We start from the raw sequence: 50,819 nt of genomic DNA on the forward strand, positions 1-50,819 counted from the left end.
ACCCGACGATAGGTGGTATAGCGAGTTTTCGTTTTACCCGATTGCGGATGGTGTCTATAGTGGAATGTGATTGATTCTTTTACAGTTCCACCCGAACATTTTTCAAGCGAGCCGCCCCGGAGCTTCTGTGAATAGACCCGCTGTCCTTTTTGATGAATCCCACTGCGACGAATGCGCCTGTGGCAATGGCCTGGACTTTTCCTTCAGTTTTGCCTTCCAGCCCATTGTGGATGCTGAAAACAAAACGGTATTCGCTTACGAGGCGCTGGTGCGGGGAACCGAAGGGCAAGGAGCCATGACCGTGCTGGATAAGGTGAATAGCCAGAACCAGTACGCGTTTGACCAGATCTGCCGGGTCAAGGCGGTGAAACTGGCATCGCGGCTTGATATGCAGGCCATGTTGAGCATCAACTTCATGCCCAACGCGGTCTACCAGGCGGAGTATTGCATTCGTACCACGCTGGCAGCGGCCAAGACCTATAATTTCGACACCCGAAAGATCATCTTCGAGGTGGTAGAGGGTGAGGAGATGACCTCGGTTGATCACCTCACCTCCATCATCGAGGCCTACAAGAGCATGGGGTTCAGCACCGCCATTGATGATTTCGGTGCCGGTTACTCCCGCTACAACCTGATGATCTCGAGCCCGCCGGATTTGCTGAAACTGGATATGGGGCTGGTTCGCAACATCCATGCGGAACCCAACAAGCAGGCGGTGGTCTCAGGTATCATCACCATGATGCGCCAGCTTGGCGGCCGAATCGTGGCGGAGGGCGTGGAAACGCCGGAAGAATACTTCTGGCTCCGTTCTCAAGGGATCGCCCTGTACCAGGGTTACCTGTTCGCCAAACCAGGATTCGAGTGCCTGCCCGAGCCGGTGTTTCCCGACTGACTGACCCTTAACAGGATGTTTCTGTGCTCTATCGCCTGATTACCCTGATCGGCGGCCTGGTCTTTGTGGCTGCCCTGTTTGCCCTGGTCTGGTTCTTCTGCAAGAAGTTTCTGGAACACCACGGCGTGACCGACCAGACCTCGGACCGCGCGACTGTGCTGGCTACCTGGACCTTCGCCGGAATCGCCATTGGCCTGGTGTTTGCCGTGGTCGGCGCGTTCGTGCTTGGCCCCTGGGCGTTCTATCGCACCCTTCGTGGTCACGGTGTCGACATCTCCGATGGCGCGGCCATCTGGTGGGGCTTCGGTATCGTGGCGGTTTCTCTGGCGATTACCGCAGCTGGCTTCTTCGGCTTTCTGATGCTGGTCGGCGCCTATTGAGCTTGCTGCAGATTACGCAGCAAGTCCCGGAACCATACCAGCGCGGGTTCCTGTTCATAGGCCTTGTGCCAATACAGGTGAACATCAATCGACGGCATCTCCACCGGCGGCGCCAGCACCTCAATATCGGCATTCTGGGCAATGATCCGGGCGTAGGTTTCCGGCATCGTCAGCAACAGATCCGAACTCTCCACCACACGGCAGGCGGCGTAGTAATGCTGGCAGCGCAAGCGGATAGTGCGCTGGGCGCCGTGGCGGGAGAGCTCGAAATCCTCAATTCCCGGCCCCTCCGCCCGTGACGATACCAGAATGTGCCTCGCCTCCAGATAGCTGGCCATATCCAGCCCTTGCGCGATGACCGGGTGACCCTTTCGCGCCAGCACCACCAGCCGGTCCTGCCTGAGCAGTTCATGGCTGGTCTGGTTGCTCACCGGCAGTAACACATCAATGGCAAAGTCCAGTTTGCCCGCCGCCAGTTGTGTTTCCATATCACGCCGTGCGACACGCTGACTCTGCACCTCCATGTCCGGATAGGGCGCCAGTTTTGAAATCAGCTGGGGCAAGAAGGTGGATTCCAGAACATCCCGAAGGCCGAGTGCGTAGGTTTTGCGCTGGCTGGCGGGGTCGAAGGCGTGAAACTGATTCACCGCACTCTGGATCTGGTTCAGCCCCGGGCGCATGGATTCCAGAAACCGTCGGGCCAGGGGGGTGGGCACCATCTGGTTACCCTGGCGGGTAAACAGCGGATCATTGAAATGATCCCGAAGCCGGGCCAGGGAATGGCTGATCGCAGGCTGGGTCAGATGCAGAGCCTTTGCGGCCCGCGTCAGGCTTCCTTCCCGATAGATAGTGTCGAAAACATGCAGCAGGTTCAGGTCCGGTCGATTCAGCGCCATGATGAGGTTCCGTTTTCTGAATAAGCATGGTTAATGATAAACGATAAGAACAATTCAGTCGCGTAATAACGCGTTGGCTCCTAGACTGATTCCCATCTGATCGACATTGCCCCCGACAGGGCGGCCAGCGCGAGGAGCTGCACCATGGATTTCAATATTTCCGAGAAAGGCCAGGATTACCTGAAGCGCGTGAAACAGTTCATGCGCGACGAGATTTTTCCCATTGAGGAGCAGTATCACAAGGAGCTTGCTTCTCAGGAAAACCGCTGGGTGGTGCTGCCGATCATCAAAGAACTGAAAGAAAAAGCCAAGGCCCAGGGCCTGTGGAACATGTTCTTTCCTGACGACAAGTACGGCTGTGGCCTGCTCAACTCCGACTACGCCCTGATTGCCGAAGAAACCGGTCGCAGCTTCATCGCCCCGGAAATCTTCAACTGCAACGCGCCGGATACCGGCAACATGGAAGTACTGATCCACTACGGCTCCGAAGAACAGAAAGCCGAATGGCTGCCGAAACTGCTGAGCGGCGAAATCCGCTCCGCCTTCTGCATGACCGAACCGGCCGTTGCCTCTTCCGATGCCACCAACATGGAAGCCACCGCCACCGTAGAAGGTGACGAAGTGGTGCTCAACGGCCGCAAATGGTGGAGCACCGGCATTGGCCACCCAGACTGCAAAGTGGGCATCTTCATGGGTGTAACCGACCCGGATGCCCAAAAGCACCGCCGACACTCCATGGTGCTGGTGCCGCTGGATGCCCCGGGCATCACCATCGAGCGCATGCTGCCGGTCTTTGGCGCCTACGACGAGCCATACGGCCACGGCCAGGTGTTGTTCGACAACGTACGTTTGCCCAAAAGCGCCATCATCGCCGGCCCGGGCCGCGGCTTCGAAATCGCTCAGGGCCGTTTGGGGCCAGGCCGCGTGCACCACTGCATGCGTGCCATCGGGGCTGCCGAGCGCGCTCTTGAGATCATGATCAAGCGCGCCATGACCCGCGAAGCTTTCGGTCGGCCAATCGCCAAGTTGGGCGGCAATCCGGACATCATCGCCAACGCCCGTATGAACATCGAACAGGCGAGGTTGCTGACCCTGAAATGTGCCTGGGCCCTGGATACCAAGGGCATTATGGGCGCGTTGCAGGAAGTGTCCATGATCAAGGCGGTGGTGCCGAAGATGCTTCAGCAGATTGTGGATGACGCGATTCAGATTCACGGCGGGGCCGGTGTCAGCGACGATGATTTCCCGCTGACGGCATTGTTCGGTTACGCTCGGGTTCTGCGGTTGGCCGACGGTCCCGACGAAGTGCATCGGGCCATGGTGGCTCGCCTGGAGCTTCGGAAGTATAAGTCCTGATTTTGGGCTTGGGTGCTTTGGCTCTTCTGGCCTCTTGGCTCGGAGTGGGTGGCCGTTGGGGTGGCGCTTCTGAAAAGCGCTCCTTCGGCACGTCCATGTGGCGCTTGTGTTCCGCCATCCATGGCTCTACAAATTTTCAGAAGCGCCACCCCAACGGCCACATCCAACTTTTGGGAGGGACTTCCCTGAACAAATGCTGGTGGTTTTGCCAAGGTGGATCTCGAATGGGTTACCGAGCGGTGCGCCAAAGAATTTTCTTCTTTTGAACAGCATACTGGAGAGTATGGGAGTTGGTGCCAGAGGGCCCTTTCCAAAAATTTCGGAGGCCATGGATGGCCGGAGAGAAGCGCACATGGATGTGCTTGTAGCGGTTTTTGGAAAGGGCCCTCTGGCACCAACTCTTTCTCATAAGCATAAAGAACGCGAAGTCCAAAATACAAAACGAACTCAAACGTAGAAACGGTGAGCACGAACATGACACAGAGAGTATTCATAACCGGCGGGGCCAGTGGCCTGGGCCGGGCGATTGCATTGCGGTATGCCAAAGAAGGGGCCAAAGTCTGCATCGGTGACATTAACCCGGAGCAGGGCGTCGCCGTTGAGGCGGAACTGAACCAGGCCGGCGGCGAAGGTTATTTCGTGGAATGCGATGTACGCCGCCTGAGCGACTTCGAGAAAGTCCGTGATGACCTGGTCCAGAAATGGGGGGGAGTGGACGTAGTCGTGAACAACGCCGGCGTTGCCTCCGCAGGTTCCATTGAAGACACCACCATCGGTGACTGGGAATGGATTCTCGACATCAACGTACTGGGCGTCGTGCGTGGCTGCAAAGCCTTTACCCCGCTGTTCAAGGAACAAGGCTCCGGCGCGTTTGTGAATGTGGCTTCCATGGCCGGGCTCATGCTGGCGCCATTGATGGACAGCTACAATGTTTCCAAAGCCGGGGTGATAGCCCTGTCGGAAACCCTCAGCCAGGAATTGCGTGATTCCGGCATTCACGTCAGTTGCGTGTGCCCGGCGTTCTTCCAGACCAACCTGGCCAGCACCATGCGTTCGGATATTCCCGGTATTCAACAGAACGTGAACAAGCTGATGAAGCGCTCCAGCATCACCGCCGAAGACGTGGCCGAGGATATCTTCCGCAGTGTGAAAGACAAAGACTTCTGGGTACTGCCCCACGCCAAAGAGCGCCGCATGTGGATGCTCAAGCGCCACGCCCCCTGGGCGTTTGACTGGCTGATGCACCAGGAAACCAAGCGCTGGATGAGCAAGATGGGTAGCAAGGCGAACGCCTGAACACATCACAGGAGAGATTGAATGACACAGATCGACCAGGCCGTAGACATCCGTGAAGGCGAAGAGCTGGATATCAGCGCCGTCGACCAGTTCATGAAGAAGGCCATTCCGGGCCTGGAAGGCCAGCCGAGCATCAAGCAGTACCCCGGTGGTGCGTCCAACCTGACCTATCAGGTGGATTATGGCGACCAGTCCTACGTGCTGCGCCGGCCACCGTTCGGCAAGATCGCCAAGTCCGCCCACGACATGCTGCGGGAAGCGCGGGTGATGGAGGCGTTGAAGCCAGTCTATCCCTACGTGCCCAACATTGTTGCCATTTGCGACGATCACAGTGTACTGGGGTGTGATTTCTATGTAATGGAGCGCCTGAAGGGCATCATTCTGCGCCAGGATTTCCCGAAGGATTTGGAATTGAGCGCCGAAGACACTCGCAAACTGTGCCTGAACGTGATCGACAAGCTGGTGGATCTGCATACGGTGGACGCCAAGGCCGCAGGCCTGGACAAGCTGGGCAAGGGCGCGGGTTACGTGCAGCGGCAGATTGGCGGCTGGAGCGACCGCTTCCGCAAGGCCCGTACCGACGATGTCGGTGACTTCGAAGAGGTCATGGCCTGGCTGAACGATAAGATGCCGGATGATATCGCTCAGGTGGTTATTCACAACGACTACCGTTTCGACAATGTGGTGCTGAACCCGGACAACCCGTTTGAAGTGATTGGCGTGCTGGACTGGGAAATGGCCACTATTGGTGATCCGCTGATGGACCTGGGCAACAGTCTGGCCTATTGGATCGAAGCCGACGATGAAGGCCCGTTCCAGATGCTGCGGCGCCAGCCCACGCACCGGCCGGGCATGCTGACTCGTAAAGAAGTGGTGGACTACTACATGGAGAAATCCGGCTTCCGGGCGGAAAAGTTCGACTTTTATGAAATTTACGGGCTGTTCCGCCTGGCGGTGATCATCCAGCAAATCTACTACCGCTTTTATCACGGCCAGACCAAAGACAAACGCTTCGCCGCCTTTGGCCACGCCGCCAACTATCTGGAGAAACGGTGCCAGCGCCTGATTAGCGAGAGCACCCTGTAATGGCCACGATTTATCTGGTGCGCCACGGTCAGGCCAGTTTCGGCAAGGAAAACTACGACCAGCTCTCGCCGCGAGGCTGGGAGCAGGGCAGGATTCTGGGCCGCTGGCTGGCGGGCAAGGTGGAGCCGGGTGCTGTTTTTGGCGGTAACCTGCAGCGCCATCGGGAAACTGTGGAGGCGATCACTACCGGTTACGGTGTCAGCCTGCCGGATATGCAGGTGCTGGAAGGCCTGAACGAGTTTGATCATCTGGAAGTGGTGGAGCGCCTGCGCCCGGAATGGGCGGATAAACAGGTAATGGCGCGGGACCTGGCCAGCTTTCCCAAGCCAGCCAAAGCCTTCCAGCAAGCGTTCGAGAAAGCCGTGGCCCGCTGGGTCAGTGGCGATTACGACCACGAATACACCGAAACCTGGATCGATTTCCGGCAGCGGGTCGGCGCAGCGCTGGATGAGTTGATCGAGCTGGCCGGTGGCGCTGATGTGATCGTCTCCACCTCCGGCGGCCCCATTGCAGTGATTGCCCAGCACCTGCTGGAGCTCTCGGACCGCAAGGCGCTGGAGATGAACAATGTAATCGCCAACACCAGCGTGTCCCGCATTCTGTATTCCGGCCCCCGGCGCAGCCTGGCCGTATTCAACAACTATAGCCACCTGGAAGCGGAAGACCCCGCCCTGGTGACATTCCGATAAGCTGAGGGAATTCCATGAGCAACAAAAACCTGTTCGACCTGACTGGCAAAGTCGCCCTGGTAACTGGCGCCAGCCGCGGTATCGGCGAGAGCATCGCCCGCACGCTGGCTCATTACGGTGCTCACGTGATTGTCAGTAGCCGCAAGATTGACGGTTGTGAGGCCGTGGCCAGCAGCATCCGGGAAGACGGCGGCAGCGCCGAAGCCTTCGCTTGCCACATTGGTGAGATGGACCAGATTGAAGCGGTGTGGGAACACATTGCCAAAGAGCACGGCAAGCTGGATATCCTGGTCAACAACGCTGCCGCTAACCCGTACTTTGGGCCGGTGGAAGATACCGATTTAGGTGCCTTCAACAAAACCGTAGACGTGAACATCCGCGGCTACTTCTTCATGTGTGCCCGTGGCGCTCAGATGATGAAGAAGAACGGAGGCGGTTCTATTGTGAACGTGGCGTCGGTTAACGGCGTAAACCCTGGCCACTTCCAGGGCATCTACTCGGTGACCAAGGCGGCGGTGATTTCCATGACCAAGTCCTTCGCCATGGAGCTGGGCCAGCAGAATGTGCGGGTGAATGCCTTGTTGCCGGGCCTGACCGATACCAAGTTCGCCAGCGCCCTGACCACCAATGAGGCCATCAAGAAGCAGGCCATGGCCCATATCCCGATGAAGCGTGTGGCGGATCCCGATGAAATGGCGGGTACCGTGCTCTATCTGGTATCCAATGCCTCAAGCTACACTACCGGAGCATGCATTAATGCGGATGGTGGTTACCTGACGGTCTAACAACAGGCTGATACACAAAAGGGCCGGGTGATGCGGAGTCAGCCGGCCCTTTTTCGTTGGTATCGCGATCAGTTTCTAGCTGCAGGTGAGCGCTGCGAAATCTCCGTTCAGCTCACTGGCCCTGGCCAGCAGGTGATCCTGATGCCGGGTGTCTCCAGCCTGCAGAAGGTCGTGCATCAAGCCGGCCATGGCCACCCGGCTTTCGGCCAGCATAGCCTGGTATTCGGCGCCTCTGGCGCGCTCTGAGTGAACCAGCAGCTCGTTCACCTGTTCAGCAAAGCCGGGCTGGCGTCGCTGTTCCAGTGTGACGAGCAATGCCAATTGCCAGTTTTTCCGCCCCGCTAACCAGATTTCCGTTTGCTGGCCACGATCCGCTGACCAGTTTTCGACGATGGACCGCTGTTCCTGGTTCAGGTCGCCAAGCCATCGCTCAATACGCTCGATAGTCCGTTCAGCACGCGCCCGGGCGGTTTCAGCGGACGTTCCCTCCAGCATTTCCTGTTCCAGCTCCCGCTGCTTCTCCGCCATGTTTTCGCCAAGTTCCGCTACCTGCTCATCCGACAGCGAGGACAGCAGATTGATGGCTACCGGAGCGGCCCGTTCCAACAAATCGGGCAGGAAGTCCATCAGTTGTTCCTGGTGGAACAGAACCGTGGCCTCGCTCGGCGTTCCTTCCGCCAGATCTGATTTCAGGACTGTCAGCCATTGCCTGTAACGGGGCAGCTCGGCTGAGCAGTGCCACTGCCTGAGTAATTCCAGATCCTGATTCAGCTGCACTTCCTGCTCACTGGTCAGGCTAATGTAATCCTCTACCCACCAGACAACGCCCCAGTCGGCGTAGCGGTAGGCGAGGCGCGTCTGACTGCAGCCCTCCAGAAATATCAGCAACGCCAGGCCGACCAGCCAGCAGGCGCGAATTATTCGGGGCGTTGAGTCATCCATTACCTGTGCTCCTTGGTAAAAAGCCGTATGGAAAAACGTTGCATGCTCACTAAGATGTTGCAACTTATGATCGGCAGCATTGTCTTTTTCCTACGCTGCGGGCGCCTGATTGGATTCGGTACTGCTCCATACATCAAAACCGGGAAGATAAGCATGTCCAGTTACAAGCAAACGCGTGTGCGCCAGTTCGTTTTTGCCTTTTATATGTCCGGCATCATGTCGCTGTTGATGTCCGGGATTATCACCCTGATCAACACCGGCCTGACTGACGGATTTTCCCATCGCTGGAGCGCAGCATTTGCGGTCGCCTGGACAGTGGCCTTCCCGCTGGTCAGCTTTATCGCACCAATGGCAGGCAAAATGGCGGACTGGACCATGGCCCGATTGTTTTCCAAAGAACGCCGGCCAGACTGATAAAGGCACTGTATCGCTGTAGTTCACCTTACAATTGTTCGCTGTAATGTAAAAACTGTAAATCCGTTTCTCTCGCCTTACCGTAATTTGCTTTCGACACTGGTCAGGGACTGAATCAGTGCAGGTTCGAACCACTTTAACCTGGTAATCAACCCTCCAGACGAGGCACGAAAAATGAAAGCAAAATACGCTTTACCCATGGTTTTAGCGGGCAGTGTCATGCTATCCGGTTGTTGGCTTGATGACGATGATAACGACGATAACGGCACTACCGAGGCTGCCACGCAAAGCATCCTGGAAATCGCTGTTGAGAATGCAAACACGACGATTCTGGAAGCTGCCGTTCTTGAGGCCGATCCATCCATCGCGGAACTGCTCGGTGGCGATGACCAGTTAACGGTGTTCGCACCGACAGATGCGGCCTTTGAAGCCCTGTTGGACGACTTGGGACTCACGGCGGAAGAGTTGTTAGCCAACACAGAGTTATTAAACACAGTTCTTACCTACCATGTCCTTGCAACGTCTGTGGGTGAAGTGAAGGCTGCCGCTGCGATCAGCGTCGCGCAAAGCCCGGTCCCACAAAACCTCGTTCCAACCGTGAATGGTGAAAACGTCGCGCTGTCCATTTCACAGGAAAACGGAGAAGACGTGCTGTACGTCAACACGTCTCGAGTGACGGGGCCTGATGTCGACGCGACGAATGGTGTTATTCACCTTATTGACAAAGTGCTGCTTCCGCCTCCGAGCGATCTCAGTGATACAGATGCAACAATCGGGGCTATCGTGACGGCGCTTGCAGAGGCTGGAGAAGGTGCCGAGTTTACAACGCTTTTGGCGGCACTTAAGACTGGTGGCGCTTCCGAGTTGCTAGCGGCAGCTTTGAATGAGAATGCGACTCTAACTGTGTTCGCGCCGACAGATGATGCTTTTGGGGATTTACTATCGGAATTGAATCTCACACCAGAGCAGTTGCTGGCAGATGAAAATCTGCCGACAGTTCTAGAGCAACATATTATTGTCGGCAGTTCGGTCGGTTCTCTCACTGCATACGCTTCGAACGGCGGTACAGTACCTAACTTGGCTGGCACCACTTTGAACGTTGACATCCAAAACAACGCTTTGATTATCGAGGGGAGTACCGTCATCGAAGCCGATGTTGAAGCGTCGAACGGCGTGATTCATGTGATTGATAAGGTGATTTATACCGTCGACTAGTAGATGAACTACTGTGTCATTGTTCAAAACATGAGTATTGGGCCGGCTGTTGTAGCCGGCCTTTTTATACTGGCTTATTGAATAGAAGATGCCGGATTTTCATCGGCAGATTGGGATAGGGTCATCCCCACCGGTGGCCGGAAATGCAGAGAATAAAGCACACGATCCAGAACCGCCTGGCCGTTCCAGGCCGGGTCGTTGTTCACCATGCCGACAATGGCCCAGGTGGTGTTGTTATCGTCCCGGGTGAACCCGGCGATTGAACGAACATTCTCCAGATAACCGGTCTTGATTCGGCCTTCGCCATCCATGCCGGTGTTGCGAAGCCGGCGCGCCATGGTTCCGTCCATGGCGATGATGGGCATGGAGGCCATCAGGTCGGAAGCGTAGGGGCTGTCCCAGGCCTGTTGTAGTATCTGGGCGCCTTGCCTGGCCGTGATGCGACCGTGGCGGGTTAGCCCGGCGCCATTGTCAATCACCATACCAGCGGTATTGATACCCGTATTTTCCAGCCATTCGTACACTGTGCGGATACCGGCTACCCGGTCGTCTTTGTCATCTTCCTTGCGGAACTCGGCGCCAATGGTCAGCAGCATCTGGCGGGCCATGACGTTGCTGCTCCATTTGTTGATGTCTCGCACCATGGAAACCAGATCTGGTGAGGTGGCGCGCATGACCAGCCGTGCGTCTTCCGGTGTATTCTCAAAGCGGTCGCCGCCACTGACAATAATGCCCATGTCCGACAGCACAGAGCGAATCACGGAAGCGGAGTACCGTTCGTGCGGTAGCAGAGACAGGTAGGTGGTGCTGCGGCAGCCTTGCGGTAACTGCCCGGTTACCCGAACCGTTACCTGATGGTTTTCATGAAATACCGGCTCCCAGTCAAAGCGGCTACGAGCAGGGCAGGGACCTTCCGGTAATGCGGTTACCCGGTTATCAATGGAGACTTCGCCCAGATCCGGGGTTGTCCAGGCCTGTGTTCCACGCTCATCGGCGCGTACCTGAAAATGCAGCAGATTCAGGTTGGTCAGATAGCCGGAGGGTTCCACCAGAAAGGGCGCGTGGGGGTTGTCGCCGTTATCCTCGAACGTCGGGAAGCCGCCGTCGACGCGGAAATAGCTGCCATCCAGTACCAGGTCGCCTTCAATGCGGTTAATGCCCATGCTCTTGAGTTCACGCAGGGTGCTCCAGAGCCGTTCCAGAGTCAGTTTGGGATCGCCGCCGAAGCGCACGTAGAGGTTTCCTTCAAGGCTGTCGCCCACCATCATGCCGTCTGTAAGGAAATCGGTCTTCCAGTGGTGGGTAGGGCCCAGGAGTTCCAGGGCAGCATAGGTGGTTACCAGCTTCATGATGGAGCCCGGGCTCATCAGTGTGTCAGCGTTTACATACTGCTCAATGCCGGGGCCGTTGAGGGGAATAACGGCAACACTCAGAGCTTCATCGCTGTTCAGGGATTTGCTGGCGTAACTTCGGATCTGGCTGGCCCAGTGACGGGAGCTGGCAAAGGCCTCTTCCGCAGAAGTCTGTTCTTGAGCGAAAGCCTGGCCGAGCGGGGCGCTGGCCAACGCGATGGCCAGCGCCACTGCTCCTGACGCAAATCTGCCTGTGGCAAGACCTTTGCCTGCCTGCAACCCCTGAGTATTCATGACCGGAACCCGTTGTTGTGTTCTCTTTGTACAATAGCCCATTCTGTGCGTATGTACTATGCAGAAAAGCTATACATGACGTTAAAAAATGGCAGTAGAGTCTTTGTTTATATTGAGTTTTTGTGACATCGAGTAAGTGGCCTGAAGAATCAGTGAGTTAGTATGACGCCAGCACAGGGGCCAGCGGGCCAATGGGCACAGATTCTCCTGTGGGACAATGCAGAAAATGACGAAAACAAGGGAACGATCATGTTAAAAACGCTGAAGCATCAGGTGAATGTGCTGGAATCGGTTGCCACTTCCTCTTTTGCAGCCTGGCGCGGGTGCCTGGTTATCAAGGCTGTTCCGCAACCTGAGAAGCCGCTGGTTCTCTATGACATTGAAGCTTGTCCATACTGCCGACGTGTTCGTGAGGTGCTGACGGCATTGCATCTGGACGTTGAGATTCGACCCTGCCCGAAGGGTGGTCGGGTATTCCGTCCGGAAGCCGAGACCCTGGGGGGCAAACAGCAGTTTCCCCTGCTGCATGACCACAACACCGGCGAAGTGCTGTATGAATCCGAGGCGATTATCGAGTATTTGTTCCGCCAGTATGCTAATCGTTCCGTGCCTCGCTACTACCAGAGCCGTCCCTGGCAAGCGGCGCTCGGTGCTGCGGGCTCCGGAGCCAGTGAACTTCGCGGAATGCGAGCGCGGCCAGCCCGGCGGCCTGAGCAGGGACTTCACTTGTGGAGTTTCGAAGGCAGTCCGTTCTCGCGCCTGATTCGGGAACGACTCTGCGAAAACGAGATTCCGTACACCTTGCATAATCTGGGCAAGGAACACTGGACAGAAGCAGGACCGGCCCGGCAGCGCATCAAACCCGGCCCCTATCGGCCAATCCCGGGCGGCAAGCGGGACGCGTTTTTCCAACAACACGGCCGGGTGCAGGTGCCCTATCTGGAAGATCCCAATACCGGGGAGGGGCTGTTTGAATCGGCTCGCATTCTTGCTTATCTGGAAAAAACCTACGGGTGACGAGTTTGCGGAACCGGGGCTGCTAATCCGGCCACCAGCCGGTATCATCTGCGCGATCAGTGAGCCTTCGCGGAGCCAGGAGTGTTATGTATACCGGCCAGTGTCTTTGTGGTGATATCCAGTTTGAATACGACGGCCCGATTGGGCCCATAGCACTGTGCCATTGCAGCCAGTGCCGTCGCAATCATGGCAGTGCCTTTTCGGCCAGTGCGCCGGTTCAGGCTGTCCGGTTCCGGTTTACGGCCGGTGAAGACCGGATCACCGAATTTGAATCCAGGCCCGGTAAGTACCGGGCCTTCTGTAGCCGTTGCGGAAGCCCTCTTTACAGCAGGGTCGACGCTATTCCGGGCATTCTCCGGCTGCGCATTGGTGTGATCAATGAGCCGCTGGGAAAACAGGCGGCCCAGCACGTTTATGTGGGGTCGAAATCCGACTGGTTCGAGATCACCGACAACCTTCCGCAGTTCGAAAAAACCGAAAGAACCAACGATCCGCACTGAGCCTCAATCCGCCGGCACTATCCGGTATACCTTGCCGTTATCGGAGTCGGTCAGCAGCCAGAGTGCGCCGTCTGGCCCCATACGCACATCGCGGATACGTTCACCCAGGTCGGTGAGCAGGTCTTCCTCTTCGGTTACTTGTTCTCCGTCCAGGGACAACCGTACCAGTTTCTGAAGCTTCAGGGCGCCGACAAACAGATCGCCCTGCCACTGCGGGAACAGCTCTCCGGTATAGAACGCCATGCCAGAGGGCGCAATGGACGGGTCCCAGTAATGCAGTGGTTCTGTGATGCCTTCCATCGTGGTACGACTGGAAATCGGCAGGCCTGAGTAGTCAATGCCGTAGGTGACCTTGGGCCAGCCATAGTTATTACCCGCGCGAAGGATGTTGACCTCATCGCCACCCCGGGGGCCATGTTCATGGCTCCAGATCTCACCGGTTTGTGGGTGCCGGGTCATACCCTGAATGTTGCGGTTGCCATAGGTGAAGAAAGACGCTTTGAAGCCGCTTCGATCGGCAAAGGGGTTGTCCTCTGCCGGCTCACCGCTGATGGTGATTCTGTGAACGCCACCGGCATCGTCTGCGGTATCCTGGGCACGATCCATTTCACCCCGGTCACCGACTGAGATGAATAGATTGCCGTCGCGATCAAACTGCATCCGGCCTGCGAAGTGCCGGCTGGTGTTTGAGCGGGGAAGAGCCTCGAAGATCACCTCGACATCTTGCAAAGTGTTGTCAGCCAGAGTTGCCCGGGCAACCCGGGTGGTCATGCCCTCGCGATTACGATGGGCGTAGCTAAGGAACAACAGCCGGTTAGCCTCGAAATCCGGATGCAGCAGTACATCCAGCAGACCACCCTGGCCCGAAACGACTAGCTCCGGCAGGCCTTTGACTGGTTCACTGCGAAGTTGCCCATTTTCCAGAATTCGCAAACGGCCCTCCCTTTCAGTAATCAGTGCAGACCCGTCGGGCAGAAAAGCGATGGCCCAGGGGTGTTCCAGCCCCGCGGCTACGGTTTCCAGATGAAAGTCTGCCTTTTCGGATTGAAAGGTCTGGTTTGCCTGTGTGGCCAGGGCTGCCGAGACCAGTAAGCTGGCCAGGCTCCACTTCCAGAATTTGCGCTTGAACATATCCGTCTCCGCCTCTCTGCTGTTTTTAGAGATCTTCAGCACCTGCAATAACCATAGCAGGTCGTGGTATTGCGGCCGATGCGAGCCTCTGGTGATATAGAGTTTCGTGATAATTCCAGATCATTTGCATTTGGTGTTTCAAATCTAAACCATTCGCATTAACATAGTGGGGTTTAAAAATGACATGGTCTTAATCAACCAAGGAGCCGTTAGATGTCTCTGAATCCGGAGCCCCGATTTAGAAGAAAAACCCTGATCACTGCCATGATGTGTGCGACTCTGCCAGGACTGGCAGCAGCGCAGGGCAGCGAACCGAAGGCATTGGAAGCCCTGGATGTTACCGCAAGCCGTGGCCAGATGGCCTCGGAAGCGACGGAGAGTTACATTAGCGGTGCCAGCACAACCTCCATGAAGATGGAGCTGTCACACCGGGAGGTCCCCCAGGCCGTCACGGTCATTACCCGCGAACAGATGGACGATTTCGCCCAGAACGACATCAACGATGTTCTGGAAGGCACCACCGGTGTCACCGTAGAGTCGGTGGAAACAGACCGCACGTACTACACCTCACGTGGTTTCGATATCAACAACTTCCAGTACGACGGTGTTGGCATGCCGGCGGTATATGACAACGTTCAGGGTGAGCTGGACACAGCCTTCTTTGATCGCGTGGAGGTGGTTCGGGGCGCCAACGGTTTGATGACCGGTTCCGGCAGCCCGGCCGCCACAGTCAACTTTATCCGCAAGCGCCCAACCGCTGACACCAATGCCTCGGTTGCGGTGACTGGTGGTTCCTGGGACAAAAAACGGATTGTCGGTGATGTTTCCGGTGCCGTGTCTGAATCCGGTGCGGTGCGCGGCCGGGTGGTTGCCGGTTATGAGGACAAAGGCTCCTACCTTGACCGGTATAACAACGAAAAGCAGATGTTCTACGGGGTGCTGGAAGCAGACCTGACCGATACCACGTTGCTAACTCTTGGCCACGCCATTCAGACGTCTGATACAGACAGTCCGTTGTGGGGTGCGCTGCCTTTGTTCTACTCCGATGGCTCAGCGACGGATTTTGCGCGTTCAACCAGCACGGCTTCAGACTGGTCCTACTGGGACAACACCCAGCACAACAGCTTTGTTGAATTGCGTCAGGAGCTTGCTGGTGGCTGGAGAGCCACGGGCACGGTGTTCCGGCTGGAGAATGAAAGTGAGTCCGAACTCTTTTATCAGTATGGTACTCCGGATCGCCAAACGGGTGAGGGACTTAAAGCCTACCCCAGTCAGTACGACCTGGATGTAGAGCAGTGGGTCGTGGATGCATACGCTACCGGCCCGTTCCAACTGGCTGATCGAACCCATGAGCTGGTTTTGGGGGCATCCTGGTCTCGTTCAGAGACGGTGGATGAGTCTCGCTATGGCCGCGGCATCGGGAATCCCTTGCCACCGCTCAATGAGTGGGATGGGAACTACCCCAAGCCTGCTTTTGATAATGGAGTTGGCGGCTCTGACTGGACCGACCGCGAAACGTCCACCTATGCTGCCGCTCGTTGGTCGCTGACCGATCAACTCACCGCCATTACAGGGCTCCGTCTGACCTGGCTGGATAACAAGGGCGAAAGCTACGGAGCGACCAAGGAAAGCAGCTACGATGCCGTGAAAACACCCTATGCAGGTCTGATCTACGACATCAATGACGATCATTCGGTCTACGCCAGCTATACCGAGATTTTCACTCCCCAGACTGAGGTGGACATCAATCGCGATCGACTGGATCCGATTGACGGGGTCAACTATGAGCTGGGCCTGAAAAGTGAGTTTCAGAACGACCGTGTGAACACCACTATTGCTTTGTTCCAGACTGAGCAGAAGAACGTAGCCGAGGCAGAAGGAGTGTTCTCCGGAACCAATGATTCTTACTACACCGCTGTGGATGGGTTGACCAGCCAGGGTGTGGAGGCCGAAATAGTGGGTGATCTCACCGACCGAATCCAGCTCTTCGCCGGTTATACCTATGTGGATATTGAGGACAAGGATGGTAAAGGGGCCAAGTCCTTCGTGCCGGAGCATCTAGCCCAGTTGCGCGCTACCTGGAAGGTGCCTGGGGTCGAAGGGTTCAAGCTTGGTGGCAAGGTACGCTGGCAGTCTGAGATCACCCAGGAACAGGGTGTTGCTACCACCGGCCCGAATGCTGGTGAGACCATCGTCACAGAGCAGGACAGCTATGCGGTGCTGGATCTGATGGCAAGCTATGATTTCGCCCGACACTGGAATGCAACCCTGAACGTAAACAACGTTACCGACGAGAAGTACATCGAGAGCCTGAAGAAATTTGGTGCCTCGGCCCAAGGTTTCTACGGTGAGCCGGCCAATGCCAGCCTGACCGTTTCCTGGGTGTATTAATCACAGGGTGGGGCAGTCGGCGCTGCGCTGGCTGCCCCGGATTTTGTCGATCAAGCCTCAAGGAGAGCGAGCATGAATCCGGAACAGGAAATACTGGATGGATTGAAGTTGGCGGCAGGTTCAGGTGCCGTCATAGGATTGATCGCGTTGGGAGTGATACTGGCTTCGATGGTTGGAGCTAGCTGATTCGCTCTTTCCGATAGATCCCACACGTCCCGCAATAGCCACCTCCTGGCAGTAAATATTTGAGGCAGCACCCTTTGCGCTGAGGGATGGCACACCACTGTTGGCTGAATTCTGCCGGAATCCAGTCAATGTATCGGTTGGCCTCGCATTTGAACTGCGCCAGCCAGCTACCGGCCTGTTTACACAACTCTGCCGGATTAACCCGGTTCCACACCACCGAATAGGGCGCACCCAACGCCAGCCCGACACTGCTCCAGTAGGCCCCTGGACTAACCCCGAAATGCTGCCGGAACACACCGTACCAGTCTTGCATCTGTTCACTGAGAATTCTTATGAACGCCTCAGGCTCCAGGATCTCCTGTTCACTGGCCGCATATTGCCAGCGAGACGGGTCCGCTGGTGTTGATGTTGTCGGGCACAGGAAAACCCGCCGGGGATCGAGTGCAGCACTGCTGCCATCCCTGAACAGCCGGATCACCAATGGTCCGATAATCTGAAGTGCCAGGCTCTGGTGCAGGACAGAAAGCCGCGCCTTGCGGAGTCGCGGATGATCGGCATCCTGATAGTCCTTGAGGACCTGTTGTTGCAGAAGGTCTGGATTTGCCAGTAGCTGGGCCAGGGAGAACAACGCGGGTTGTTCGCGGTTGGCGGGTGTCAGTGCGCTGTCCATCAGAGTGGTAGCGTCAAGGCCGTGGCGGGCCAACAGATTGTGGTAATCCGTCAGCCATTGCGTTGCTGTCTCAGCCGCGACCATGACGGCTTAGCCCCCACAGGAAGTACAAGCCGCCGACCAGGGCGGCCAGCAGCCCCGCGGGTAGCTGATTGGGATACACCAGAACCCGGGCCAGGTAGTCGGCCAGTGAAAGCAGTAGGCCCCCTGCCAGGGCTGCGACCAGCATTTGCCGGCCCACGGTCTGTTGTCCCAGTACCCGGGCCAGGTGCGGGGCGATCAACCCGACGAAGCTTAATGGCCCGATCACTACAGTCGACGCCGCGGTCAGCACGGCAGCCAGCACCAGTAGAAGAAGTCGCGCCCGTGGCACCCGCAGTCCCAGGGCAGAGGCGGATGTTTCGCCCAGAGGCAGCAGTGTGAGCGGTCGCAGGGCAAGCAAGAGCAAGGTCGAAAGGCCTACCACCAGTGCCAGTAAACCGATGGCTTCGGATTCCGAGATCAGCCAGGTGGAGCCGTACATCCAGTTCAGCAGGCGTGCTGCAACGGTGCCGCCAGAGGCCATCACCAGTCTCAGGCCGGCATCCATGAAAACGTACAGTGCCAGGCCGCCAAGCAACAGCTGGTTGCCCGCAAACTGGTGCTTGCGGGCCAGCAACAGTAACAGGCCCAGAGCGCCGGCGGCACCCGCCGTGGCCGCCGCCAGTTGGCCAAGCCGGCCAATCTCAAGCCCTGTCAGGACCATAACCACCATCACCAACGCTGCACCGCCGCTGATGCCCAGCAGCTCCGGGCTGCCCATGGGGTTGCCGGTCATCCGCTGAATCAGGGTGCCGGCCATACCCAGAGCCATGCCCGCAAGGATAGCAGCCATCAATCTTGGGCCTCGCCATACCCAGGCGTCTGTCCACTGCGCCAACGGGGTCCAGTTCCAACCTTCAAGACCCGGAGACCAACTCATGGAAAGAATGATCGTCAGGGCTAACAGAGAGCACAGAGTTCCGGCAACCAACAGCGGGCTTCGGCGGCGCGGCAGAAAGCCCGCAGGTCCGTTGCCCTGGTCAGGCATATGGTGAGTGTTTCGGAACCCCTGAAGCGCCAGAAGGATAACCGGGCCGCCAATGAGAGCGGTGGTGGTACCGGTCGGCACCAGCGAGCCGCCATCCCAGGCAGTCGCCCATTGGGCCAGAGTATCCGCCAGTAACAGCAGGCCGCCACCAGCCAGTGTGCTCCAGAACAGCCGTTCGGTCAGTGTTCTGGCGCCCAGCAGTCTTGCCAATACTGGTGCTGCCAGGCCAACAAATGCGACAAGACCAACCCGGCTCACCACCACGGAGCTCATAAGCACCACCAGGAAAAGTGCAGCGGCGCGAAGTAACGACACCTTTGCTCCCAGCGAATCTGCTGAGGCCTGACCAAGCTGAAGCAGCTGTAGCGGGCGCATCAGGGCCAGCATGAGCGCGGCAATAACCAGCACCCGGGGAAGCAGATCAAAGAATGGGGTCCAGTTGTTCTGTACCAGAGATCCCGCGCCCCAGATAAACAGATTACCGAGCCACTCACCTTTCAGAAGCAGGAAGGCCATGTTGATGGCGCCGAGAAAAAAGGTAACCACCAGCCCGGCCAGAATCACGGTCACAGGTGAGAAGCCAAGCCGCCATGTGAGCACTATTACCAGGCCGATGGCGAGCAAGCCACCGGCTACTGCGGCAAGATCAGGGCTGAAAGCCAGCAAACCTGGTGCAAACAGGGTGGCAAAGGTAACACCGAACTGTCCTCCGGCTTCGACCCCCAGGGTAGTGGGTGAGGCCAATGGGTTGCCAAGTACCTGTTGGGTAACAGCGCCTGCCAATCCCAGTGCGCAGCCAATCAGTATCGCGATGGAGACCCTCGGTGCCCAGCTGAAGTGGGCCAGAACGGAGGCGTACTGATTGCCATCAAAGGTCCAGAATGCGGCGAGAAGCTGTGAAAAGTGCAGTTGGTCGAACCAGGGTAAGGCACTGGCGCTGAATGCGGTAAGCCAGAGTAACGCGACCGCAATCGGGAGCCTGGCTGGAATCTCCGGGCGACTGGCGGTGTGCAGAGCGGATTCAGCGGCGGACATTGTCACTGCCCCCTTCAATCAGAGCGTTGGTCAGGGCAATGGCCAGGCGCTTCACCGGATAAACCCCACCAAAAGGCCAGGCAGCGGGAATCCGGTAGATCTCGCCGTTCTGTACCGGTGGCAGGTAGGTCCAGAAGGGACTGTTAGCCAGACTGTCAGCCAGGCCCGGAACCAGTGGCTCTATCACCACGATGCGGCTGTTTCGTGCATCTGCCACAGATTCAAGGCCTATGGCTGAAAACCCCCAGTAGTTGCCTGGATCTGACCAGGCATTGGTAAGCCCAAGGTTATCCAGGGCAGTCTGGAACAGACCGTTGGGGGCATAGATGCGGACATGGCGGTCATCCAAAAAGTTCACCAGGGCAACCGGCTTCTCGGTAATGCCAGCCCGCTCCAGGCGCTCCCTCTGTTGACGCAAGGTCTGTTCGATATCGGCCAGTACCCATTTGGCCCGGTCGATCCGGTGGGTGATTTCGCCCAGGGTTATCAGCATTTCCCGGGCCCTGTCGAATGGACGGGCGTCTTTTTTATACACGCTGATGACGTAGGTTGGCGCAATCCGCTCCAACAGTTCGGCCGCGGGAGCCATTTCGGTGCTGGTAACGATCAGGTCGGGTTTCAGTTCTGCGATTGCCTCCAGACTGGGCGCGACCCTGGTGCCGACATTGGCGACGCTGTCAGGCAGTTCCGGCTCCTGAACCCAGGTGTGATAGCCGGCTTTGTCTGCCACGCCAACGGGGGTGATACCCAGTAATAGCAGCGTCTCGGTGGCGGCCCAGTTCAGCGCGATAATGCGTTCAGGGGGCTCTTCAAGGGTTAGTGTGCCGCCTTCGTGGTGCCAGGTCTGGGCGGTTCCTGCGATCGGCAGCAGAAAGAGCAGCGCGCCGAGCATCATGGCTTTCGTGTTAATGGACATAGGAAACCCATTGTCCCGGCGCCCGCTCCATCACCCCCATGGGAACGCTGTAGATGGACTCAAGAATCTGGCTGTCCATGATCTCTGCCGGAGTGCCATCGGCCACCACCTGGCCCGCTTTCAGGGCCACCAACCGGTCGCAGAAGCGGGAGGCCAGATCGACATCATGCAGTACCACAATCACGGTCAATTCGCGCTGGCGGGCAAGGCGCTGAACAAGGCGCAACGTTTCTACCTGATGCTTTACATCCAGGGCGGAGATGGGTTCGTCCAGCAGCAGGCAGCGTGTTTGCTGTGCCAGCAACATGGCAATCCAGGCGCGTTGGCGCTCGCCACCAGAGAGAGTGTCGACAGAGCGGTGTTCAAAAGGTTTGAGGTCGGTGTCTGCGATAGCCTGATCAATCAGCGCATAATCCGCATCGCTGTAGCGGCCAAGAGGACCTCGCCAGGGGTAGCGGCCCAGCGCGATCAGCTCCCGGACCGTCAGGCCATCGGTGCCCGGCGGGTGCTGGGGCAGGTAGCCGACAATCCTGGCGAAAGCGCGGGCGCCCAGACTTTTTGAAGCTTTACCCTCAAGCGTGACATCACCGGCACTGGCTGGAATCTGCCTGGCCAGTGTCTTTAACAAAGTGGATTTCCCCGAGCCGTTGTGGCCAAGCAGGGCGGTCACCTGGCCTTCGTTAAAGGCCAGGTTAATGTTATGAAGGATAGCCGTGCTACCAATGTGAACGGCGAGATCGCGGACATCAAAAAACGCGGACATTCAGATTCCCCTGTTTCTGTGGCTGGCAGGATAATCTAAATGCGAATACCTATCAATAATAAGTGGTGAGCAGAATTACCTTCTCACGCCTGACCTGTTTGCACGCGCCACTGCGCGGCGTAGGCTCCGTTATTGCGTATCAGGCTGTCGTGATCGCCTTCCTCAACAATCCGGCCATTCTCGACCACGGCAATGGTGTCCGCATCCACAATGGTGGAAAGCCGGTGGGCAATCATAATGACGGTGCGGTTATGGCCAATGCGCTTGAGTGAGCGCTGAATGGCGGCTTCGGTTTCGTTATCCACGGCGCTGGTTGCTTCGTCCAGAACCAGAATGGGTGGATTCTTCAGCAGCGCCCGGGCCAGGGACAGTCTTTGACGCTGGCCGCCCGAGAGGCGAATGCCCCGCTCACCGACGGGGGTGTCCAGACCTTGCGGTAGTCCCTCAATGAAGGACCAGGCCTCGGCAGTCCGAGCGGCCTCCATGATCTCTTCTTCGCTTGCTTCCGGTTTGCCGTAGGCGAGGTTGTCACGGATGCTGCCTTCAAACAGATAGACATCCTGGCTGACCAGTCCAATGGCATCGCGCAGGGACTTCAGACTGACCTCTCGGATGGGCTGGCCGTCAATGCGGATATCACCATGGGCGGGGTCATAGAATCGCAATAACAGTTTGATCAGCGTGGACTTGCCGGAGCCGGTTGCGCCCACCAATGCCAGAGTATTGCCTGCCGGAACGTTCAGGGTAATGTCCTGTATACCCGCGCCACTGCCAGCGTAACGGAAGCTCACCTGGTTGAATGAAACCTTTCCGCGAACGGGTTGTTCCAGGGACTTGCCGGCTTCATCCCGGACGTTTACCGGTTCGGCGAGCAGATCGAGAATCCGTCGGGTACTGGCCATGGCCCGTTCAAACAGATCAATCACTTCCGCCAGCCCGGTCAGGGGCCAGAGCAGTCGCTGAGTGAGGAACACCAGCACCCCGTAAGCGCCCACGTTCAGGCTGCCTTCCAGCGCCATCATGCCGCCAACGGTAAAGGTGGCCAGGAAGCCGGCCAGAATGGCCATTCGAATGACCGGAATGAATGCGGAGCTGATACGAATGGCGCGGCGGTTAGCATCAACATAAGCTTCGCTCGCGTCCTTCAGGCGTTTGGCTTCCCGCTGTTCGGCGGTGAAGCTCTTGATTGTGGCGATGCCACCCAGATTGTTGGCCAGGCGGCTGGACAGGTCGCCTACTTTCTCCCTTACGTCTGCGTACAGCGGACCGGCTTTGCGCTGGAAATAGAAGGCACCCCAGATGATCAGGGGAATCGGTGTGAACGCCAACAGGGCAATCAGTGGCGACAGCACAAAGAATACGGCACCCACAGCCACTACAGTAACCGCTACCTGAATCATGGCATTGGCGCCGCCATCCAGGAAACGCTCCAGCTGGTTTACATCGTCGTTCATGGTGGCTACCAATTGTCCGGAGCTGTTGGCCTCAAAGAAGCTCATGTCCAAACGCTGGGCGTGTTCGTAGGCATCTTGTCGGAGATCGGACTGCAGTCGCTGAGCCAGGTTGCGCCAGAGAATCTGAAACAGGTACTCAAACAGCGACTCGCCAGCCCAGATGAAGAAGGTGAGCACCGCCAGGATGGTGATCTGTTCCCGCGCAGTCTCAAAGCCCAGGCCGGCAACGAAGCTCTCTTCCTGGTTCACCACCACATCGATGGCGACGCCGATCAGTATTTCCGGGGCAATGTCGAAGAGCTTGTTGATGATGGAGCAGGTGGTGGCGGCGATGATCTGGCGCCGGTAACCACGCGCGTATCGAAGCAGGCGGCCGAGAGCGGCAAAGCTGCTGGTGTGCTGGGCGCGTGTGGTCATGTTCCGCTTCCTTCTGCTGTCTGGTTGTCAGAGGCGGGAAGGGTAGCGGATTCTTCTGTTTATTAAAACAGAATCATTTTCACTTGCGTGCGTTTCTTTGCAGCCATCGGTCCAGTTGGTCGGCAAACTCTTTTCGATCTCCCTGGCTGAATGGGGCCGGCCCGCCGGTTACCTGGCCGGCGTTACGCATTTCTTCCATGAAGTTACGCATGGCAAGGCGCTGGCGGATATTTTCCTTGGTGAAGGCCTGCCCCCGTGGGTTGAAGACGTCTGCGCCTTTTTCGATGGCTTCGGCGGCCAGAGGAATGTCCTGGGTAATCACCAGATCGCCTTTGCTCATCTGGTCCATGATTTCGTTGTCTGCAACGTCGAAACCGTGGGGGACTTGCCGGCGGCTGATGTGTGGGCTTGGTGGCAGGCTGATGGCGTGGTTGGCGATGAAGGTGGTCTGGATTTGCCAGCGGGTAGCGGCACGGCAGAGGATTTCCCGGATGGGAACGGGGCAGGCATCGGCGTCGACCCAGATTGGCATTTCGGTTTTCCTTCGTTGGTTTGGCTGGTGGTCAGTTTAACCTTTCATGGGGTGAGCCTGTTAGTTTGGTTCCGCGTATTGGCTATTAGGCGGTAAGACATTGGGTGCCTGTGTCATTGGGGGCTACTTTCCAAAAACCGCTACGAGCACATCCATGTGCGCTTCTCTCAGGCCATCCATGGCCTTCGAAATTTTTGGAAAGTAGCCCCCAATGACACAGATCTGGCACTGGTGATACCGCCGCGATATGCGCGCTGACGGAGTCTTTGAGGAATCATTATGAAAGCGTTTGTGTTTTGTTTGATGGCCATCGGCGCTTTAGGGTTTTCTCAAACCCACGCCTCAGAAAAGGACGCCTGGGCTGCCCTTAGAGAGGGGAGAGCCGTTTTGATGCTGCGTCATGCCCTGGCTCCAGGCACCGGTGATCCAGTCGGGTTTGTGCTCGGAGATTGCAGTACCCAGAGGAACCTGAACGACACGGGGCGTGAGCAGGCCCGGGCGTGGAAAGCGTTTCTGGCAGAACATGGAATTGATGAGGCGAGGGTGTTTTCCAGCCAGTGGTGTCGATGTCTTGAGACCGCCCAGGAAATGAATGTGGGGCCAGTGACTGAGTGGCCGGCTCTGAATTCATTTTTTCGCAACCGGGGCGATGGCCCGCAACAGACCCGTGAAACCATCAACTTGGTGAATGCCCTTGGGCCCGGCATGCCGGTGGTGATGGTCTCACACCAGGTGAATTTGACGGCGTTGACGGGCATTTTTCCGGCTTCGAATGAAGGGGTGATTCTGGCGTTGCCGTTGTCGGAGAACCCGGACATTCTGGCGAGGGTGGCGTCGGGGCAATAGTGGTATAATCCTGTGCTCATTCAGTTAACAGGAAATGATAATGTCTCAGTTGCCCCCTTGCCCCAAGTGCAGTTCTGAATACACCTACGAAGATGGCGTTCAGCTGGTGTGCCCGGAGTGCGGCCATGAATGGACGGAGGCCGAGCAGGCAGCGGCTGAAGCAGGCAAGGCGGTTCGGGATGCCAATGGCAATGAGCTGCAGGATGGCGATACCGTCACCGTAATCAAGGATTTGAAGGTGAAGGGTTCCAGCCTGGTGGTGAAGGTGGGAACCAAGGTCAAGAACATCCGCCTGGTGGATGGCGATCACGACATTGATTGCAAGATTGATGGTGTGGGGGCCATGAAGCTCAAGTCGGAGTTTGTTAAGAAGGCCTGACGCTGATTCGGCACCGGGGTGGCCGGTGCCTTCTGCTGTGATTGATTAACTGGCAGCCAGCACTTGTTGTTCAAGCTCCCTGGCCAGATTGGGTTCTATCTTCAGGGCACCGGCCAGTTGTTCCAGCCAGGCGCGCTCCATGGGATTCTGCTCGTCAATCATCACCGCGCTGACGACATAGATTTCCCGGGCGGCCTGGGGCGAATCGGCGTTGTGTGCCAGAGCACTGGCATCCAGTGGCGCGTCGAATTGTTGCTGGATCCAGGCCTGGAGTTCGTCGTCCGGGCCCAGTCGCTCGATTTCCTGAGTCAGTAGTTGCCTTTCATTGGCATCGATATGGCCATCGGCACGGGCGGCCATAATCATGGCCTGGAGAATTTCCAGACCACGACGCTCCTGGTCGGCTCCCTGCAACTGCTCAAGGGGTTGGCCCTGTTGCACCGGGGCGGGCTGTGCCTGGCCCTGGTTGTTGCTCTGGTAGTTTTGATAGGCCTTCCATGCCAGTACGCCGACGCCGGCCAGGGCGCCATACTTCAGTGCCTTGCCGCCCATTTTCCGGCCGCGCTTGGAGCCCAGCATAAGCCCCAGTGCTCCGCCGCCCAGAAGACTTTTTACGTCAATGCCACTGCTTCCTTTACCTCCGGACAGCTGGTTGCCAAGGTTGCCCATCATCTGGTTTACGTTCGTTCCACCCTGGCTGCCTTGGCGGGACTGACCGCCCTGGGCCTGGTTCATGATCTGGTTCAGCACGGACATTACATTCATTGTCTGGCTCCTTTTCCGCCTGGTTGCCGTTGGCTTTGATTTTGATTCTAGCCTCAGTAAACCCTATCCGGCATGAACGCCAGATGAACAGATTGTCTGGATAACGACGGCAAAGTTCCTTTTGGCATCATCTTTTTTGGTAAGGTTGTGTCAAAACAGGGTGCGTATTTGCAACGTCATCCTATAATCATGGTTAGCGAAATTAACCCATTCACCGGGACAAATGGACTGACTACTTGGCGGCTCTGAAACGCAATATCTGGACGCTGTATTTTCTGATCGTAATCGTCGGCGTTGCGCTTTTAGGGGTGTCTCTCCAGCAGCGCTGGCAGGAGACCCTGTCTGATGAAACTGCGCATCAGTTGTCCAGAGCTGAGCTCATATCCCAATCCGTTCATAGTCTGTTCCGGACTCAGGAGCTGGTGCTTGATGTCGTGGGGCGCGAACTCCTCGACAGTGGCGAACGGCTGGAAGAGCGGAGGGAAATGCCTTTATTGGACAGTATCCTTTCGGTTAACCCGGCCCTCGTAGGTTTTGGCCTGGCTCGCCCGGACGGCACGCTGGTTCGTATCAGCACCAATATGGACACCAGCCGCCTGCCCAATCTCCTGGAGAACCCCAGTACCGCAGAAGGTTTCAGGCAAGCCCTTGAGTCGGATGTGATGGTAGTAGGGCGTACTTATTATATGGATGCGCTCGGTGCCTGGTTGATCCCGATACGGAAGGCGTTGCGAGCGGATGATGGTTCTGTGGTTGCAGTAATGACGGCCGGACTGAAGATCGGTGCCGAAGGTTCAGTTCTTGGGCAGGATCTGCACGATGGTCCCGAGGACAGTGTCATCCTGTTTCGGGAGGCAGACAAATACGTCCAGTTTATGTCGCGAGAGGGCGCAACGCCTGAGCGATATTCTGCCTCGCAGGTCAACGAGGAGCGTTTGAGCGCACAGCGGCGTGATTTCGAGGAGGGAACCGGAAAGACCATGGCCGATATCATGGCCAGTCCGGAGGCGGTTTCTTTTCATATGACCCGCGACCAGCGAGATTATCTGACAGCCGCCACCTTCGACGCTCGGTATCAGATCTGGACAGTGTCCGAGACGCGTTTTGCCCCTCTTTACCGCGATTTTATGGGAACCCTCGTACCCTACGTGATTGGCTTTGTACTGGGGGCCTGGTTGCTCTACCTGTTGTTCCGGGTTATTGATCGTGCCGAGGGAGAGCGTCGGGAAGAGTTGCTGTACCGGGCTCGACATGACGATCTCACCGGCCTGTTAAACCGCGCCGGGCTCCTGGATCGATTGGAAGGCAGGCTTTCTCAGGCGAGGCCGTTCAGTCTGGTGGTGATCAACATTGATAACTTCAGTGGCATCAATGACCGCTTTGGGCTGGAGTACGGGGATCACACCCTGGTGGAATTCGGGCGAAGACTTGAGCGGTTGGCGGAACGACACGACGATCTGGCGAGGCTCGGGAGCGATGAATTCGCCATCGTTACCCCCAATACCAACATCCCCTCGTTGACCGATGCCTGCCGGGCGCTGGTAGAAGATCTGGCCCAAATCTTCGAAGTGGGCCGGCTTCGTCTGCAGGTGGGCGCGAGTGTCGGGGTGGCCCGGTACCCCGAAGACGGAGACTCCCTCAGCAAGCTGATTCGTAGTGCCCACCTGGCGTTGTATGAGGCCAAACAAAGCCGGAATGCCGTCTGCGTCTACAAGGCAGAAATGGAAACCGCTTATCTACGGCGGCTGAACGTGGAACAGAGGCTGCGCTATGGCCTGGCCTCTCATGCTCTCTATATGGTGTACCAACCGCAGGTGAACGATGCAGGCGATACCATTGGTCTGGAGGCTTTGGTGCGCTGGCAGGATGAAGAGTTGGGATTCGTTTCGCCGGCAGAATTCGTGGATGTGGCCGAGAAAAGCGGTCTGATGATTCCTCTGGGTAACTTCGTGCTGGACACCAGCCTGAGGGAATTCCGGCAACTGATAGACAAGGTGCAACAGCCGCTGGATCTGGCCATCAACATCTCAGTGATTCAGTTCTGCCAGCCAGGCTTCGTGGATACAGTACTCAACGCCCTGAAAACCCACGATGTCTCGCCGTCCTCTCTGGTTCTGGAGATTACCGAAACGCTGTTCATGGGCAATTTCGATCAGGTGCTGCAAACTATCTGCGACCTGAGAAGCCACGGTATACGCCTGGCCATGGATGATTTCGGAACCGGCTATTCTTCCCTCAGCCTGCTGCGTCAGTTACCTCTGGATGAGCTTAAAATCGACAAAAGCTTTGTGGACGGTATTGTTGAAGATGAAAAAGCCGCCAATATGGTGCGCAGCATCGTCGCCATCGCCCGCAGCCACAACATGAGTCTGATCGCTGAGGGTGTAGAAGAGCAGGCTCAGGCCCAGGCTCTGATCAACATGGGCTGTCTGCGATTCCAGGGCTACTATTTCAGCCGACCGGTAGCCATGACAGACATTGGCCAAAAGCTCACTGACACCGCAAGACAGAACGATACCCCTGCGACCATTCGTCGCTCCTGATGGCTTTGAAGTGGTCGGAGCCGGCCGCTACAGTAGTGATATTTGTCAGAAAACAAGGAACGCCGAATGAAACAACCCCTGATTGCTCTGGCATTGGGCGCAGCCCTGTTCGCCCCGGCCGCATTTGCTGCCGATCACGCACACGGTAACGACCACAAGAACCATCCGATACAGATCAATCACCCCTGGAGTCGGCCAACACCGCCGGGTACGCCCATGGGTGTGGGCTATATGGCGATCACCAACCACAGTGAACAGGCCATCACCCTGGTGGGCGCAGAAACCCCTAGAGCCGGCAACGTTTCGATTCACGAAACTTCCATGCATGAGGGTGTCATGCGTATGCAGCCGGTAGATGGTGGTCTTCTGATACCCGCCGGCAAAACCGTGGAGTTAAAACCTCACAGTTATCACCTGATGCTTGAAAGGCTGCCTGAGCCCCTAGTTGAGGGCGAGAAAGTTCCGGTAAGACTGGATTTTGATGGTGCCGAAGACCTGAATATTGAACTGATGGTGCGCCCCCTTGACGGTGCCCCGGCGATGAACGACCACGCCGGCATGAAGCACTAACCACTATTCTTCATAGCGAAATCCGGTAACGCTCAACGCTTTACGCAGACAAACAGTGCGTTTCCGGATTCGCCATCCCAGGGCAAGATGCGTTCGTAGTCGTGCTCGAAGATGGTCACGTCAAACCAGGGCTGCAACAGGGTGGCCAGCTCCCGAAAGCTCAGTGCTACCATGGGGTGCTCATCCTGCCAGGATTCACTGATGCCGTTGGTGGTGCGATCAATGCTCAGCCGGAGCGACTGCCGTTCACCACCGCCAACGTAATGCCAGCCAGACCGAAAGGTAAACTCACTGCCATCGTGCCGGGCGGAGTGACAGACATACAGATTGTTGTTGATTCGGGTCTTGTCTACGGCATTGAAACAGAACAATCCGTTGGCTGATAACGCCCGGTGGGCGCTTTCGATACAGCCCTGCAGCTTCTCGATACCATCGCTGTAATGAATGGAGTACAGGAAGCAGGTAATCAGATCAAATGGATTATCAAACCTGAATTCGCACATATCCTGAACACTGAAGACGGCTTCCGGGCAACGCTGTTGGGCTACATCCAGCATGGGCTGATTAATATCCAGCCCTTCGCACTGGTAACCAAGGTTCAGGAAATGCCGGATGTGCGGCCCGGTACCACAAGCCAGATCCAGATAACGCTTGCCGCCATTGCCGAATAGCTGATGTAACCGCTGTACCCCAAGACTCTGGGAAGGGTAATCGATATCGGCACACATCAGATCGTAGTAGCCCGACAAGTCGGTATATAAGGCATTGATGGACAAGGGAAAGCCTCTGCAGAGTCAACTGGATCACCTCTGGCGAACAGCTGCTGCAGACGGGCCTGGCGCAGCGGGCGGGCGTTTTGAGGGTGGCGTATGGTAGCGAAAAGATGCGGGAGCGGGTAGCCACCCTCGTAGATGTACTACACCGGCTTGTCTGAGTGCCCCAGTGAGTGCTCCGGGGCAATCTGATCCCGCACCAGCTGTTTCAGTTGCTTGATATCGGGGAAGCCCCCTTGCTCCTTGCGGGACCAGATTCGGGTATCGTTTACCCAGACTTCAAAGATGCCGCCGGAGCCGGGTTTCAATGTGAGCTCGTCGACCATGCCGTCGAAGGTGGTCAGCAGTTCCTGCGCCATCCAGGCGGATCTCAGCATCCAGTTACAGCCAGTGCAGTAATGGAGAGTAATGCGCGTTGCCATACGGTAATGCTTCCTGCATGAAGAAATCGATCAGCCATGCTATCAAATGAAGGGAACAGTTTCTTTCTCCAGAGGGAATGGTATGGCGTATTGGCTGGTGGATAGCCCTGGTTCCGGTGATGGCTGCCGGGATGCGGATTTCTGGTTGCCGCATCTGCGCGAGCAGGGAATCGAGAACGTAACCGAATGCAGGCTGGATGAATCTGAACAGTGGCTGCGCCTGGTGACTGGCAACGACGTATTGTTGGCCGCGGGTGGGGATGGCACTGTGAACGGTGTGGCCGGACTTTGCCTGCGCACCGGCGCGACTCTCGCAGTTCTGCCTTCGGGAACCGCTAACGATTTTGCACGCAACCTGGGTATTCCGTCTGAACCGGCAGAGGTGGCCCGTCTGGTGGCGGATGGTAGCACCGAGATGATTGATGTGGCGGAGTTTGATGACCGCATCTATCTCAACGTGGCCCATATTGGCCTGGGCACTTTGCCTTCACGGCAGGCCAGTTCACCCACCAAAAAGCTTTTTGGAAAATTCAGTTACATGGCCACACTGTTCCGACAACTGGGCGCCCAGCGGGGGTTCCACGCCCATATTCGTACTGATCGTTCTAATCTGGGTGGTCGCTGGCTATCGATTGCGGTTGCCACGGGGGCCTATTTCGGTGGCGGCCATGAAATACCGGAGGCCTCTGCGAACGATGGCTTGCTGGATGTCATAGCCGTTAAACCGCGCCCGTTGCCGCAGCTGTTACTTGCATTTCTGATGGTGCGCCTGAACCGCAAGACGCCGCGCCGGACCAGCACCGTGATCCAGATCAAGGGCAAGTGGTGCCACGTAGAAACCACCCGCGCCAAGACGGTAACGGTGGATGGCGACGTGGCCGGCAAGACCCCGTTTCGCGCAACCTGCCGGCCTGAGGCTATCCGGGTGATCGGCAAGCAGGTGATCCACACCGGCGAGCCGGCGCCCGCCGGTTAGGCTGACAGCCCGGCTTTGCGGGCCCTGGCCGCGTGCAGCTTCTTGTAGCTCTCGATCATCTTCAGGTGCCGGTCCAGACCTCGCAGGTCCATGCCGGTTTCTTCCAGGCCAAAGAAGCGCACCGACCCCTCAATAGACCCGACCACCGCATCCATCACCGGGTCGCCAAACATACGGCGGAAGTTGTAGAGGTAATCATCCAGCTCCAGTTCGTCGTTCAACGTGGCTTCCAGGGCCGCGTTCATAGCCTGGTAGAACAGGCCGCGCTCAACGGTGTTGTCGTTGAACTGCAGGAACATCTCCACCAGCTCCTGGGCCTCTTCCAGTTCGCCCAGGGCCAGGTAGATCAGCAGTTTCAGTTCCAGAATGGTGAGCTGGCCCCACACGGTGTTTTCATCGAATTCGATGCCGGTGAGGGTGACGATGGTCATGTACACATCCAGCTCGGCCTCTTCCAGGCGCTGCACCAGATCGGCCAGTTCTTCTTCACTCAAACGGTGCAGGTTGAGGATGTCTTCGCGGAATTCCAGGGCCATGTTGGTGTTGTCCCACACCAGGTCCTCCACCGGATACACCTCGGAATAGCCCGGCACCAGGATTCGACAGACCGGAGCGCCGAGATCTTCGAACACCGCCATGTAGCATTCCTTGCCCATGTCCGCGAGGATGCCGAACAGGGTGTCGGCTTCTTCTTCGTTGCTGCCGGAAAAATCCCATTCCACAAAATCGTAGTCGGATTTGGCGCTGAAGAACCGCCAGGACACCACACCACTGGAATCGATAAAGTGTTCAACGTAGTTATTGGGTTCGGTCACCGCCATGGAGTTGAAGGTGGGCGCCGGCAGGTCGTTCAGACCTTCAAAGCTGCGACCCTGCAGCAGCTCGGTCAGACTGCGTTCCAGGGCAACGTGGAAGCTGGGGTGTGCACCGAAGGAAGCAAACACACCGCCGGTTTTCGGATTCATCAGGGTGACACACATCACCGGGAACTGACCGCCCAGGGAGGCATCTTTCACCAGTACCGGAAAGCCCTGTTCTTCCAGGGCTTTTATACCTTCGACAATCTCCGGGTACTTGGCCAGCACGCTCTCGGGAACATCCGGCAGGGCGATTTCGTTCTCAATGATCTCTTTCTTGACTGCCCGTTCGAAGATTTCTGACAGGCACTGTACCTGCGCTTCCTGCAGGGTATTACCGGCGCTCATGCCGTTGCTCAGGTACAGGTTCTCGATCAGGTTGGAGGGGAAGTAAACGGTCTCTCCGTCTGACTGACGCACATACGGAATGCTGCAGATACCACGCTCGGGCGTGCCCGAGTTGGTGTCGAACAGGTGCGTGCCCAGCAGTTCGCCGTCCGGATTGAAAATCTTCAGGCAGTAGTCATCCAGAATGCCGTCCGGCAACTCGCCTTCCGGGCCTGGCTGGAACCATTTTTCGTTCGGGTAGTGCACGAACTCGCTGTTGGCGATGTCCTGGCCGAAGTACTGGTCGTTGTAGAAGAAGTTGCAGTTCAGCCGCTCTATAAACTCACCCAGGGCCGAACACAGGGCGGCTTCCTTGGTGGCACCCTTGCCGTTGGTGAAGCACATGTGGGCCGCGGTGTCGCGCACGTGCAGAGACCACACGTGGGGCACGATGTTACGCCAGGAGGCAATCTCGATCTTCATGCCGAGATCCGAGAGGATGCCGGTCATGTTGGCAATGGTCTGCTCCAGCGGCAGATCCTTGCCCTCGATATAGGTGTTGCCGTCGCCGCCCGGGGCGGCGGTGAGCAGGGCCTGGGCGTCTTCGTCCAGGTTTTCCACCACTTCAATCTGGAAATCCGGGCCGGTTTGCACCACTTTTTTCACGGTGCAACGGTCGATGGAGCGGATGATGCCCTGGCGGTCCTTGTCCGAAATGTCTTCCGGCAGTTCCACCTGAATCTTGAAAATCTGCTTGTAGCGGTTTTCCGGGTCTACAATGTTGTTCTGCGACAGGCGGATGTTATCTGTGGGAATATCCCGGGCGTTGCAGTAAACCTTTACGAAGTAAGCCGCGCACATGGCAGATGAGGCCAGGAAGTAGTCAAACGGGCCGGGCGCCGAGCCATCGCCTTTGTAGCGGACGGGCTGGTCTGAGACGACGGTAAAATCGTCAAACTTGGCCTCAAGCCTCAGGTTGTCGAGATAATTGACTTTGATTTCCATGGGCAGCTTACCGGATTCAGAAATATGAGCAGTTTACGCGGAGTAGACGAGGTAATCCCCGATGCGCGGGATGGTCTCACAAAAACGGAACGGACGATACTTTACGTCCTGAGCGAAACCCAGAAGGAGTTAGGCGGGCGCAATGTACCTACCGTGATGCTCTATGGCCGGGTACTGGAATACGTGAATATCAGCGAGGAAGAGCTGCATCTTTACCTGGATCGTCTTGGTGTCAAGGGAAACGGCCCAGGCGGCTGATCATCAAAACTGGCAGGCACGCATGTGCTCCGGTTCGATCCGGTAAAATCGGCACAGGGCAGCGTAGACGTCAGGTTGTTCACGCTTCAAGTGCTGCGGTTGTTGATAGAAGGCCTCGGTCAGCACCGCGAAAAACTCGGCTGGTTCGGTGGCGCCGTAGGGATCAAGCCAGGGTTTGTGGTGGTGTTCCAGCCTGTGCTGCAGGTGGTCCCAGGCTTCGGTCATGGTTTCCTGCCAGCGCGCCGCCTCATCGCCACTCAGTGGTGGTGCGCCGTCTGCAGTGCCATCCAGGTAGTCCAACTGATGGGCGAATTCATGGAGAATCACGTTGTGCGGACCATGAGGATTGGCGATGGCTTGTTCACACTGGCTCCAGGCCAGAATCACCCGGCCGTGGGACCAGGCCTCTCCGGCCCGGGTTTCGTCACTGGTGCTGACCACGAGGCCATCGCTTTCGGTGTCCTGTACCCGGTAAATATCGGGATAGACCAGGATGCTTTTAACGTCATCGTATTCGTAAAACCCGCGTTCAAGCAGCAAAAGGCAAGCATGGCCGGCAATGGTCACTCGCACCCGGTCATCGATTTCAAAACCGGCACATTCGTAGAATTCCTTCTCCGAGATAAAGAGCTGAACCAGATTCTCCAGCCGGGTTTTGTGGCTGTCGGAGAGCCGATTATAGAGCGGCACATTTTCCTGAAGGTGGTGCCTCCAGAGTGCAGGGAACGGTTGTTGCAGTTCGCGCCGGCGTCGCCAGTTGCGGTAGAAAAACAAATAGAATAGCGAGCCGCCAATCAGGGCACTGGCGATAACAGCAAAAACAAGCGGTGCGGACATTGGTAACTTCCCTGTGAATGTCCGGCCAGTCTACCGCAAGCTTCAGCGAACCACGAAAACCGAAATGTCGCTGTGTTTGACGATTTCTGCCCCGTTAGACCGCAGAAGGTGCAAGGTGTCGCCGAGGCCCGGTGCATGGGAGGCCATGATTACCAGATCGGCCTTGGTATCCTTGATCGCGCCCAGTAGTATTTTATCCAGCTCAACGGCGGTATCGACCGATTCCAGCACCCTGGATTCGGTCTGAATGCCGTGGCTCTTGCCCTGTTCCTCGGCAAACTCCGTGAGTTTGTCGGCCAGTTCCTTCGGGTTGTGGGCCGCGGCTCCCGGGGTACTGTTGGTGACCGTCACGTAGCACAGGCTGGCCTGGTAGTGTTTAGCCATGTCGATGGCGGTGTTCAGGGTTTTGGGTATCTTGTCGAGATGGGCAAGATCGACGGGAACCAGTATTTTCTGATACATGCGTCCGTCTCCTGTGGTCAGAATTTGATCTGTACTCTTCAAGTCTGGACCATGACCTCAGGATGCTGCAAATAAGGAGGAGGCGATGAAGTATATTTTCGAGGTTAAGGTGAAAGACGGGCACTCTGCCGAGGAGTATGCCGATGCCTGGGTCCGGGCCAGTGAGCTGATTCAGCAGGCGCCCGGTGCCCGTGGTACCGAACTACACCGAAAGATTGGTGAGCCGAACAAGTTGATGGCTATCGCCAGCTGGGACAGCAAGGTCGATCGCGATGCCATGGATGCCCGGAAGGACCCGAGGATCGCGGAGATCATTAAAAGCGCCGCTCCGTTTGTTGAGATCCGGCCTTTGGGGGAATTTGAAGATCCTGAATGGGTGGTACTGCCGCCAGGCCAGAATAGCGACTGATTAGTTGTGGTCAACTTTGTGTAGCTGGAAGTCTTTCTCCAGACGGTAGGTGTCAAAATCCCGGGCCAGGAAAAGCTGGCCCTTGTAATGCTGCAACGCCTCGGCGGCGAGCTGGTTGATGTGAGGGCTGCCACCGGGGGCGGACTGATATCGGGAGCTGAAGTGGGTGAGTACCAGATTGGGCAGCTTCGTTGCCTGTGCGAACCGGGCCACCTGCTGCGCCGAGCTGTGTTGGGGCCAGGGGCCAACCCGGTCTGCGACATCCTGGGTGTAGGTGGCCTCGTGAATCAGGACGTGGGTGCTTTGGCAGGCATCTTTCAGCAGTTCCGGGGTGTCGTTGTCACCGCCGACAATGATTTTTCGCGCGGTTCTGGGAATGTGAGTGTAATCGTCGCTACGCAGCAGGCGCCCATCATCCAGTAGAACATCTTTGCCTTTCTGCAGGTCGCCCCATTGAGGGCCAGGCTCTATGCCATCAGCAACCAGTTTCTCCTTTTGCAGCTGTCGTTCCAGATTGCGCTCTGTGAATACGTAGGCCCGGCATGGTACCCGGTGTGAAAGCGCCACGTTGGTAACACCCAAATGGTCATCCTGCCAGTAAAAATCCGGAGCTTCCGAGTTGATGAAGTTCAACGGATAACTCAGGCTGGAGTCACTGTTTTCGATGACCGCATCGATAAACCGGCGTACCTGTGGCGGCGCAATGATGTCCAGAGGCTCGGTGCGACCCAGCATGGAAGCGCTGGTAAGCAATCCCGGTAGCCCGAAGATGTGGTCACCATGGATGTGGGTGATGAACATGGCGCGCAACTGCATCACCGAATACCGTGTGCGCATCAACTGATGCTGGGTGCCTTCACCGCAGTCCACCAGATACCAGGGTTTGGGCCCCGACAGGCAAAGGGCCAGGCCGGTGACGTTGCGTGACCGGGTTGGTGTTCCGGCCGATGTGCCAAGGAAAGTGAATTCCATCGTGCCTCGTTTCGCGGTAATGTGCTCCCTAATAATACGAAACCATGCTCTCAGATGATACGGGATCCATCATGTCTGAACTCGCCAATTACGAAAGTTTCAATATTGAAGTAAAAGACCACATCGCCCATGTTCAGTTCAGTCGCCCTGAAGCGCTGAACACCATGAACAAGGCATTCTGGCTGGAGCTGCCGCGCTGCGTTCAGGACATTGAAGCCAATACCGATGCCCGGGTGATTGTGATCTCCTCGACTGGGAAGCACTTTTCCGCAGGCATGGATCTGGGCGTGTTCTCGGATCCGAAATCCGTGCCCATGAGTGGTGATCCTGGCCGTATGGCGGAGAACCTGAGAAGAGTCGTACTGCAGCTGCAGGATACTCTGAGCTCTCTTGAGAAAGTACGTCTGCCGGTGCTGGCTGCCGTGCACGGGGGCTGTATTGGTGGGGCTCTGGACCTGGTATGCGCTGCTGACAGCCGGTATTGCACCTCCGATGCCTATTTCACCATCAAGGAAACCGAGCTGGGCATGACAGCTGATGTGGGCACGCTGCAGCGGCTGCCTAAACTGATGCCTGAGGGCGTGGTGCGTGAGCTGGCTTACACGGGCCGCAAATTCGGTGCTGAAGAAGCTCATCGCCTGGGTTTCGTGAACTCGGTATACGAGACTCAGGAAGCGATGCTTGAGGGCGTGATGTCCATTGCCGCCCAGATCGCTGCCAATTCACCGCTGGCGGTGACCGGCTGCAAGGAAATGATCAACTTCAGCCGCGATCACAGCGTAGAAGACAGCCTCCGCTACATGGCCACATGGCAGTCCGGCATGTTCCGCCCCACGGACATGATGAAATCCTTCCAGGCCAAGGCCCAGAAACAGGCGCCCGCCTACGACGATCTGTTCCCGGTCAAGGGCCTGTTCGAAAACTGAGTTATGGCCCAAGGTCGCGCCAAACTATCCACCACCGCCGCCCTGTTGTTTCAGGGCGGTATTGGTTTGGTAGGCTGGATCGCGATCTGGCTGTTCGATATTCCGTTAATGCTGAACGGCCTGAATCTGCTGGAAATCCTGCTGTATGGGATCCTGGGCGCTGGCACCACCTACCTTGTGCTATTGCTGCTGACTCAGCTCTCCTGGCTGTTCCCTGATGATCTTGGTTCGCAAATGCAGGCCCTTTACCGTTTCGCGGCGAGTTATCGCTGGCCGGTATTGCTGACCTTGTGCCTGCTCGCCGGGGTGGGGGAAGAACTGTTGTTTCGTGGTGCAGTGCAGGGCTGGCTAATGCAGCACACCGGGCCCTGGACAGCCTTACTGGCGGCCTCTGTGTTGTTCGGGTTGGTGCACTATGTGTCGTTTACCTATTTTCTGGTAGCGACGTGTCTGGGCCTGATTCTTGGTGGCGCTTACCTGGTATGGGGCAGCTTGCCCATGGTGATGGTCTGGCATGCGGTTTATGACATGCTCGCACTGTACTGCCTGCTGAACTATCCCCAGTGGTTCGGTGTGAAACCTTGATGTTTCCAGTCTAAATAATTCAAACGGCCGTATGAATTTTCGTTGAAAATGCAGTGTGGCTGTAAGAAGATAGCCAGCTACACAGTTTTCAGGCTGATTCTCAACCGTTTGGATATTCCTATGAATTCAACCATTCGCCGCTGGTTTGCCAGTGCCGGCGCCTTGCGCCGAGTGCTCTCTACTTTCGCCCCTTACCTGGGGGCGGGTATTAAAGTCACTCACATTGCTGATGACTTCAGCTCTGCAACGGTGGAAATGCGTCAGCACTGGTACAACACCAACTACGTGGGCACGCATTTCGGCGGATCTCTCTACAGCATGGTTGACCCAATGTATATGCTGTTACTGATGCGCCGACTGGGCAACGATTACATCGTGTGGGACAAGTCAGCGAGTATTGATTTTATCCGCCCCGGCAAGGGCGTGGTAAAGGCCCGCTTCGAGCTGACCGATGCGCGTCTCGAGGAAATACGCGAAGCCACCGCCGACGGCGACAAGTACTTGCCGGAGTGGTATGTCGACGTTGTGGATGAAGCAGGAACGGTCGTTGCCCGAGTCCATAAGGTGCTGTACGTCAGGCGAAAGCCGGCTGAGTAATGCCGGCACCAGCCCACTATGGTTGTTCCACTTTCTTCAGAAAAGCCGCGATGTCGTCGAATGCCTCGTCTGCCTCAGGGAGAAGTGGCGTGAAGATGTGCCATACATGCACCATGTTCTGCCAGGTGTGAAGCTCCACCGGTGAACCCTGGGCTTTTGCCTTGGCAGCGTAACGCGTGGCGTTGTCCAGCAGCATTTCCGTGGTGCTTGCGTGGATAAGCACGGGTGGCAGCTTGTTAAGCTCGCCCCGCAGAGGTGATGCAACCGGGTTGGTGGGAGAGATTCTGAATGCGGCAAGTGTTCCCCACCACAGCACGGGCAGCGGGATTTTGGACAAACCACCAAACACCGGGCCCAGTAGTGGGTCCGTGCGAATATTCTCGCGATTGCTCGGCGCCGTCAGCGTGAGATCCGTGGAGGGTGACAGGGCAACGGCGGCATCGGCCTGCCGCAGGCCATTGTCGCGAATCCACGCCAGCAGAGACAGGGTATGGCTGCCGCCCGCTGAATCTCCGGCAACCACCATGAAGTCGACAGGCGCTTCGCCGTCCGGGCCATGATTCAGTAGCCATGCATAGGCCTGGCGGCAGTCCCGAATGCCATCCATGAACCGGTGTTCGGGCATGAGCCGGTAATCAACCGCAAAAACGGCAGCATTGGCAATCCGGGAAAAACGGTCGGTAATCGCCCGGTGACTGCGAGGGCTGCCAGCAGCCCAGGCACCGCCGTGAATATAGAGCACACGTCGGCGGGGGTCGGCCCCGGGCGACAGTATCCATTCGCCACGTGGATGATCCTGATGACGGATGTCCGATTCGATATCCACGCCTTCACCCAGGCTATCCAGGTGATTGCGGAGGGCGATCAGCCGGGCTTTGCCCTTCAGGCCGCGGGAGGCGCGCCCCATGTCCTTGATGCGTTCGATGACCTCATCATGAGCCGGGTTTGGAGCAACCTCCTTCATAACCCAGTCCTGGCCGTCGTACTCGGAAAGATCCTTTACCCGGAAGATCAGCAATGTGATCAGGACAACAAGAGTAACGACAGCGAGCAGAAACCAGAGCATGGACAATCCTTGGGGCGCGAGACACAGGGCATTGGGACGACTATAGTCGAAACAGCGTTAAGCATATAGGAGTGCGCCGTTTTGCAAATAGCCTATCGGGCCCGGGATATTACCGAAGCTCACATCATTGCTGGCCTGCTGAGGGCCAATCACATAGAGGCGCACGTAGGCGGACATTATCTGCAGGGCGCGCTGGGCGAGATCGGCGCAGCCGGCTTTACCAACGTGCATGTCGCTGACGAAGACTGGGTTCTCGCCAGAGCCTTGATTGAGGACTACGAGGCAAACCGACTTGAGCAATCCTGAGGCTTCAGGTGGTTAACGGATAGCGTTCCAGCACGGTATAGACCGAGCCGCTCTGGCCTGGAGTACTGTCAAACAGCGCAAAGTCCTGAACCGACCAACTGCCAAACCGGGTGCTCCGATAACGCTCGATCAGCTCGGCCACCGAGCCCGCGCCAGCCCGAAAGCGGCTCAGTGTGATGTGAGGTTTGAATGAAGGATTCTGGAGAGTGAAGCCGTCGTTGGTGAGCCCTTGGGCAAGGGTGCGTTGCAGTTCCCTCAGTTCATCCTCGTGAGAGACCCCCGCCCAGAGGATTTTCGGGCTCTCCTCCTTGCCGAAGCAACCCAGCCCGGCGGCTTCCAGCTCAAAAGGCGTATGGGCCACCTTTCTGGCGTTATCCCGAGCCTGGGTTACCTGTTCGCTCTCCACCTCTCCCAGAAACGCCAGGGTTAGGTGAAGCTGGGCTTCGCTTTGCCAGCGGGCACCGTTAATGTCAGTTTTTACCGTTAAGAGGCTGGTCTTGATCGACTCAGGAATTTCCAGCCCGAAGAACAGTCTTGGCATAAACTCCTCCTTAGTCGGGACGTAGCCCGGTCTGGTCAATGTTGTTATAGTATAACGTTTTTGAGGCCAGAATTATGTCCAGCATTTCCCGACCGATTCCCACCAACCTGATTCTGGGGTTTCTTGGCGTTGGCAAAACCACTGCCATTCTGGACCTGCTACGCCAGAAGCCGGAAGGGGAAACCTGGGCGGTACTGGTGAACGAGTTCGGCGAGGTGGGCATTGATGGTGCCATCCTGGAGACCGAGGGGGCGGTGGTGCGCGAGGTGCCGGGTGGCTGCATGTGCTGCGTCGCGGGGCTGCCCATGCAGATCGGCCTGAACCAGCTGATTGCCAGAGCCAAGCCGGATCGTCTGCTGATTGAGCCCACGGGCCTTGGTCATCCTTCCCAGATTCTCGATACCCTGACCGGAGAGCATTATCAGGATGTCCTGGCGTTGGGGCCGGTGATTACTCTGGTGGATCCACGCAAGCTCGAGAACCCGAAGGTGCTTGAGAATGTGCAGTTCCGGGATCAGATCGAAGCTGCCGATATTCTGGTCGCCAACAAATCGGATCTGTGCACGGCACAGCAACTCTCGGCGTTTGAAGACTGGATTGCCACGCTGCCCCTGACGAAGCGTGCCGTTTACACGACAAGCCAGGGGCATTTGGCGCCCGGGTGGCTGGACGGTGAGATGGAGCGTCAGCCGGTATCCAGCCCGGCTGCCCATCAACAGCGTGCTGCACTTGATCTTCGCCCCCCGGCACCGTCTCTGGACGAGCAGCCATGGCAGTGGATGCCCAACCGTGGTCAGGGGCATTACAGCCTGGGCTGGCGCATCCACCCGGAAATTCAATTCTCTGAGGCGTCTCTGCTGGCAACGGCGATGGACGAACGTCTGGTGCGGTTCAAGGCCGTCGTGCATACCCTGGATGGTTGGCGCGTGATCAATCAGGTGGAAGGTGCGTTGACCGTTCAGCCCTGTGAGCCGGGAGAACAATCGCGGATTGAATTGATCAGTTCAGAGCCTTTGGCAGAGAACGATCTGGATCTGGAAATGAAACGCGCCGCCGGGTTGGCAGAGTGAGGGCCCGGAACGGGCCCTCGGTGCATTACTGGTGACCGTAGATTCTCATGCGGGTGTTCTGCACAGAGAGGTTGTCCAGTGTCAGGGAACCGATGCTGGTTCCGCCCACCAGAACCTGGCCAATCTTCATGTCTGCGTCAAACTGCTGCAGATCAATCGCCAGGGAATCGTCCGAGCTGCCGAAGCGTTGGTCTTTATAGACCTCCACAACGATATCCGCGGCGGCATCCAGAATGGTCGGGCCATTGCCGCCAGTTGCTTTGTCAGCAACCTTTTCGAGATAGGTATTCTTGGTGAGCTGCAGGTCACGAATACCGATCGCGAGGAAGTCGACATCGATATCCAGATCGGAAATACCGACCTTTGTGTCCAGGGTCAGCTTGTCGGTCGCGGTATCCACCGTGATGCCGACCTTGTTGAAGATACCCCTCATTGAAAAGTTGCTTGCCAGCAGCGTGGAGTCTGTGTTGCCCTGCAGGCTCCATTCACCGGTTGTCACGCCAAAATCGATAGGAGCTGCGGTGATTGGCAGTACGTTGATGATGGCGTCGCCATCCGCGGCAACGTCGATCTCGATCTTGATATTGTCGATCAGGTCGGTGTAATCCTTGAAGGCCAGGCTTCTGCCAATCTCGATGTCTTTGAACATCTCATCTTCATAGCCGGCACCAGCACCGCCGATGCTGATGTCCTTGATGGCGAGAGAGCCTTCATCGGTATATCTGAATTCACCAATGTTTACTTTGGTTTCGAGCTCGATGGTGACACCGGCCTGACCGGTGATGCTGCCCATCTGAGCATCGTCGATTGGTTTAAGTTCTGCCTGCGCGGCAAACGGCGCGCCGATGATAGCCAGTGCTAGCAGATTTCTTTTCAGGCTTTTCATTGCATTGTTCCTTTTTTGATTTTGTTTTTACTGCGTATGAGGTCCACGGCCAGCCGCGCTGGCCATGGACCCGCCTCCGGCATTGCCGGAAGTTCTTACTACTCTGGAGTCAGCTCCAGATCGATGGTGTTGCCCGGGCCTGTCATGAACTGATTCAGCAAGCTTGTGAGCAAGCCGCAGTTCTCCAGTGCCGGCAGCTCATAGACACCGCTTACCGTGCCGCCGGTGGCAGGCGAGAAGTTGGAGCCTTCAACGGAAGTGAGCTGGATATCAACTGGCTGGCTGGTCTGGCACTCTTCGCCACCACCAATCTTCACCGGCAGGCCGAACAGTTTGATGGCAACCTTGGGCACCTTCACGTACAGGTGAGAGTTCGCCGTCAGCTTGCCGTCGACCAGAGAACCGGTGGTTACTTCAGCCTGTTCAAACTCAACGTTTGCAGATGCGTGGATCTTGCTGAACAGGAGTTTGATGGAGAAGTTGCCAGAGGTTGGCTCAACATCCAGGTCCGCTTCGAACGTGCCAGAAGCAAGATCAAGGAGTGTGGCAATGCTGCCAGTCAGAGGCAGTGTGCCGCCGGTAGCTTTGATCAGGGTTGAGCCTTCAAGGCCCAGCAACAGTTCCAGGGTCGGATTTCCGGTCTGCTCATACGCTTCGGCAGTGACCGGAACCTGGATCTCCGGATTCTCGGAATCGCTGGAACGGATCACCAGGTTGGCGTTGCTCACGCCTACCGAGGCTGCGGTAAAGGCTACCTGAACAGCGCAGCTCTCGCCGGCCGCGACGGTGGTACAGTCTGTCGACTGGGTGAAGTCGGCTGCGTTCGCGCCTTCCAGTGCAATGCTGTCGATTTGCAGAGCAGCGTTGCCACTGTTGGATACGGTCACTTCGGCACTGGCGGATTCACCCAGGAGTATCCGGCCAAGGTCGATGGACTCCGGATTGACGCCGATTTCGGGAACCGGTGCCAGGACTCCACGGCCGGTCAGTCCAACGTCCACAGAGGGTGTTTCGGCGTCGGTAGACTGGATAGTCAGAGTGGCGTTGCGGGTACCTTCCGTGGATGGTGCGAACGTTACGTCGACATCACAGGAGGCACTGGGTGCAATGGTGGTACAGCTATTGGTTTGTGTGAACACTGTGGAATCTGTGCCACCAATGGAGATGCCATTGATGCCCAGCTCCGAATTGCCGGTGTTGGAGATGGTAACGGTTTGCGTAGCGGTCAGACCGGCCTGAACGTTGCCAAAGGCCAGCTCCTCAACGCCGACATTGATGCGGGGCGCCTCAACCGTATCGCCTTCGACGAGAACGGTCTGGAGCAGGTTGTCCTGGTCTGGAAGCTGCACGCAGTCTGTGGTGATCTCGCCGATAGGCGCCGGGGCTATGTCACCATTGGCGGTGCGAGCAATCAGATCCAGGGACAGGGAGCCGACGCGAATCTCAGCCTCACCGATATCATCATCGGTGAACAGCACCTCGGGAGCTGTGCCTGCAGCGGGAACGTTAAACTCTCCGGTCTCGGACGGAATGTTGGTTGGCGGAATGTCCAGCTTTACGATCTGTTCAAACGTGCGGTTGACCGTCACGATTTCGTTGATGCTGGTGGCAACCCCCTCGAGGGTCTCTGAATTGACCAGCTTCAAACCAGTGCGTGCGTCGTCATTAACGACGGTAATGGCGTCAACCTGAAACTGCGGTGTGGGTTGTCCAACGGTAGCGACCGGCGGTATGTCGGCGCTGATCTGGGCGCGAATGGGTTGGGTGCCGATCAGTGGGAACGGGCATTCAAAGGCCAGTTCCAGGGAAACCTGCTCGGCAGACGCATTACCTGCGCCCCCCGCCATCAAAGCCGCCGCGGCAATCGCGGGGCCGAGCTTGCGGACACTCGTATTGAGGTTCCTGAGTTTCATGAGTTCGTCCTCTGTACGTCGTTATTTGTTGTAGTGGGTTGCAGACAACACCGATAAGGACTGCTCAATCGGACTTGCAAAGATCCCTTTGCCATACGTGTTCACGTATGAGTGCAGCGTTATTAGACGGGGAGAGGGTGCCGCGGGTCATTGCTTGTCGCGGCACCGTTTTTGTTCAAAGCGGAGAGAGGCGAAGGGATTGTCTAAACCGTGAACGGTGTCAAAACGAAAGGTGAGCTGTGTTCACTTTTTTGAGCGGGCTTGCCGCCGAACGTCGCCAGGGGTTGTGCCCGTCCAGGATCGATAGGCTTTGGTAAAACCGGCCTGGTCACTGAACCCCAGTTTTTCGGAGATGGACTCCAACGGTACGTTGGTGTCTTTCAGATAAAGGGTGGCGAAGCTTTCGCGAATTTCGTTCCGCAATTCCCTGAACGATGTGCCGGCGCTGGCAAGATGCTGGCGCAGGGTGCGCGGGCTGATATCCAGGCGCCGCGCAATGTTTTCGGTGGTGCAGGGGCGGCCGGGTTGGCTCATGATCAGTTCGCGAACCTGCATGGCGGTCTCGTCGGCTTCCAGATTGCCCGGTTTTCGATGGCATCGGGTACGGGCTACCAGAAACTCCAGGTTAGCCTCACTTTTAGGGGCTGGTGAGCCCTTCAACGGCATGGTGACCTGAGCAACCGGCGCCTCGAATTCGAACTCGCATCCAGGGGCCAGGAGTTGCCAGTCCTCCAGCGAGGCAGACGACGGGAAATCAAACTGGAAGTTGAAGTTGCTGCAAACCTGGCATGAGATACGGTGAATGCTGCCCATATAGATTTTGGTCAGGCAGGGTCTCAAGTCCTCCACGCCCCAGGTATCGATCAGCCGGATGCGGAATGTGGAGCCGGTCGATTCCAGTTCCATGTCCATCAATGGCAGGCCTACGCGCAGGTATTGGACGATCATGCTCACCAGGCGTCGCGGATTTTCCTGACCCAACATGGCGAACCCGAGAAGGCCGTGACTGGGCAGGTCCAGTTGTTGGCCAAATTCGAACGCCGCGCGTTCGTCGGTCATCAGCCAGTCCGCCTGTCGCAGCAAATCCATGACCTGATGCATGGACAAGCTGGCGTCCGGGTTATTCAGCATTTCGTCGGTGATGCCGGTATTGGCAAGAATGGTATGCCGCTTTACACCGCGATGTTCCATAAAACGGACAAAACGGCGGGCATAGCGAGCCGAGACGATCGGCACTTCCAGTGCAAGTTCGGATGACGTTTCCATGTTCCTGTCTCTGAGCCGGGGGCTTCCTGGCACTTAGCCTTGAATTGTTCTGTTGGTATCATTCAAGAGGTACTATCCGGCTCCTCTCTACTCTGCGGCAGTATAGGCAGCGGGAAAGGGGGGCTTTTACGTAGCCGGTCACAAACCTGCCGCATGGCCGGATATGACAATGAAACTTTTGTCAGGTTGAAAGTGCATGATTGAAAAGCCGGAGCCTAAGGAATGTCTTCAAGCGCACTGCCCGGTTTGCCGAACCGGGCAATTGGCGCCTTTTCGGACGATTGGAGATCAGCGCTATCTTCGTTGCGGTTTGTGTCAGGCAACGGTCATGGCCCCGGAGTGTCGTTTGGCTGAGGACCGGGAGCGGGCCGTTTACGAGTTGCACGAGAATAGCGAGTCTGACCCGGGTTACCGGCGGTTTCTCACCAAACTCGCGGAGCCCTTACTGGCACGTATGGAAGCTGGCGCCTGTGGCCTGGATTTTGGCTGCGGGCCCGGTCCGGCATTAGCGAAGATGCTGGAAGAGGCCGGGTTGGCGGTGGCTCTTTACGATCCGTTCTTCTATCCCGACGACCAGCTGTTGACGCAGCGGTATGACTTTGTCACCTGCACGGAAGTCGTCGAACACCTTTACCAGCCGGCCGAGGTGTTCCAAATGCTGGATCGCCTGTTACGGCCTGGCGGCTTGCTTGGCATCATGACCTGTTTTCAGACCGACGACGACCGTTTTGACAACTGGCACTACCGGCGTGACCCGACGCATGTGGTGTTCTACCGGGAGTACACCTTTGACTGGCTGGCGCAGCACTACGGCTGGGATCTCGAGATTCCGGCGAAAGATGTTGTACTCCTGAGGAAACCGGTTTGACCGGTTGTTAATCCGTTTCTGATGGACAGGAGGGTATCGCCGGGCATCCCGCCGGATTTGCCCCTTTGGACAGGATGTCATCGCCGGCTGACTCAAACCGGTCCGGTGCCAGCGTGGCCGCACAAGCCGAGGCCTTTCGAGCCTGAGCCGGGCACCCGGCATCGTTCAGTGCTATAGCGAGGTTGTTCCAGCCTTCAGAGAACTCCGGGAATTTGTTGATGACTTCCAGGAAACCGTCAGCGGCCTTCTGATGACGCCCTAGCTGGTACTGGAGATTGGCTTTTGCCATGAGTGGTGTTGGCTGCTCTTGCCACTTTGATATTGCCGTTTCGTAGGCCTGCTGAGCTGCGAGAGTATGGCCTGTTGTTTCAAGATCGTGGGCCGCCCGGAGGTATGGAAGCATTTCACCGGTGGCGGGTATCCGATCCGGTGGCAGAATGACGGTAGCCCAGTGGTCTGCCTTGGCCCAGGTGTTGTAAAACACTTTATACGGCATTTCATAATGGCGCCGGGTGTCCGTGTTCAGAATCAAGACTTGCCTCTCGGTGTCGTAACCGACTACCACGGCGAAATGCCACTGAGGCCACCAGCCCAGGCGCAGGTTCTGCATGATCAGAACGGGATTGCCAGCTTCAACCTCGGCGAGAACTGCCTCGGGCTCTGGTGGTAAACGGTATACCAGCATATCGTGGGACCGCGCACCCGCAACCATTTCCACTTGCAGAGAGCCTTCCTTGCCCGGCAGATAGACCAGTTCTTTCAGAATATCCGGATTGGTCTCCAGCCCCTGTGCGTTCAGCATCATGGCCAGCGATGCCGGACCGCACTGGTATTTTTCTTGCGGATAGAAGGGAACACTCTCAAGCAGTGTGGCAGAGCTTGCTGATTCAGCGCTACGGGGCGTGGTATCTGGCCAGTCCGGGGTGGATGCGCACCCTGCCAGCAGAACGACGGCCGCCAGAATGACGGCCGTAGTGTGTTCAGGAAACCTGCTCGCTTTCAACATTACAAATCAGCGAATGCATTTCACGAAGGGGAACAGATCCGTCGCGCAGAGCATATCGGTTATGATGAACACCACCAGGAACAGAACAATGATGCCGACGACCCCCTCGCCGGTTGGTGCTTCGGCCAGTTGTTGCTCGAACTCGGCCAGTTCGGCCGGCGTCAGATTCTGGATGCGCTCCGCAACCTGGGCTTCTGTCACGCCCAGTTGCTGCAGTTTTGCCTTCACTTCCTGATCTTCAAGCATTTCCAGCAGTTGTTGCCGGTCCAGATCGACCTGCTGTTGCTGGATCAACTCACCGGTACCCACCATGCCTGCGTTGGCGGACATGGAGAAGGTGGTCGTAAACGTGAGGAGTACGGCCATGGTCAGTGAGAACTTTCTCAAGTGCTTTCTGATACCGTTCATGTGAGGCTCCTTTCTCTGTTGTATTCCAGTACAGTAGATAGCGATCTGTACTCATTCAACATACAAAACGTTCACACAGCCGCTCGGGTTCCATGACTATTTGGTCATTGCGCGGGCGTTCAGGTACTCAGCGAAAAGCTTCAGCAAGTGATTGGCATCAGGGGCAGGGCGTACACCCTGCAGCAGGCTCTGGGCGTCCAGGCCTTCGGCGACGATGTCCGGAAATTGGACTTCGAGGTAGGCTTTCATGATGGCTTCGGTGAATTCCGGATGAAACTGCACGCCCCAGGCATGTTCGCCAACCCGGAACGCCTGGTGTGGCTCGAAGGCTGAATTGGCAAGCAGTACAGCGCCCGGAGGGAGCTCAAGTGCTGATTGCTTGTGGGTCAGGTGGGCGGGGAATTCTGCCGGCAACTGACTGAACAGGGGGTCTGAACTGGCGCTGTCGAGCAATCGCACGGTGTGCGTGCCGGTCTCGCGGCCTTTAGGATGGTAGTCTGCCTTGCCACCCATAGCGTGGGCCAGCAACTGGTGGCCATAACAGACTCCGAGAAGTGGAACCCTGGCCTCGACTGCCTGTTTTATCCAGCGGGCGGTTTCTTCGCTCCAGTGCGCTTTGTCGCTGACCATTGCCGGCGAGCCGGTAATGACGATACCAGCCCAGTCGCTGGGAGCAGACGCGGGTGGTGTTTGCACGGCATCCAGCACGGTAAGGTCAAGATCACCGTTGAGGTTGCGGAGGAACCAGGCGTCGAAATCACCAAACTGATCCCGTATCTCCGGGTAGGTTGAGCCTGTTTTCAGGATAATAACCTTTGGCTTTTCCACGCCTGCTACCTCCGCGATGTCGCGCCCCTGTGACTACTTTTTGCCAGCAGAGGTTATTCCTGCGGCAGTTCTGCGTTGTGGAATACGTTCTGTACGTCGTCCAGATCGTTCAGCATGTCGAGGAATTTCTCGAACATCGGGATGTCGTCGCCTTCTACCACGGTGGTGGTTTTTGGCAGGAACTGGATCTCGTCCACATCGAACTCAATGCCTTCAAACGCGGCTTCCAGAGCCTGTTTGGCTTTGGCGTATTCGGTGTTCGGGGTGAATGCCGTGATTTTGCCGTCTTCGCTTTCGATGTCGGTAACGTCCACGTCGGCTTCCATCAGGGCTTCCAGTACGGCCTCTTCATCCTGGCCGGCGAATGCAAAGATGGCGCAGTGATCAAACATGTGGGCCACGGCGCCCGGGGTGCCGATCTTGCACTTGGTTTTGGTGAACGCCAGGCGAACATCGCCAAAGGTTCGGTTCGGGTTGTCAGTCAGGCAGTCCACGATGACCATGCAGTTTCCGGGGCCATAGCCTTCGTAGCGGGCCGGCGCATAGTCTTCGCCTGCACCACCCTTGGCTTTGTCGATGGCTTTTTCAATAACGTGGGTGGGCACCTGGTCTTTCTTGGCCCGCTCAATCAGCCCGCGCAGGGAAAGGTTGGCTTGCGGGTCGATGCCACCAGCCTTGGCGGCCATGTAGATCTCGCGGCCGTACTTGCTGTAAACCTTGGTTTTCGCGGCGGCCGTTTTGGCCATGGATTCTTTGCGGTTTTGGTAGGCTCTGCCCATATTCGCTGCCTCTAGGGTTCAGTGAAAAGGCGGATTTTACTGAACCTGAGCGGATTGCAACAGGCCTGATTTCGCAGCTTTTGCCAGGAGGTGGTTCCGCGTCCCTGCGGAACCGGGTTGTTACACGTATTCCACCGGCTGGCGATAGTTGTCCTGGGATACCAGATCAATGCCACAATCCATATCGCTGACCCAGTTAAGGAAGCGATCAATCATCACCGGGCCTTCAAAGCGTTTGCCATGCTGGGGCACGATCATCGACACGTCCATGTCTCGAACCATGTTGGCCCAAAGACGACAGACTTTCTTGGAAGCAATGTAACGGCGGTGGAAGCCGATCATGTTCGGGATGTGTTTGTCGAAATCTTTCACCGGCTCGTGGTCGTCTTCGCCGCCCATGGACGCGCCGAGGTCACCTGAGAACAGGATTTTTGAGACCGGATCGTAGAATTGAAGGTTACCGACCGAGTGCATGAAATGCGCCGGCAGGCACTGCAGATAAGTCTCCCCGAACCTCACATTGGCGCCGCCGTCAGGAATACTGACGATGCGGTCGTAGACGCTGCCGCTGAGCTGGTTGGTGACGTAGCTGGACACCAGGTGCGGCAAGAAGCGCGCCCACAGCTTTGAGGTAACGATTTTTGCCCGGGTGTGGACAATCCAGCGGTCGATGGCGCCGATGATGTCCGGGTCCTGGTGGGACGCGAAGACATAGTCCATATCGCGGATGTTCATGTACTTGGACGCGGCGACGGAGAGTGGGGTGTAGGTCAGATCTCCGCCGGGGTCGATCAGGGCTTCGTGTTTGCCATCAACAATCAGGAACTGGTTGGACTGAACGCCTTCGCCAGTGACCAGGGAATCGAACATCAGGCACTTGTGGTGTCCGTTGTCGAAGAGAACAATCGGTGCTGCCGCCATTTCTGTCTCCCGCAAAGCAGTAGGGTCTTCGGCTTCAGGCACACTTATAGCCCGATGGCCGGATATTGCAAACTGCGCGGGAGAGTACAGAATTGACAAATATAAATTGTTGCCTCAGGTCAATTATCTGATATTCATCAAGTTACCGATTGTTGCCTGCGCTCCCACAGGCTTACGCCATTGACGGCAGGCGTTTGATACCACGGCGTAATCCCTTTTCCAGCGCGACCTGAACCGCTTTGCCGGTAAACGGCACAATATCCTCAAAACGGATGGAGTACTGAATACGGGTTCTTCCTTCGCCTGCATCGGAGAACAGAATACGCCCCAGGTGATTACGCAAAGGGCTGATGCTGCTGATGGTGTACTCAATCAGAGAGTCGGGTTCAAAACCGAGTACGGTTTCCTCAAGAGACAGCGGGCCAATGCCGATCTTGCGAACCGAGCCAATGCCGTTGGGGTCTGCCTGGTCGCTGTCCTTGATACGCTTGACCGGTGCCCCGACCAGTTTGCCGAAGCGGTGGTGGTCGGCAAAAACGGCAAAAGCCTTGCGCCTGGGGACATCGAAAGTTTCATCAATTTCAATGGTGTACTGTGCCATGGTGCTGCTCTTGTTGTTAGACGGTGTTCAAGGTTAACCGTTCACCGGGTTCAACAAAAGTCGCAGGCGCGGGTTTTCATCACTGAGAACTGGTTAAAACAGGCCATCGGTTTGTTGGTTGGTATTCCGGAGGCTGGTGGTTATAATCGGGACTGCTCAGGATGAGTCAGTTC

53 protein-coding genes are annotated in these 50,819 nt (G+C 57.0%); 25 read left to right on the forward strand and 28 right to left on the reverse strand.

Annotation, left to right across the window (positions count from 1 at the left end):
- Nucleotides 1-127: 127 nt before the first annotated feature.
- The gene (locus Q674_RS23730; RefSeq protein ID WP_023007947.1) at nt 128-892 is read left to right on the forward strand and encodes an EAL domain-containing protein; all 765 of its coding nucleotides are present in this window, start codon (nt 128-130) and stop codon (nt 890-892) included.
- 23 nt (nt 893-915) lie between these two features.
- The gene (locus tag Q674_RS23735) at nt 916-1,272 is read left to right on the forward strand and encodes a hypothetical protein (protein WP_023007948.1); all 357 of its coding nucleotides are present in this window, start codon (nt 916-918) and stop codon (nt 1,270-1,272) included.
- Here Q674_RS23735 and Q674_RS23740 read toward each other — a convergent pair.
- Nucleotides 1,266-2,168, reverse strand: coding sequence for a LysR family transcriptional regulator (locus Q674_RS23740; RefSeq protein WP_023007949.1), 903 nt, complete (start codon nt 2,166-2,168; stop codon nt 1,266-1,268). The genes Q674_RS23735 and Q674_RS23740 overlap by 7 nt on opposite strands.
- 144 nt (nt 2,169-2,312) lie before the next feature.
- Between Q674_RS23740 and Q674_RS23745 the strand changes: the two genes are divergently transcribed.
- The 5 genes from Q674_RS23745 to Q674_RS23765 all read left to right on the forward strand — a co-directional run bounded on the left by Q674_RS23745 (nt 2,313) and on the right by Q674_RS23765 (nt 7,380).
- A complete protein-coding gene (locus Q674_RS23745) occupies nt 2,313-3,524 on the forward strand; it encodes an acyl-CoA dehydrogenase family protein (protein ID WP_014420798.1) in 1,212 nt (403 codons plus the stop codon).
- A 474-nt stretch (nt 3,525-3,998) separates the two neighbouring features.
- Nucleotides 3,999-4,820, forward strand: a complete 822-nt coding sequence (locus Q674_RS23750) for an SDR family oxidoreductase (RefSeq protein WP_011785673.1) — start codon at nt 3,999-4,001, stop codon at nt 4,818-4,820.
- A 21-nt stretch (nt 4,821-4,841) separates the two neighbouring features.
- Complete coding sequence (locus Q674_RS23755; protein ID WP_011785672.1) at nt 4,842-5,906, forward strand: phosphotransferase family protein; 1,065 nt, start codon at nt 4,842-4,844, stop codon at nt 5,904-5,906.
- Nucleotides 5,906-6,595: a histidine phosphatase family protein gene (locus Q674_RS23760; protein ID WP_011785671.1), complete on the forward strand. Its 690-nt coding sequence runs from the start codon at nt 5,906-5,908 to the stop codon at nt 6,593-6,595. The genes Q674_RS23755 and Q674_RS23760 overlap by 1 nt, the downstream gene beginning before the upstream one ends.
- A 14-nt stretch (nt 6,596-6,609) precedes the next feature.
- On the forward strand, nt 6,610-7,380 hold the full coding sequence (locus Q674_RS23765; RefSeq protein ID WP_011785670.1) for an SDR family oxidoreductase: 771 nt from the start codon (nt 6,610-6,612) through the stop codon (nt 7,378-7,380).
- Between the two features lie 75 nt (nt 7,381-7,455).
- Here the strand turns inward: Q674_RS23765 and Q674_RS23770 are convergent, their stop codons facing one another.
- A complete protein-coding gene (locus tag Q674_RS23770; RefSeq protein ID WP_023007950.1) occupies nt 7,456-8,322 on the reverse strand; it encodes a DUF6279 family lipoprotein in 867 nt (288 codons plus the stop codon).
- Between the two features lie 27 nt (nt 8,323-8,349).
- Between Q674_RS23770 and Q674_RS0120525 the strand changes: the two genes are divergently transcribed.
- Nucleotides 8,350-8,736 carry a DUF2798 domain-containing protein gene (locus Q674_RS0120525; protein ID WP_227501110.1) on the forward strand — a complete coding sequence of 129 codons (387 nt, stop codon included), beginning with the start codon at nt 8,350-8,352 and terminating at the stop codon, nt 8,734-8,736.
- Between the two features lie 174 nt (nt 8,737-8,910).
- A complete protein-coding gene (locus Q674_RS23775) occupies nt 8,911-9,951 on the forward strand; it encodes a fasciclin domain-containing protein (RefSeq protein ID WP_011785667.1) in 1,041 nt (346 codons plus the stop codon).
- Nucleotides 9,952-10,025: 74 nt separating this feature from the next.
- On the opposite strand, the gene dacB is transcribed toward Q674_RS23775, so the two are convergent.
- Nucleotides 10,026-11,597, reverse strand: a complete 1,572-nt coding sequence (gene dacB, locus Q674_RS23780) for a D-alanyl-D-alanine carboxypeptidase/D-alanyl-D-alanine-endopeptidase (RefSeq protein WP_011785666.1) — start codon at nt 11,595-11,597, stop codon at nt 10,026-10,028.
- A gap of 249 nt (nt 11,598-11,846) precedes the next feature.
- On the opposite strand from dacB, the gene Q674_RS23785 reads away from it, so the two are divergent.
- Nucleotides 11,847-12,614 (forward strand): glutathione S-transferase N-terminal domain-containing protein, encoded by a 768-nt coding sequence (locus Q674_RS23785; RefSeq protein WP_031209690.1) that lies wholly within the window; start codon nt 11,847-11,849, stop codon nt 12,612-12,614.
- 86 nt (nt 12,615-12,700) lie between these two features.
- Nucleotides 12,701-13,114 carry a GFA family protein gene (locus tag Q674_RS23790; RefSeq protein ID WP_023007954.1) on the forward strand — a complete coding sequence of 138 codons (414 nt, stop codon included), beginning with the start codon at nt 12,701-12,703 and terminating at the stop codon, nt 13,112-13,114.
- A 3-nt stretch (nt 13,115-13,117) separates the two neighbouring features.
- On the opposite strand, the gene Q674_RS23795 is transcribed toward Q674_RS23790, so the two are convergent.
- Nucleotides 13,118-14,245: a PQQ-dependent sugar dehydrogenase gene (locus Q674_RS23795; RefSeq protein WP_023007955.1), complete on the reverse strand. Its 1,128-nt coding sequence runs from the start codon at nt 14,243-14,245 to the stop codon at nt 13,118-13,120.
- Between the two features lie 213 nt (nt 14,246-14,458).
- Between Q674_RS23795 and Q674_RS23800 the strand changes: the two genes are divergently transcribed.
- Nucleotides 14,459-16,636, forward strand: coding sequence for a TonB-dependent siderophore receptor (locus Q674_RS23800; protein WP_023007956.1), 2,178 nt, complete (start codon nt 14,459-14,461; stop codon nt 16,634-16,636).
- A gap of 178 nt (nt 16,637-16,814) precedes the next feature.
- Here Q674_RS23800 and Q674_RS23805 read toward each other — a convergent pair whose 3' ends face one another.
- From Q674_RS23805 to Q674_RS23830, 6 genes are all read right to left on the reverse strand, one after another.
- Nucleotides 16,815-17,576: a (2Fe-2S)-binding protein gene (locus Q674_RS23805; RefSeq protein ID WP_023007958.1), complete on the reverse strand. Its 762-nt coding sequence runs from the start codon at nt 17,574-17,576 to the stop codon at nt 16,815-16,817.
- Nucleotides 17,563-19,596: a Fe(3+)-hydroxamate ABC transporter permease FhuB gene (fhuB, locus tag Q674_RS23810; RefSeq protein ID WP_023007959.1), complete on the reverse strand. Its 2,034-nt coding sequence runs from the start codon at nt 19,594-19,596 to the stop codon at nt 17,563-17,565. The genes Q674_RS23805 and fhuB overlap by 14 nt, the downstream gene beginning before the upstream one ends.
- Nucleotides 19,583-20,512 carry an ABC transporter substrate-binding protein gene (locus tag Q674_RS23815; RefSeq protein ID WP_023007960.1) on the reverse strand — a complete coding sequence of 310 codons (930 nt, stop codon included), beginning with the start codon at nt 20,510-20,512 and terminating at the stop codon, nt 19,583-19,585. Before Q674_RS23815 ends, fhuB begins: the two co-directional genes overlap by 14 nt.
- Entirely contained in the window at nt 20,502-21,275 is a 774-nt protein-coding gene (locus Q674_RS23820; RefSeq protein WP_023007961.1) for an ABC transporter ATP-binding protein, read from the reverse strand. The genes Q674_RS23815 and Q674_RS23820 overlap by 11 nt, the downstream gene beginning before the upstream one ends.
- Nucleotides 21,276-21,358: 83 nt before the next feature.
- Nucleotides 21,359-23,146, reverse strand: a complete 1,788-nt coding sequence (locus Q674_RS23825) for an ABC transporter ATP-binding protein (protein WP_014420815.1) — start codon at nt 23,144-23,146, stop codon at nt 21,359-21,361.
- Between the two features lie 79 nt (nt 23,147-23,225).
- Entirely contained in the window at nt 23,226-23,678 is a 453-nt protein-coding gene (locus Q674_RS23830) for a YaiI/YqxD family protein (protein ID WP_011785656.1), read from the reverse strand.
- A gap of 303 nt (nt 23,679-23,981) precedes the next feature.
- Here Q674_RS23830 and Q674_RS23835 point away from each other — a divergent pair, with 303 nt between their 5' ends.
- Together Q674_RS23835 and Q674_RS23840 are read left to right on the forward strand one after the other, a co-directional pair.
- Complete coding sequence (locus tag Q674_RS23835) at nt 23,982-24,524, forward strand: histidine phosphatase family protein (protein WP_227501169.1); 543 nt, start codon at nt 23,982-23,984, stop codon at nt 24,522-24,524.
- Between the two features lie 40 nt (nt 24,525-24,564).
- Entirely contained in the window at nt 24,565-24,903 is a 339-nt protein-coding gene (locus Q674_RS23840; RefSeq protein ID WP_023007963.1) for a zinc ribbon domain-containing protein YjdM, read from the forward strand.
- Nucleotides 24,904-24,948: 45 nt separating this feature from the next.
- Here the strand turns inward: Q674_RS23840 and Q674_RS23845 are convergent, their stop codons facing one another.
- Nucleotides 24,949-25,668, reverse strand: a complete 720-nt coding sequence (locus Q674_RS23845) for a tellurite resistance TerB family protein (RefSeq protein ID WP_014420820.1) — start codon at nt 25,666-25,668, stop codon at nt 24,949-24,951.
- Nucleotides 25,669-25,904: 236 nt separating this feature from the next.
- Between Q674_RS23845 and Q674_RS23850 the strand changes: the two genes are divergently transcribed.
- Both Q674_RS23850 and Q674_RS23855 read left to right on the forward strand, forming a co-directional pair.
- Complete coding sequence (locus Q674_RS23850; RefSeq protein ID WP_023007964.1) at nt 25,905-28,211, forward strand: putative bifunctional diguanylate cyclase/phosphodiesterase; 2,307 nt, start codon at nt 25,905-25,907, stop codon at nt 28,209-28,211.
- Between the two features lie 66 nt (nt 28,212-28,277).
- Nucleotides 28,278-28,781 carry a copper chaperone PCu(A)C gene (locus Q674_RS23855; RefSeq protein WP_023007965.1) on the forward strand — a complete coding sequence of 168 codons (504 nt, stop codon included), beginning with the start codon at nt 28,278-28,280 and terminating at the stop codon, nt 28,779-28,781.
- A 32-nt stretch (nt 28,782-28,813) separates the two neighbouring features.
- Here Q674_RS23855 and Q674_RS23860 read toward each other — a convergent pair whose 3' ends face one another.
- Nucleotides 28,814-29,557 carry a class I SAM-dependent DNA methyltransferase gene (locus Q674_RS23860; RefSeq protein WP_023007966.1) on the reverse strand — a complete coding sequence of 248 codons (744 nt, stop codon included), beginning with the start codon at nt 29,555-29,557 and terminating at the stop codon, nt 28,814-28,816.
- Between the two features lie 140 nt (nt 29,558-29,697).
- On the reverse strand, nt 29,698-29,976 hold the full coding sequence (locus Q674_RS23865; protein ID WP_014420825.1) for a SelT/SelW/SelH family protein: 279 nt from the start codon (nt 29,974-29,976) through the stop codon (nt 29,698-29,700).
- A gap of 82 nt (nt 29,977-30,058) precedes the next feature.
- Between Q674_RS23865 and Q674_RS23870 the strand changes: the two genes are divergently transcribed.
- A complete protein-coding gene (locus Q674_RS23870) occupies nt 30,059-30,952 on the forward strand; it encodes a diacylglycerol/lipid kinase family protein (protein ID WP_023007967.1) in 894 nt (297 codons plus the stop codon).
- Here the strand turns inward: Q674_RS23870 and Q674_RS23875 are convergent.
- Nucleotides 30,949-33,141, reverse strand: coding sequence for an OsmC domain/YcaO domain-containing protein (locus Q674_RS23875; protein WP_023007968.1), 2,193 nt, complete (start codon nt 33,139-33,141; stop codon nt 30,949-30,951). The genes Q674_RS23870 and Q674_RS23875 overlap by 4 nt on opposite strands.
- A gap of 24 nt (nt 33,142-33,165) precedes the next feature.
- On the opposite strand from Q674_RS23875, the gene Q674_RS23880 reads away from it, so the two are divergent.
- Nucleotides 33,166-33,399 (forward strand): hypothetical protein, encoded by a 234-nt coding sequence (locus tag Q674_RS23880; RefSeq protein WP_023007969.1) that lies wholly within the window; start codon nt 33,166-33,168, stop codon nt 33,397-33,399.
- 3 nt (nt 33,400-33,402) lie between these two features.
- On the opposite strand, the gene Q674_RS23885 is transcribed toward Q674_RS23880, so the two are convergent.
- Nucleotides 33,403-34,236, reverse strand: a complete 834-nt coding sequence (locus tag Q674_RS23885; RefSeq protein WP_014420829.1) for a zinc-dependent peptidase — start codon at nt 34,234-34,236, stop codon at nt 33,403-33,405.
- Between the two features lie 42 nt (nt 34,237-34,278).
- Nucleotides 34,279-34,698 carry a universal stress protein gene (locus Q674_RS23890; RefSeq protein WP_011785641.1) on the reverse strand — a complete coding sequence of 140 codons (420 nt, stop codon included), beginning with the start codon at nt 34,696-34,698 and terminating at the stop codon, nt 34,279-34,281.
- An 85-nt stretch (nt 34,699-34,783) separates the two neighbouring features.
- On the opposite strand from Q674_RS23890, the gene Q674_RS23895 reads away from it, so the two are divergent.
- Nucleotides 34,784-35,107 carry an antibiotic biosynthesis monooxygenase family protein gene (locus Q674_RS23895; protein ID WP_023007970.1) on the forward strand — a complete coding sequence of 108 codons (324 nt, stop codon included), beginning with the start codon at nt 34,784-34,786 and terminating at the stop codon, nt 35,105-35,107.
- On the opposite strand, the gene Q674_RS23900 is transcribed toward Q674_RS23895, so the two are convergent.
- Nucleotides 35,108-36,079, reverse strand: coding sequence for a ribonuclease Z (locus Q674_RS23900; RefSeq protein ID WP_023007971.1), 972 nt, complete (start codon nt 36,077-36,079; stop codon nt 35,108-35,110). It abuts the gene before it with no gap.
- Nucleotides 36,080-36,150: 71 nt separating this feature from the next.
- Here Q674_RS23900 and Q674_RS23905 point away from each other — a divergent pair, with 71 nt between their 5' ends.
- The 3 genes from Q674_RS23905 (at nt 36,151) to Q674_RS23915 (ending at nt 38,187) form a co-directional block, all read left to right on the forward strand.
- Nucleotides 36,151-37,005, forward strand: a complete 855-nt coding sequence (locus Q674_RS23905; protein ID WP_011785638.1) for a crotonase/enoyl-CoA hydratase family protein — start codon at nt 36,151-36,153, stop codon at nt 37,003-37,005.
- A gap of 3 nt (nt 37,006-37,008) precedes the next feature.
- Nucleotides 37,009-37,590, forward strand: coding sequence for a CPBP family intramembrane glutamic endopeptidase (locus tag Q674_RS23910; RefSeq protein WP_023007972.1), 582 nt, complete (start codon nt 37,009-37,011; stop codon nt 37,588-37,590).
- A gap of 120 nt (nt 37,591-37,710) precedes the next feature.
- A complete protein-coding gene (locus tag Q674_RS23915; RefSeq protein WP_022992936.1) occupies nt 37,711-38,187 on the forward strand; it encodes a DUF4442 domain-containing protein in 477 nt (158 codons plus the stop codon).
- Nucleotides 38,188-38,203: 16 nt separating this feature from the next.
- On the opposite strand, the gene Q674_RS23920 is transcribed toward Q674_RS23915, so the two are convergent.
- Entirely contained in the window at nt 38,204-39,253 is a 1,050-nt protein-coding gene (locus Q674_RS23920) for an alpha/beta hydrolase (protein WP_023007974.1), read from the reverse strand.
- Between the two features lie 81 nt (nt 39,254-39,334).
- Here Q674_RS23920 and Q674_RS23925 point away from each other — a divergent pair, with 81 nt between their 5' ends.
- Complete coding sequence (locus Q674_RS23925; protein WP_011785634.1) at nt 39,335-39,559, forward strand: DUF2007 domain-containing protein; 225 nt, start codon at nt 39,335-39,337, stop codon at nt 39,557-39,559.
- A gap of 4 nt (nt 39,560-39,563) precedes the next feature.
- Here the strand turns inward: Q674_RS23925 and thpR are convergent, their stop codons facing one another.
- Nucleotides 39,564-40,100, reverse strand: a complete 537-nt coding sequence (gene thpR / locus Q674_RS23930; RefSeq protein WP_023007975.1) for an RNA 2',3'-cyclic phosphodiesterase — start codon at nt 40,098-40,100, stop codon at nt 39,564-39,566.
- Nucleotides 40,101-40,174: 74 nt separating this feature from the next.
- Between thpR and Q674_RS23935 the strand changes: the two genes are divergently transcribed.
- Complete coding sequence (locus Q674_RS23935) at nt 40,175-41,170, forward strand: CobW family GTP-binding protein (RefSeq protein ID WP_023007976.1); 996 nt, start codon at nt 40,175-40,177, stop codon at nt 41,168-41,170.
- Between the two features lie 25 nt (nt 41,171-41,195).
- Here Q674_RS23935 and Q674_RS23940 read toward each other — a convergent pair whose 3' ends face one another.
- The 3 genes from Q674_RS23940 to Q674_RS23950 all read right to left on the reverse strand — a co-directional run bounded on the left by Q674_RS23940 (nt 41,196) and on the right by Q674_RS23950 (nt 45,235).
- Nucleotides 41,196-42,056: a DUF6160 family protein gene (locus Q674_RS23940; RefSeq protein ID WP_011785631.1), complete on the reverse strand. Its 861-nt coding sequence runs from the start codon at nt 42,054-42,056 to the stop codon at nt 41,196-41,198.
- A gap of 98 nt (nt 42,057-42,154) precedes the next feature.
- Complete coding sequence (locus tag Q674_RS23945) at nt 42,155-43,969, reverse strand: choice-of-anchor D domain-containing protein (protein WP_023007977.1); 1,815 nt, start codon at nt 43,967-43,969, stop codon at nt 42,155-42,157.
- 243 nt (nt 43,970-44,212) lie between these two features.
- Nucleotides 44,213-45,235, reverse strand: coding sequence for a helix-turn-helix transcriptional regulator (locus tag Q674_RS23950; RefSeq protein WP_023007978.1), 1,023 nt, complete (start codon nt 45,233-45,235; stop codon nt 44,213-44,215).
- 196 nt (nt 45,236-45,431) lie between these two features.
- On the opposite strand from Q674_RS23950, the gene Q674_RS23955 reads away from it, so the two are divergent.
- Nucleotides 45,432-46,103: a class I SAM-dependent methyltransferase gene (locus Q674_RS23955; RefSeq protein WP_051993022.1), complete on the forward strand. Its 672-nt coding sequence runs from the start codon at nt 45,432-45,434 to the stop codon at nt 46,101-46,103.
- A gap of 7 nt (nt 46,104-46,110) precedes the next feature.
- On the opposite strand, the gene Q674_RS23960 is transcribed toward Q674_RS23955, so the two are convergent.
- From Q674_RS23960 to Q674_RS23985, 6 genes are all read right to left on the reverse strand, one after another.
- The gene (locus Q674_RS23960; RefSeq protein ID WP_023007980.1) at nt 46,111-47,109 is read right to left on the reverse strand and encodes a PA2778 family cysteine peptidase; all 999 of its coding nucleotides are present in this window, start codon (nt 47,107-47,109) and stop codon (nt 46,111-46,113) included.
- 6 nt (nt 47,110-47,115) lie between these two features.
- Complete coding sequence (locus Q674_RS23965) at nt 47,116-47,517, reverse strand: PA2779 family protein (RefSeq protein ID WP_023007981.1); 402 nt, start codon at nt 47,515-47,517, stop codon at nt 47,116-47,118.
- 96 nt (nt 47,518-47,613) lie between these two features.
- A complete protein-coding gene (locus tag Q674_RS23970; protein WP_023007982.1) occupies nt 47,614-48,345 on the reverse strand; it encodes a glutamine amidotransferase in 732 nt (243 codons plus the stop codon).
- A gap of 53 nt (nt 48,346-48,398) precedes the next feature.
- Entirely contained in the window at nt 48,399-49,124 is a 726-nt protein-coding gene (locus Q674_RS23975) for a YebC/PmpR family DNA-binding transcriptional regulator (protein WP_023007983.1), read from the reverse strand.
- Nucleotides 49,125-49,244: 120 nt separating this feature from the next.
- Nucleotides 49,245-50,045, reverse strand: a complete 801-nt coding sequence (locus tag Q674_RS23980; RefSeq protein ID WP_023007984.1) for an MBL fold metallo-hydrolase — start codon at nt 50,043-50,045, stop codon at nt 49,245-49,247.
- A 172-nt stretch (nt 50,046-50,217) separates the two neighbouring features.
- On the reverse strand, nt 50,218-50,646 hold the full coding sequence (locus tag Q674_RS23985; protein WP_022992924.1) for an SRPBCC family protein: 429 nt from the start codon (nt 50,644-50,646) through the stop codon (nt 50,218-50,220).
- Nucleotides 50,647-50,819 lie beyond the last annotated feature (173 nt).

The sequence above is a fragment of the Marinobacter sp. EVN1 genome (assembly GCF_000475375.1).
GTDB classification, from domain to species: Bacteria; Pseudomonadota; Gammaproteobacteria; order Pseudomonadales; family Oleiphilaceae; genus Marinobacter; species Marinobacter nauticus.

Coding starts and splice junctions, on each gene's coding strand:
- Q674_RS23740 (WP_023007949.1), bottom strand. CDS start 2,168: ATGGCGCTGAATCGACCGGACCTGAACCTGCTGCATGTTTTCGACACT.
- Q674_RS23745 (WP_014420798.1), top strand. CDS start 2,313: ATGGATTTCAATATTTCCGAGAAAGGCCAGGATTACCTGAAGCGCGTG.
- Q674_RS23750 (WP_011785673.1), top strand. CDS start 3,999: ATGACACAGAGAGTATTCATAACCGGCGGGGCCAGTGGCCTGGGCCGG.
- Q674_RS23755 (WP_011785672.1), top strand. CDS start 4,842: ATGACACAGATCGACCAGGCCGTAGACATCCGTGAAGGCGAAGAGCTG.
- Q674_RS23760 (WP_011785671.1), top strand. CDS start 5,906: ATGGCCACGATTTATCTGGTGCGCCACGGTCAGGCCAGTTTCGGCAAG.
- Q674_RS23765 (WP_011785670.1), top strand. CDS start 6,610: ATGAGCAACAAAAACCTGTTCGACCTGACTGGCAAAGTCGCCCTGGTA.
- Q674_RS23770 (WP_023007950.1), bottom strand. CDS start 8,322: ATGGATGACTCAACGCCCCGAATAATTCGCGCCTGCTGGCTGGTCGGC.
- Q674_RS0120525 (WP_227501110.1), top strand. CDS start 8,350: ATGGAAAAACGTTGCATGCTCACTAAGATGTTGCAACTTATGATCGGC.
- Q674_RS23775 (WP_011785667.1), top strand. CDS start 8,911: ATGAAAGCAAAATACGCTTTACCCATGGTTTTAGCGGGCAGTGTCATG.
- dacB (WP_011785666.1), bottom strand. CDS start 11,597: ATGAATACTCAGGGGTTGCAGGCAGGCAAAGGTCTTGCCACAGGCAGA.
- Q674_RS23785 (WP_031209690.1), top strand. CDS start 11,847: ATGTTAAAAACGCTGAAGCATCAGGTGAATGTGCTGGAATCGGTTGCC.
- Q674_RS23790 (WP_023007954.1), top strand. CDS start 12,701: ATGTATACCGGCCAGTGTCTTTGTGGTGATATCCAGTTTGAATACGAC.
- Q674_RS23795 (WP_023007955.1), bottom strand. CDS start 14,245: ATGTTCAAGCGCAAATTCTGGAAGTGGAGCCTGGCCAGCTTACTGGTC.
- Q674_RS23800 (WP_023007956.1), top strand. CDS start 14,459: ATGTCTCTGAATCCGGAGCCCCGATTTAGAAGAAAAACCCTGATCACT.
- Q674_RS23805 (WP_023007958.1), bottom strand. CDS start 17,576: ATGGTCGCGGCTGAGACAGCAACGCAATGGCTGACGGATTACCACAAT.
- fhuB (WP_023007959.1), bottom strand. CDS start 19,596: ATGTCCGCCGCTGAATCCGCTCTGCACACCGCCAGTCGCCCGGAGATT.
- Q674_RS23815 (WP_023007960.1), bottom strand. CDS start 20,512: ATGTCCATTAACACGAAAGCCATGATGCTCGGCGCGCTGCTCTTTCTG.
- Q674_RS23820 (WP_023007961.1), bottom strand. CDS start 21,275: ATGTCCGCGTTTTTTGATGTCCGCGATCTCGCCGTTCACATTGGTAGC.
- Q674_RS23825 (WP_014420815.1), bottom strand. CDS start 23,146: ATGACCACACGCGCCCAGCACACCAGCAGCTTTGCCGCTCTCGGCCGC.
- Q674_RS23830 (WP_011785656.1), bottom strand. CDS start 23,678: ATGCCAATCTGGGTCGACGCCGATGCCTGCCCCGTTCCCATCCGGGAA.
- Q674_RS23835 (WP_227501169.1), top strand. CDS start 23,982: ATGGCCATCGGCGCTTTAGGGTTTTCTCAAACCCACGCCTCAGAAAAG.
- Q674_RS23840 (WP_023007963.1), top strand. CDS start 24,565: ATGTCTCAGTTGCCCCCTTGCCCCAAGTGCAGTTCTGAATACACCTAC.
- Q674_RS23845 (WP_014420820.1), bottom strand. CDS start 25,668: ATGAATGTAATGTCCGTGCTGAACCAGATCATGAACCAGGCCCAGGGC.
- Q674_RS23855 (WP_023007965.1), top strand. CDS start 28,278: ATGAAACAACCCCTGATTGCTCTGGCATTGGGCGCAGCCCTGTTCGCC.
- Q674_RS23865 (WP_014420825.1), bottom strand. CDS start 29,976: ATGGCAACGCGCATTACTCTCCATTACTGCACTGGCTGTAACTGGATG.
- Q674_RS23870 (WP_023007967.1), top strand. CDS start 30,059: ATGGCGTATTGGCTGGTGGATAGCCCTGGTTCCGGTGATGGCTGCCGG.
- Q674_RS23875 (WP_023007968.1), bottom strand. CDS start 33,141: ATGGAAATCAAAGTCAATTATCTCGACAACCTGAGGCTTGAGGCCAAG.
- Q674_RS23880 (WP_023007969.1), top strand. CDS start 33,166: ATGAGCAGTTTACGCGGAGTAGACGAGGTAATCCCCGATGCGCGGGAT.
- Q674_RS23885 (WP_014420829.1), bottom strand. CDS start 34,236: ATGTCCGCACCGCTTGTTTTTGCTGTTATCGCCAGTGCCCTGATTGGC.
- Q674_RS23890 (WP_011785641.1), bottom strand. CDS start 34,698: ATGTATCAGAAAATACTGGTTCCCGTCGATCTTGCCCATCTCGACAAG.
- Q674_RS23895 (WP_023007970.1), top strand. CDS start 34,784: ATGAAGTATATTTTCGAGGTTAAGGTGAAAGACGGGCACTCTGCCGAG.
- Q674_RS23900 (WP_023007971.1), bottom strand. CDS start 36,079: ATGGAATTCACTTTCCTTGGCACATCGGCCGGAACACCAACCCGGTCA.
- Q674_RS23905 (WP_011785638.1), top strand. CDS start 36,151: ATGTCTGAACTCGCCAATTACGAAAGTTTCAATATTGAAGTAAAAGAC.
- Q674_RS23910 (WP_023007972.1), top strand. CDS start 37,009: ATGGCCCAAGGTCGCGCCAAACTATCCACCACCGCCGCCCTGTTGTTT.
- Q674_RS23915 (WP_022992936.1), top strand. CDS start 37,711: ATGAATTCAACCATTCGCCGCTGGTTTGCCAGTGCCGGCGCCTTGCGC.
- Q674_RS23920 (WP_023007974.1), bottom strand. CDS start 39,253: ATGCTCTGGTTTCTGCTCGCTGTCGTTACTCTTGTTGTCCTGATCACA.
- thpR (WP_023007975.1), bottom strand. CDS start 40,100: ATGCCAAGACTGTTCTTCGGGCTGGAAATTCCTGAGTCGATCAAGACC.
- Q674_RS23935 (WP_023007976.1), top strand. CDS start 40,175: ATGTCCAGCATTTCCCGACCGATTCCCACCAACCTGATTCTGGGGTTT.
- Q674_RS23940 (WP_011785631.1), bottom strand. CDS start 42,056: ATGAAAAGCCTGAAAAGAAATCTGCTAGCACTGGCTATCATCGGCGCG.
- Q674_RS23945 (WP_023007977.1), bottom strand. CDS start 43,969: ATGAAACTCAGGAACCTCAATACGAGTGTCCGCAAGCTCGGCCCCGCG.
- Q674_RS23950 (WP_023007978.1), bottom strand. CDS start 45,235: ATGGAAACGTCATCCGAACTTGCACTGGAAGTGCCGATCGTCTCGGCT.
- Q674_RS23955 (WP_051993022.1), top strand. CDS start 45,432: ATGATTGAAAAGCCGGAGCCTAAGGAATGTCTTCAAGCGCACTGCCCG.
- Q674_RS23960 (WP_023007980.1), bottom strand. CDS start 47,109: ATGTTGAAAGCGAGCAGGTTTCCTGAACACACTACGGCCGTCATTCTG.
- Q674_RS23965 (WP_023007981.1), bottom strand. CDS start 47,517: ATGAACGGTATCAGAAAGCACTTGAGAAAGTTCTCACTGACCATGGCC.
- Q674_RS23975 (WP_023007983.1), bottom strand. CDS start 49,124: ATGGGCAGAGCCTACCAAAACCGCAAAGAATCCATGGCCAAAACGGCC.
- Q674_RS23980 (WP_023007984.1), bottom strand. CDS start 50,045: ATGGCGGCAGCACCGATTGTTCTCTTCGACAACGGACACCACAAGTGC.
- Q674_RS23985 (WP_022992924.1), bottom strand. CDS start 50,646: ATGGCACAGTACACCATTGAAATTGATGAAACTTTCGATGTCCCCAGG.